The organism is Rhizobium sp. AC44/96 (genome assembly GCF_001692185.1).
In the GTDB taxonomy this organism is placed as follows: Bacteria; Pseudomonadota; Alphaproteobacteria; order Rhizobiales; family Rhizobiaceae; genus Rhizobium.
The window spans coordinates 1009564-1065254 of the sequence record NZ_LXKO01000001.1; the positions used below are offsets into that span (position 1 = coordinate 1009564).

Consider the following 55691-nt stretch of genomic DNA (forward strand, 5'->3'; position numbering starts at 1 on the left):
CCGTCATCTGTCCCTGGCCGCCGTCGATCAGGATTACGTCGGGCCAAGCCGGGAAGGGCATATCCGCTGCATCGGCGGTCGAGACTGGCTGGCTGCGATCGGGAATGCCTTCTTCCTTGATCAGTCGGGTGAACCGCCGCGTCATCACTTCCCGCATCATCCCGAAGTCGTCGCCGGGCGTGATGTCGGTCGATTTGATATTGAACTTGCGGTAATGGTTCTTCACGAAGCCTTCCGGCCCCGCGACCACCATGCCGCCGACGGCATTGGTACCCATGATATGGGAGTTATCGTAGATCTCGACGCGCTGCGGCAAGTATGGAAGCTTGAAGGTGTCCTTGAACCCTTCCAGCAGCCGGGACTGCGAGGCAGTTTCCGCTAGCTTGCGCCCATGCGCCTCGCGCGCATTGCCGACGACATGATCGACCAGATCGCGCTTCTCGCCGCGCTGCGGTACCAGGATCGAAACCTTGTGTCCGGCCTTCTCGGCAAGTGCGGCCGACAGCAGCTCCATCTCATCGACCGTCTCGGAGAGCAGGATCTGCTTCGGCACCGGCTTGTCGTCATAGAACTGTGCGAGGAAGGCGCTCAGCACCTCGGCGCCGGTGAGCTGCGGATCGGCTTTCGGAAAATAAGCCCGGTTGCCCCAGTTCTGTCCGGTCCGGAAGAAGAACACCTGAATGCAGGAAATTCCCCCTTCGTGGTGGATCGCGAAGACGTCGGCCTCCTCGACCCCGGCAGGGTTGATGCCCTGATGGCTGGAGACATGCGACAGCGAGGCGAGGCGGTCGCGATAAACGGCCGCCTGCTCGAAATCCAGATCCTCGGCCGCCTGGTTCATCGCCTCGGCCATATGCTCCTTCACCTTCTGGCTCTTGCCGGAAAGGAAGTCCTTGGCCTCCTGCACCAGTTCGCCATACCCCGCATCGCTGATTTCATGCGTGCAGGGCGCCGAACAGCGCTTGATCTGGTAGAGCAGGCAGGGCCGGGTACGCGTCTCGAAGACACTGTCGGTACAGGTGCGGATCAAAAAGGCGCGCTGCAGCGAATTGATGGTGCGACCGACCGCACCGGCGGATGCAAACGGGCCGAAATAATCGCCCTTGCGGGCGCGGGCGCCACGATGCTTCAGGATGGCGGGCGCGCGGTGGTCGCCGCTGATTAGGATATAGGGAAACGACTTGTCGTCGCGCAGCAGCACGTTAAAGCGCGGCCGCAAGCGCTTGATCAGATTCGCCTCCAGGAGGAGCGCCTCGATCTCGGTCCTTGTCGTCACGAACTCCATATGCGCGGTCTGCCGCACCATCTGCGCGATGCGGTTGGAGTGGACACGACCCATCGCATAGTTGCTGACGCGCTTCTTCAGGCTCCGCGCCTTGCCGACATAAAGGACGTCGCCGGCCTCGTTGAACATGCGGTAGACGCCCGGGCTGTTCGGCAGTCGCTTGACGAATTCGGCGATCAGATCCGCGCCGACGAGGCCGGTCTCATTGGTCCCGCCTTCGTTCCAGTCGATCGCAGCGGCAAGCGGCGCAGCGGAGGCTTCGCTCTCCACTTCGATATCGTCGTCGGCCTCGTCATTTTCGTCGTAAAGAACGCCGCCGTCCGGCAGCTTCCTTGAGTTCATTCCGTAATCTCCGCCACATCGGGCGTCTGCCATGCAAGGTGCTGGCCGCCATCGAGGGCAATCATTTGGCCGGTGATCGAGGGCGTATCGTAGAGGAAGCGGATCGTCCGTCCGAACTCGCCGAATCCCGGCCCCGCCTTCATGATAAGGCCGGCGACCTGCGCCTGGAAGTCCTCTTCGCTCTGTCGCGCGCTGCGAACCGTCGGGCCGGGGCCGAGCGCGTTGACGCGAATTCGCGGCGCAAAGCTCTGCGCCATGGTCTGTGTCGCTGTCCACAGCGCGGCCTTGGACAAGGTATAGGAATAGAAGCCGGGATTGAGTGCCCAGACCCGCTGGTCAATCACATTGACGATCAGCCCGGCATCGCTGGCCGGCAATCGCTCGGCAAAGGCTGCAGCAAGGATGGACGGCGCCCGAACATGCAGCGCGAAATGCTCCTCCCATGCCGTCGCATCGAAATGATGCGCCGAATCATTGTGGAACGCCGACGCATTATTGACCAGCAAATCGATCGGCCCGAGTGCCTCGGAAGCCTGTTTCAGGAGGTCGTTCGTCGCTTGCGTATCCATTAAATTTGCCTGCAGCGAAATTGCCCGAAATCCCTTTTGCCGCAATTCCGCCGCGAAATTTTCGGCCGCCTCGATCGAGCGGTTCGCATGGATGGCGACGGCAAAGCCGTTTGCTGCAAGATCTTCGACTATCGCCCGGCCTATTCTTTTGGCCGCGCCGGTCACCAATGCGGTTCGAAGTCTTTTGTCGTTCAAAATCATGCCTCTTCGTCGCGCGAGTCTGTGCGCTGCTTATATAGGCGTGTGTGTAGACCTTATAAATAGGGGTTTCGATTGCCCACAAGGCTTGGATGTTGTATGTATTATTTAAGAAAATAATTCGATAAAATAAGTATTCATGACTTAACCATTCATTATGGTTAACAAGTAGTCTGTTGCGGTAAAGCAACATCGAATTTCAGCCACCCAGGCGCCACAATCAAATCACATTTTGGCTCTTTCAAATCCTCATTTGGGCATCAATTTCCCTCTCGATCCGAAAGGGACATGCGTAATTGCTCGCGAATGCTTCGCTGTAAGACAGTTGACGAAGGACGCGGGTTTGAAAGGAGACGAGTATGCGTACTTTTATTGCTAGCCTGTTGGTTTCGACCGTTGCCCTCGGTGGCTTCTCCGCTGCTTATGCAGCAGACGCCGTCGACCAGATCCCGGAAGCTCCGGTTGCACAGAATGAGCCGGCTCCGGCTGCAACCTGGCAGGGCTTCTATCTCGGCGGCGCCGGCACCTACAACATGGGCAGCTTCACCGACAAGTACAACGCTCGTGCGATTGGTGGCCAGATCTACAGCGGCTACAACTGGCAGCAGGGTCAGATCGTATACGGCGTTGAAGGCGACATCGGCTATTCCGGTGCTGACGGCGCTGCACATGGCGGTACGGCCAAGAACGAAGTCAACGGCTCGATCCGTGGCCGTATCGGTTACGACCTGAACCCGTTCCTGCTGTACGGCACTGCCGGGCTTGCTGCGACCAAGAACAAGTTCAGCAACGGCAACGGTTCGGACACCGATACCGCGCTCGGCTACACGGTCGGCGCCGGTGCTGAAACCTTCGTGACCAACAACATCACGGCTCGTGTTGAATACCGTTACACCGACTACCAGCACAATGACTTCGACATCGGCGGCTCGAACATCTCGCGCGGCTATGACGAACACAGCGTCAAGGTCGGTATCGGCATGAAGTTCTAAGCCGAACATCGAATGCGAAAAAGCCGGGCCAAGTGCCCGGCTTTCTTGTTGCCCACGCGCGATCAGGCGGCGTTGCTTTCGCGGGGGAAGTCGGTCGATAGAGCAAGATCGCGCCATGCCTTGAGTTCCTCGGCAACATCGGCATTCTTCTTTTCGATCGCGGCAACCGTATCGCTGCCGAACGGCATGCGCAGCGGCGGATTGTTGGAGTGCGCCAAGGTGATCATTGCCTTGGCAAAGCGGGCAGGGTCACCGGGTTGCTGGTGATTGTGGCCTGCAGCGAATTCGCGCATCGCGCCCACCGGTGTCTCCTGGTAGTCGGCAATCGAACTGGGGCTTACCGAAAGCGAGCTCTCGTCAAGGAAATCGGTGCGGAAAAAGCCGGGCTCGACAACCGTTGCCTTGATGCCCAGCGGCGCGACTTCTGCGGCCAGCGCTTCCGTCAGGCCTTCCACGGCGAACTTGGTCGAGCAATAGATGCCCCAGCCGGCATGTGAGACATAGCCGCCAATCGAAGAGATGTTGATGACGTGACCCGAACGCTGGCGGCGCATATGCGGCAGCACGGCGCGGGTCACGTTCAGCAGCCCGAAGACATTGGTTTGGTAGAGCTTTTCGATCTCGCTCATTGTTGCCTCCTCGACAGCACCCAGCAGACCGAAGCCGGCGTTGTTGAGGAGGATATCGATACGGCCGAACCGCTTGACGGCCTGTTCGGCAGCCTCGTGCGCCGACGTTTCGTCGGTGACATCCAGGGATACGGTGAGGAGATTTGGGTGATTGCCAAACTTCTCCTGCAGACCCTGAGGATTGCGCGCCGTCGCCACGACGGCATCTCCGGCGTTGAGAGCTTCCTGAGTGATGAGGGCACCGAAACCTCTCGATGCACCAGTGATGAACCAGACACGCATGACCTTTTCCTTTCGGTTGTGATTTACTGACACGACCAAGGTAGCGTATGGATATTGGTGAGGGAATTTACCTTATTCTCCATGAGCTGTTGAGAAATATTCATCAATGCGACGTGTACGCTCGACCGATCTCGCCATCTTCCTGGCAATAGCCACTCACCGCAGTTTCCGAAAAGCGGCGGTCGAACTCGGTGTGACGGCATCGGCCTTGAGTCACGCTTTAAGGGCGATCGAAGGGAGGCTTGAGGTTCGTCTGGTCAACCGCACCACCCGCGGTGTTGCGCTGACGGAGGCAGGCGAGAGACTGTTCGACCGGATACGACCAGCCTTCCTCGATATCGATGCGGCGCTCGATGATCTCGACACGTTTCGTGGCCAGCCCTATGGAAAGTTGCGGATCAACGCGGCTCGCGCAGCCACAAGGCTCGTGCTGTTGCCGATCGTCTCGCGCTTCCTGAGAGCCTATCCCTCGGTCGAGGTCGAAATCGTTATCGACGACGCCCTTGTCGACATGGTCTCGTCCGGGTTCGATGCCGGGATACGCTTTGGCGAGAGCATTGCTGCCGATATGATCGCGGTACCGATCGGTCCGCGCCACCGTTTTGCGGTGGTTGGCGCTCCCGGCTATTTCGACGGCAGGAATAAGCCGATCACGCCGCACGATCTCAAGGACCATGCCTGCATCCGCTATCGGTTCGCCGGCGGCGCCTTCTATCGGTGGGAGTTCGAACGCGGCGGTGTCGAGTTGGAGATTGACGTTCAGGGGGCGCTGACACTGGGCGATCAGGATATTATCTCCGACGCCGTCTTCCAGGGGAGTGGGTTGGGCTATCTCTTCGAAGATCAGGTGCGCACCGCGATCGATGACGGCAGGCTGGTCAGGGTGCTGGAGGACTGGTGCCCGTTCTACCCCGGCTTCTTCCTGTATTATCCAAGCCGTCGGCAATTACCGACGGCGCTGCGCGCCTTCATCGACTTCGTCAAGGCAGACAGGGAGCAAACTCAACCCTGAGGCTTCAGCTCCGGGTAGGCCGGAAACTTCTTCTCGAAATCGCGTGCCCAGCCGATGAGCTCGGAATGTTCGGCTTCCCACTGGCCCTTGAAGCGCAGCTCGAGGTAGCCGAGCGTCGCGGCCAGCGCGAAGTGACCGCCATGCAGCTTCTTGCCAATCTTCGGGAGATGAACGCTGAGGTGGCTGAGGCCGCTGATGGCCTTCTTCCACTGGCGGTCGATCCACGGCTGATGCACCTTTTCCTCGTCACGGAAACGGCGCTCGTAGACGATGGCGAGCAGGCAGTCGCAGATGCCGTCGCACAGTGCTTCGAGGATCTCGGCTTCCAGGCGCTTTCCGTTCTTCGCGGGATAGAGCTTCTTGCCCTTGAGACGGCCGAAGTAATGCATGATGGCGACGCTGTCGTAGATCGAAATGCCGTCATCGGTGAGCAAGGTCGGAATTTTGCCAAGCGGGTTGTTGTCGACGAGGATCGCCGGCCCGGCATTGGTGTCGACGCGGATTTCGGTCGCGTCGAGTTCGAGATAACGCGCGGCCATGCGCACCTTGCTGGAATAGGGCGAGGTTGGTGCACACAGGATCTTCATGGTCGGTCTCTCTCAAAAATGCTTGCAATGTGCCGGGACTATTTCGCGCGCGAAAGAGTCGGTCAATCCTCTTTCACGGCCTTGTTTTCGCCGCGCAGCCAGAACGCCCGGTGCGAGGCATAACGGTCCTGCGCCATGTGATCCTTCAGCGCCGGCAGCAGCTGGTGCAGCTCGTCCTTCAGCGTGTAGGGCGGGTTGACGATGATGAGCCCCGAGCCGGTCAGTCCGGTATTCATTCCACGGTCGCTGCGCACGGTGAGCTCGGCGCAAAGTGTTTTCGGAATATCGAGCGCCTGCAGCGCCTCGTGGAACTCCTTGATCGGCGCGCCTTTCTTGATCGGATACCACAGGCAGTAGGTGCCACCGGGAAAGCGACGATGCGCCTTGGCGAGGCCATCGACCAGCCGCTCATACTCGCCATCTTCCTCGAAGGGCGGATCAACAAGCACGATGCCGCGCTTCTCCTTCGGCGGCAGATGCGCGCCGAGCGACAGCCAGCCGTCGAGCTCGGTGATGCGGGCATGATGATCGCCCTCGAAAAGGCGGTGCAGCCGCTGGTAATCCTCGGGATGCAGCTCCATTGCCGACAGCCGGTCCTGCGGACGGAAGAGCATGCGCGACAGCTTCGGCGAGCCGGGATAGTAGCGCATGCCGCCGTCAGGATTGAGCTCGCGGATCGCCGTCAGATAGGGCTCGAGCAATTCCGCCACCTGCGGCGCCAGCTCCGCCTCCATGATCTTGCCGATCCCGTCGCGCCATTCGCCGGTTTTCTGCGCCTCTTCCGAGGAGAGGTCGTAGAGCCCGATGCCGGCATGTGTATCGAGCACGCGGAAGCCCGCATCCTTCTTCTGCATGTAGCGGACGAGACGCGCGAGAACCGCGTGCTTCAGGACATCGGCAAAGTTGCCCGCATGATAGATGTGGCGGTAGTTCATTTTCGCTGATGCCTACATGAATTTGCGTGAGGGGCGTCGTTTCCGGCTTTTGGCCGGTTTCGGGTTGGAATATAGAAACTCCATGAACATTGCGACCCCCATCGAAGCCAAATCCCCGAAGTCCTCAGTCCGGATCGGCCACACTGCCTGTCCGCATGACTGTCCCTCCACCTGCGCGCTGGAAGTTGAGGTCAATGATGATGGCAGGATCGGCCGCGTGCGCGGGGCAAACGACCACAGCTACACCTCGGGCGTCATCTGCGCCAAGGTCGCGCGATACGCCGAGCGGCTCTATCATCCCGACCGCCTGATGCACCCGCTGCGCCGCAAGGGCGCCAAGGGGGCGGGGGAGTGGCAGCAGATCTCTTGGGACGCCGCGCTGGATGAAATCGCCGAAGCTTTTGTGAAGGCCGAGGCCAGGGATGGCAGCGAGGCGATCTGGCCCTATTTCTACGCCGGCACCATGGGCTGGGTGCAGCGCGATAGCATCGATCGCCTGCGCCATGCCAAGCGCTATTCCGGCTTCTTCTCGTCGATCTGCACCAATCCGGCATGGACCGGCTTCACCATGGCGACAGGCGTGCTGAGAGGCCCGGATCCGCGCGAAATGGCGCGCACCGATTGCGTCGTCATCTGGGGTACCAACGCGGTCGCCACGCAGGTCAACGTCATGACCCATGCGATCAAGGCGCGCAAGGAACGCGGCGCCAAGATCGTCGTCATCGATATCTACGATAGCCCGACGATGAAGCAGGCTGACATGGCGCTTATCCTCAAGCCGGGCACCGATGCCGCACTCGCCTGCGCCGCCATGCACATCGCCTTCCGCGACGGCTATGCCGACCGCGCCTACATGGCGAAGTATGCCGACGATCCCGCCGGCCTCGAAGCGCACCTGAAGACGAAGACGCCTGAGTGGGCCGCCGCCGTCACCGGGCTCTCGGTCGATGAGATCGAAGCCTTCGGCAAGCTCGTCGGCACGACGAAGAAGACCTTCTTCCGCCTCGGCTATGGCTTCACCCGCCAGCGCAACGGCGCGGTCGCCATGCACGCGGCGGCCTCGGTCGCAACCGTTCTCGGCTCCTGGCAATATGAGGGCGGCGGCGCCTTCCATTCGAACAGCGACATCTTCCGCATGAACAATGCGGAACTCACGGGCAAGTCGATGAAGGATGCCGATATCCGCATGATCGACCAGTCGCAGATCGGCCGCGCCTTGACGGGCGACCCTGTGGCGCTGCGCCATCGCGGCCCGGTCACTGCCATGCTGATCCAGAACACCAACCCGGTAAACATCGCGCCGGAGCAGCGGCTGGTGAAGCGCGGCTTTGCCCGCGACGACCTCTTCGTCGCCGTCCACGAGCAGTTCATGACCGATACCGCCGAGATGGCCGATATCGTCATTCCCGCCACCATGTTCGTCGAGCATGACGACATCTATCGCGCCGGCGGCCAGAACCACATCCTGCTCGGCCCCAAGCTGGTCGAGCCGCCGGAAACGGTGCGCACCAATCTCTTCGTCATCGAGGAACTCGCCAGGCGCCTCGGCGTCGCCGATCGTCCCGGCTTCGGCTTCACGGCGCGCGAGATGATCGACCGCGTTCTGCAATCGAGCGAGCTGCCCGGCTACGATCATTTCCTCGAACACAAATGGTTCGACCGCCAGCCGGACTTCGACGACGCGCATTTCATCAACGGCTTCGCCCACGCCGACGGCCGGTTCCACTTCCGCCCCGACTGGCGCAACCAGCCGGCACCCAACCGCCCGCCGGATGCCGTCGGACTGCTCGGCCCCTATCCGGAGCTGCCGCAGTTCCCGGATCAGGTCGACGTCATCGAAGTGGCTGATGCTGAGCATCCGTTCCGCCTCGCCACGTCACCCGCCCGCAACTTCCTGAACTCCAGCTTCGCCGAGACCAAGACCTCGCGGCAGAAGGAGGGGCGGCCGGAGCTGATGATCAATCCCGCCGATGCGGAAGTGCAGGGGATTGCCCACGGTGATCTCGTCCAGGTCGGCAACGCCAGAGGCGAGGTGCGCCTGCACGCCAAGCTGACGACCGAGGTCAAGCCGGGCGTGCTGATCGCCGAGGGCCTGTGGCCGAACAAGGCGCATGTGGATGGGGAGGGCATCAACGTTTTGACCGGCGCCGACCCCGTCGCGCCCTATGGCGGCGCTGCCGTCCACGACAACAAGGTTTGGCTTCGCAAGGATGCCGCATGACGAAGTTCGAAAAGGCAAAGGCTGAGATCGTCCACGACAAGACGCTCTCGGATGGCTGGACGCGGCTTAGCAATTACGAGATCGACTACACCGACTCGGAAGGCGACACCCATCGCCTGCATCGCGAGGTCTACCATCGTACCCCGGCGGCAACGATCCTGCTTCACGATCCCAGGCGCGACACGGTAGTACTCGTCCGGCAGTTCCGTCTTCCGGTTCACCTCCACGGCGAGCCTGCCTGGATCGTCGAAGCGCCGGCAGGCCTGCTCGATGGCGAGGAGCCCGAAGCTGCCATCCGACGCGAAGCGATGGAGGAAACCGGCTTCCGTGTCCGCGACGTCAGTTTTCTCTTCAAGGCTTACAGTTCGCCAGGCTCCAGCACCGAAGTCGTCCACTTCTTCGCGGCCTCGATCGACACGGACGGTCGCATCTCGAATGGTGGTGGACTGGCGGAAGAACATGAGGACATCGAAGTCGTCGAAGTCCCCCTCGATGAAGCGCTGGCGATGATCGGGACCGGTGAGATCGTGGATTTCAAGACGATCATTCTGCTGCAATGGGCGGCGTTGAACAAAGGTGCCCTGAATAAGCCTTGAGGGGTTCATTCGGCTGTCATGAATCGGGACTATCCGCTCCGGCTTGTCATAATTCCCACCCGCAAGGAGAAAGCCGATGTGGCTCAGCAATTTCACGATCGTTCTGCCAGATGAGGTCGTGAACAACGGCTCCGTGCGCATCGAGGATGGCGTCATTGCCGAGATCCGGCCGGAGGTCGTCGCCAATGCCGCGATCGATGGCGAAGGCCGTCTGTTGATGCCGGGCTTCGTCGATCTGCACGGTGACATGATCGAGCGCGAGATTGCACCGCGCCCCAACGCGATGATGCCGATCGATTTCGGCATTTACGAGCTGGACAAGAAGCTCGCAGCGCATGGCGTGACGACGGCCTATGCCGCTGTATCCTTCGCGACGGAAAGTGTCTATGGCCACGTCCGTTCGCTGGAGACGACCTGCGCCGTCATCGAGGGTGTCAGCCGCCTGAAGGACAGCCTGCTGATTGATCACCGCGTTCACGCGCGCTACGAGATCACCAATATCGGCGCCGCACCGGCGCTGGAAAAGCTGCTGGATGCCGGCCATGTCGATATGGTGTCGCTGACCGACCATACGCCGGGCCAGGGCCAGTACAACAACATCCAGAGCTATATTCTGAGCATTGCCGAGCGCCGTGCCATCTCCGAGGAAATGGCGGCAGAGATGGTCGCCAAGCGCATCGCCATGCGCAACAATCCCGAGATCGAGACCACGCTCCGCCATATCGTCGACCTGTCGCTGCGCCATAAGCTGTCGCTTGCCTCGCATGACGATGACAGCGCCGAGAAGGTCGCCGAAATGCATGATATGGGCGTCACCATCAGCGAATTCCCGGTGACGCTGCCGGCCGCAGAGGAAGCGCGCCGCCGTGGCCTGTGGACGCTGATGGGGGCGCCGAATGCGCTTCGCGGCCAGTCCATGTCCGGCAACCTGAGTGCGCTCGATGCAGTCCGCGCCGGTCTGCTGTCGGTCATTGCTGCCGACTATCATCCGGCCGCCTTCGTACCCGGCATCTTCAAGATCGCCGCCGAAACCGACCTTCCGACTGCGGTAGCCATGGCGACGAAGAATGCGGCACGCTCGGCCGGTCTGCTCGATCGCGGCGAGATCGCTGTCGGCCAGCGCGCCGATCTGGTCGTGGTCGAGCCCGGCGAGGTTCATCGCATCCGCGCGACCTTCCGTGGCGGTCGCTTCGTCTACAGCGACGGCACGTTGCACCAGCCAAGGTCGCTGGCGGCGTAAGCAAGCGTCAAAAGGATGTGGGCCCGATCCCCGGGCCCAAATCGCAAACTCTGAACTACTCTCTTGAATTTCAGGCTCTGTCGCCGATCAGCGATACGACCTTGCCGCCCACGGCCGATGCCGGATTGTCGCCGCTACTGACAGCCTTGCCATCCTTCATCGCGACCTTGCCCTCTGCAAACAACTTCAGTGCTTGCGGATAGATCTGGTGCTCGACGGTCAGAACGCGCGCTGCCAGCGTGTCAGCGGTATCGTCGGAGAGAACCGGCACGGCTGCCTGGCCGATAACAGGACCTTCATCCATGCCTTCGGTGACGAAATGCACGGTGCAGCCGGCGATCCGCATACCGGCGTCGATTGCGCGCTGATGCGTATGCAGGCCGGGAAACAGCGGCAGCAGGGAAGGGTGGATGTTGATCATCCGACCCTCGTAGCGTTGGATGAACGTGCCGCTCAGCAGTCGCATATAGCCTGCAAGGCAGAGAATATCCGGTGACAATTCGTCGAGTGCCGCGAAGATCGCCTCTTCGTGCGCTTCCTTGCTGGCGTAGTCCTTGCGCGCGAACGCGAAGGTCGCGATGCCCTCGGCAGCCGCCTTGGCCAGCCCGCCGGCATCGGCCTTGTCGGAGATGACGCCCACGATCTCGGCCGGATAATCTCCGGCCTTGGCGGCCGCGACCAGCGCCATCATGTTGGAGCCGCCGCCTGAGATGAAGACGACGGCGCGTTTGCGCGGTGACGTCATATGGCGAGCGTACCCTTGTAGAGCGTGCCGCCAGCGCCTTCAGCGCGAGCGATCATCCGACCGAGCCGTACGACGCTTTCGCCCTGTGCCTCCAGTGCCGAAATGACGGTGTCTGCATTCTCGGCGGAGACGACGGCGATCATGCCGATGCCGCAGTTGAAGGTGCGCAGCATCTCGTTTGCCTCGACGCCGCCGGTCTTCGACAGCCAGGAGAATACGGCCGGAACCTTGACGGCGGTAAGATCGATCTCGGCGGCGAGGTGCTTCGGCAGCACACGCGGAATGTTCTCGGGGAAGCCACCGCCGGTGATGTGCGCCAGCGCCTTGACTGCACCGGTTTCACGGATCACGCTCAGGAGCTGCTTCACGTAGATACGGGTCGGCGTGAGCAGGGCTTCGCCCAGTGTCTTGCCGTCTGCAAACGGGGCCGGTTCGCTCCAGTCGAGGCCGGAAATGCCGACGATCTTGCGCACTAGCGAGAAGCCGTTGGAGTGAACGCCCGAGGAAGCGAGGCCCAGAATGACGTCGCCTTCACCGATGTCACCGGAAGGCAGCAGCTTGCCGCGCTCGGCAGCGCCGACGGCAAAGCCGGCCAGATCGTAATCGCCGGAGGAATACATGCCCGGCATCTCGGCGGTCTCGCCGCCGATCAGCGCACAGCCCGCATCACGGCAGCCGGCCGCGATGCCTTCGACGATCGCCGCACCCTGATCCGGGTCGAGCTTGCCGGTCGCGAAATAGTCGAGGAAGAACAGTGGTTCCGCACCCTGCACGACGAGGTCGTTGACGCACATGGCAACGAGGTCGATGCCGACCGTGTCATGGTAGTCAGCGTCGATCGCGATCTTCAACTTGGTGCCGACGCCGTCGTTGGCAGCAACCAGAACCGGATCGGTGAAACCGGCTGCCTTGAGGTCGAAGAGTCCGCCGAAGCCGCCGATCTCGCCGTCGGCGCCGGGGCGACGGGTCGAGCGTACAGCGGGCTTGATCTTTTCGACGAGAAGGTTGCCAGCGTCGATATCCACGCCTGCGTCGCTATAGGTCAGGCCGTTCTTTCCAGACTGGCTCATGCTGCTCTCCGATGGCTGTCTTCGAGGCGGGAAATATCCCCGCGTCACATGCGGTCGCAATTGCATGGCGGGGGCGTTTATGCAAGGGATTGCATGGAGAAAGCCCCAATTTCCCGCTATTTTGACCGAGGCATTCGGGATTTTAAGCGCCGGGGTTGACCATTCTCGCGGCTGCATCCTATGTGGCTCGAAGGCCGCACCGAGGTGTCGCGGCCAAGCGGCGGCCGATCAGAGGTAAGTGATGCCACAGCAGGTTAGCGGGGCAGGTCTCAAGCGCCAGGTCATCTTCTGGCTGATCGTGCTCGCCTTCTTCATCGCGTTTCTTTTTGTTTTCAGCTCGATCCTGCTGCCATTCCTGGCGGGCATGGCGCTCGCCTATTTCCTGGATCCGGTCGCCGATCGGCTTGAGCGCCTGGGTCTCAGCCGGTTGATGGCGACGATCGTCATCTTGATCTCCTTCGTGATCCTGATCGTCCTTGCGCTGATGATCCTCATTCCGATCCTTGCAAGCCAGTTCAGCGATTTTGCAGGCCGATTGCCCGGCTACATCGATCAGCTGCAGACGTTCATTACCAAGTCGCAGGACTCCGTACTGCCGGACTGGATCAAGAGCCAGCTGGGGACGATCAAGAACAATTTCTCGGAAATCCTGTCGCAGGGCTTCGGCCTGCTCACCGGGCTTTTCAGCCAGGTCTGGAGTTCCGGCCTTGCCGTCGTCAACGTGATCTCGCTGATGATCGTCACGCCTGTGGTTGCCTTCTATATGCTGCTCGATTGGGATCGCATGGTCGCGAATATCGACAAGTATATCCCCCGCGATTATGTCGACAACGTCCACCAGATCATGCGCGAGATCGATCAGGCAATTGCCGGTTTCATCCGCGGGCAGGGGTCGCTGTGCCTCATCCTCGGCATCTGGTACGCCGTCGGCCTGTCTCTGGTGGGTCTCAATTTCGGCCTGTTGATCGGCCTCTTCGCGGGCATGATCAGCTTCATTCCCTATGTGGGGTCAATGGTCGGCCTGGTTCTGGCGGTCGGCGTGGCCATCGTCCAATTCTGGCCTGACTATATCTGGGTCGGCGCCGTGCTTGCCGTCTTCTTCAGCGGCCAGTTCATGGAAGGCAACATTCTGCAGCCGAAGCTCGTCGGTCATAGCGTTGGCCTGCACCCCGTGTGGCTGATGTTTGCGCTGTTTGCCTTCGGTGCTCTGTTCGGCTTCGTCGGCCTTCTGGTCGCGGTCCCCGCCGCCGCTGCCGTCGGCGTGCTTGTTCGTTTCGCGCTTTCGCGCTACCTTCAAAGCGATCTTTATGCTGGCGCGGCGAAGCCCGGCCAGGTCAGGAAGACAAAAGCTGATCCCAAATGACTGACGTGAAAACCGCTGATTCAAGGCGCAAGGCTGTTGAGCAGCTTCCCCTGGCATTTTCGCATGATGCCGCGACCGGTCGCGACGATCTGCTGATCTCGGAGCGGCTGGCCGCCGCCGTGTCGATCGTTGATGCCTGGCCACAATGGCCGTCGCCAGTGGTCATTCTTGCGGGCCCCGTCGGTTCGGGGAAAACGCATCTGGCGAATATCTGGAAGGAGCACAGCGGCGCCGTTTCCATCCACCCGAAAGTAGGCGCGAATGCTGCAGTGGAGGCCGCCAGCAACCCGGTGCTGTTCGAAGATGTCGACCGTGTGGGCTTCGACGACACAGAACTCTTCCATGTCATCAACAGCGTGCGGGAAAATGGCAACAGCCTGCTGATGACGAGCCGCCTTTGGCCGATGTCCTGGCCGGTGGAGCTGGCCGATCTGCGTTCTCGCCTTAAGGCAGCAACCGTCGTCGAGATCGGTGAGCCGGACGAAGATCTGTTGTCCCAGGTGATCGTCAAGCTCTTCTCCGACCGGCAGCTTTATATAGATGACAAGCTTGTTCTCTATATTGTCGCCAGGATGGAACGTTCGCTGAACGCTGCCCAGACGATTGTCGAAAGGTTGGATCGCCTTGCGCTGTCGAGGGGTACCAAGATCACGCGGTCGCTGGCTGCCGAAGTGTTGAATGAATTGGGCAATTCCGACCCGGCTGATTGACTGTCACAGTTCCGTCGTGAAACTGATATAATTCGCTTGGCCGAACGAAACGGGGCAAAATACCATGGACAGTGCAGTCGCGGAGCACCATGAACCTACACCGGAAGCCAAGGACAATGTGCCCCCGCTGGAACAGCTACTGTCGAGCCCGGAACGTTTCATCAACCGCGAATTCTCCTGGCTGCAGTTCAACCGCCGTGTTCTCGAAGAGACGCTGAACACCGAGCATCCCTTGCTCGAGCGCGTTCGCTTTCTGTCGATCTCGGCTGCCAACCTCGACGAATTCTTCATGGTGCGCGTGGCGGGCCTCGAAGGTCAGGTGCGCCAGAACATCGTGGTTCGCACGCCGGATGGCAAAACGCCGGCCGAGCAGCTGGATGCGATCTTGCAGGAGATCGACAACCTGCAGATGGAGCAACAGGCATCGCTCGCCGTTCTCCAGCAGTACCTTGCCAAGGAAGACATTCTGATCGTCCGTCCGGGCGCGCTCAGCGAAGCTGATCGCAACTGGCTTGCGACCGAATTCGAGCAGGCGATCTTCCCTGTGCTGACGCCGTTGTCGATCGATCCGGCGCACCCTTTTCCCTTCATTCCGAATCTCGGCTTTTCGATCGGCTTGCAGCTCGTCAGCAAGAACGGCCGCGATCCGATGACGGCGCTGCTGCGCCTGCCGCCGGCGCTCGATCGTTTCGTGCGTCTGCCGGACGATGGCAGCACGATCCGCTACATCACGCTCGAAGATGTCGCTAACGTCTTCATCCATCGCCTTTACCCCGGCTACGAGGTGCAGGGCTCCGGTACGTTCCGCATCATTCGCGACAGCGATATTGAAGTCGAAGAAGAAGCGGAAGATCTGGTGCGCTTCTTCGAAACGGCGCTTAAGCGCCGCCGTCGTGGATCGGTGATCCGCATCGAGACCGATTCCGAAATGCCGGCATCGCTGCGCCAGTTCGTCGTCCAGGCGCTGAACGTTCCCGACAACCGCGTTGCGGTCTTGCCGGGGTTGCTGGCACTCAACACGCTTTCGGAAATCACCAAGGCTCCGCGCGACGACCTTCGATTTCCGCCCTACAACGCGCGATTTCCAGAGCGCGTCCGCGAACACGCCGGCGACTGCTTCGCCGCCATCCGCGAAAAGGACATGGTGGTTCATCACCCCTACGAGTCCTTCGACGTGGTGGTCCAGTTCCTTCTCCAGGCTGCGCGCGATCCTGACGTTCTGGCGATAAAGCAGACGCTTTACCGCACATCGAACGACAGCCCGATCGTTCGCGCGTTGATCGACGCCGCCGAATCCGGCAAGTCCGTCACCGCGCTGGTCGAATTGAAGGCCCGCTTCGACGAAGAAGCCAATATTCGCTGGGCGCGCGACCTTGAACGCGCCGGCGTGCAGGTTGTCTTCGGCTTCATCGAATTGAAGACCCACTCGAAGATGTCGCTCGTCGTTCGCCGCGAGGAAGGCAAGCTGCGCAGCTATTGCCACCTCGGCACCGGCAACTATCACCCGATCACGGCGAAGATCTATACCGACCTGTCGTTCTTCACCTGCAACCCCGTCATTGCCCATGACATGGCCAACATCTTCAATTTCATCACCGGCTACGGCGAGCCGGAAGAAAGCATGAAGCTGGCCGTCTCTCCGTACACGCTGCGCACGCGCATCCTTCGTCACATCGACGAAGAGATCAAGCACGCCAAGAATGGCGCGCCGGCGGCGATCTGGATGAAGATGAACTCGCTGGTCGATCCGGAGATCATCGACGCGCTCTATACGGCGAGCCGCGCCGGCGTCGAGATCGATCTGGTCATCCGCGGCATCTGCTGCCTGCGTCCGCAGGTGGCGGGTCTCTCGGAGAATATTCGCGTCAAATCGATCGTCGGCCGCTTCCTCGAGCACAGCCGCATCTTCTGCTTCGGCAACGGCCACGGCCTGCCGTCCGACAAGGCGCTCGTCTACATCGGCTCGGCCGATATGATGCCAAGAAACCTCGATCGGCGCGTCGAAACGCTCGTTCCGCTGACAAATCCGACCGTTCACGAGCAGGTTTTGTCTCAGATCATGCTCGGCAACCTCATTGACAATCAGCAAAGCTACGAGATATTGGCCGACGGGACGTCCAGGCGCATGGAAGTGCGCAAGGGCGAGGAGCCGTTCAACGCGCAACAGTATTTCATGACGAACCCGAGCCTTTCCGGTCGTGGTGAAGCCTTGAAATCCAGTGCGCCGAAGCTGATCGCCGGCCTGCTTTCCGGCCGGGCAAAAAGATAAAACTGGACCTGTATGGTTGAATCAGAAGCCCAGGGGCGCCTTCCAGGGATTGCCCCGGTCTCCGTTGTCGATATCGGGTCGAACTCGATCCGTGTGGTCATCTACGAGGGCATGTCCCGGTCGCCGACGATCCTTTTCAATGAAAAGGTTCTCTGTGGTCTCGGCAAAGGCATCGCGCTGACCGGCAAGATGGACGAGGCCAGCGTCGAACGGGCGCTCGCAGCTCTGCACCGTTTCAAGGCACTCTCCGATCAGGCGCGTGCGGCAACGATGTATGTCCTCGCGACCGCTGCGGCGCGCGAAGCTTCCAACGGCCCGGATTTCATTCATCGCGCCGAAACCATCCTGCAGCGGAAGATTCGTGTTCTTTCCGGCGAGGAAGAGGCCAAGTTCTCGGCGCTCGGTATCGTCAGCGGGTTCTTCCAGCCCGATGGGATCGCCGGCGACCTTGGCGGCGGTTCGCTGGAACTTATTGATATCAAGGGCAAGGAAATCGGCCAGGGCGTGACCTTGCCGCTCGGCGGCCTGCGCCTCTCCGAATACGCCAACGGATCGATGGAGAAGGCCCGTGCCTTCGCCCGCAAGCATGTGAAGACCAGCGCCAAGCTTCTCGCAAAGGGCGAGGGGCGGACCTTTTATGCCGTCGGGGGCACATGGCGAAACATCGCCAAGCTCCACATGGAGCTGACCCACTATCCGCTGCACATGATGCAGGGATACGAAATCACCCTCGACGCAATGATGCAGTTTCTCGATCAGGTGGAGACGGTCAGGGATTCGAAGGATCCGGCCTGGGCCGCGGTCTCGAAGTTCCGTCGCGTGCTGCTGCCCTTCGGCGCGGTGGCGATGAAGGAAGTGCTGAGCGTCATGAAGCCAGCGGTCATCTCCTTCTCGGGGCAGGGCGTGCGCGAAGGCTATCTGTTCTCGCTGCTGTCCGAGAGCGAATGTCGTGCCGACCCGCTGATCGAAGCGGCCCGGGAGCTGGCGATCCTGCGTGCGCGATCTCCGGAACATGCGCGGGAATTGGCTGAATGGACGGGACGCATGATGCCGTTCTTCGGCATCACAGAGACGGAAGAGGATGCCCGCTATCGTCAGGCAGCCTGCCTTCTTGCCGACATCAGCTGGCGCGCCCATCCCGACTACCGTGGCCTTCAGGCGCTGAACATCATCGCCCACACGTCTTTCGTCGGGATCACGCACCCAGGCCGCGCATTCATCGCGCTTGCCAATTACTATCGCTTCGAAGGGCTTCACGACGACGGCGCGACCGGTCCGCTGGCGACGATCGCGACCCCGCATTACGTCGAGCGTGCGAAGCTCCTGGGCGGCATGCTGCGTGTCGTCTATCTGTTCTCCGCCTCGATGCCCGGTGTCGTCCGCAACCTGACCTTCCAGAAGTCGTCGAACCCCGATCTGGACCTCGAATTCGTGGTCCCGTCCGAATATCGCGACTTCGCCGGCGAGCGCCTGGATGGGCGCCTGCAGCAGCTTGCGAGGCTGACAAACAAGCGGCTGGCCTTCCGGTTCGAATAGCACGCCGCATCTCGCTTCGGCCGCAAGTTGACGCAATGGTTTGGTATGGTTGAACTGGCCATCCAATCACGTGCGAATCTGGGCGAGAGAAATGATTACGGACATCGAGGACTTCTTTACGAAAGGATGCGGACGCTGCGAGCGGTTTGCAACACCTGACTGTTCGACGCGGCAATGGATTGACGGCTTGAACGAGCTGCGCCGGATCTGTCGCAAGGCAGGTCTCGTCGAGACGGTAAAGTGGGCGCATCCCTGCTACATACATGAAGGCCGCAATATCGCGATAATCGGCGCCTTCCGCGGCGATTTTCGCCTGACGTTCTTCAATGCCGCACTTTTGAAAGACCCCGAACGCATGCTTGAGAAGCAGGGGCCGAACACGCAACATCCTGATATGCTTCGCTTTATGGAGAACGCGCAGGTCGCAAACATGGAGCCCGTTATGCTGTCCTACCTGAAGGAAGCGATGGGCTATGCCGAAGCTGGCATCAAGCCGCCCAGGGGGCAAAGCCAGGTCGAACTGCCCGAGGAGTTGATTGAGGCATTGGATTCCGACCCTGAACTTGCCGAGGCTTTTCACGACCTGACAACTGGACGGCAGAAAAGCTACGTGATCAATCTCAGCGGTGTGAAGAAATCGGAAACCCGCGCGGCGCGGATCACCAAATTCCGCGGTCACATTCTCGCCGGCAAGGGCGCGACTGAACGGTAGCTCAAGCTTTCGAACTGTGGCCTGCGCCGCCTATTCCTGGAAAGCCCCGCTTTCCCGCGGGGCCTTCCTTGCGAGGCCCAGGCTTACTTCGCGTTCAGCAGATCGCCGACTTCGAGCAGGCTGAACTCGTTGTCGTCTGCCTTGTCGACAGCGCGGCCGGCGGAGAAGGGCAGGTTGTTGTCGTTGCCGACGATGATATGCGTGGCATCGACGCGATCGACGTTTTCGATCGTCACGAACGGCATGTCGTAGATGCCGTCCTTGCTGCCGGCCTTCTTCTTGTTGTCGGGGTCCTTGATACCAAGAAGATCGATGTAGCCGATCTTGCGGACGGCCTTGCCGACATTGGCGTCGTTGAACTCGATCTTGTAGATGCGCTTGAGTTCGGCCGGGGCTTCGAAGCAATCCGGCTTCGGCTGCTTGGGATCGGCGCAAGCCTTGTCCTTGCTGCCGGCGCCGTTGTCGCGCTCGATGACGAGGGCGGTGGAGTCGTCCAGCATGTTGAAGTCGCCGATCGACACGCCCTTGTCTTCGAATGGGTAGAACCAGGTGCGGCCGGTCCAGTTCTTGGAAGCGGTGTCGAACTCGATGACACGGATGGCGGTGTGACCGTCAACCGATTCCATCTTGCCGTCTTCGAGATAGAGCGGGCCTTCGAGTAGGCCATAAAGCTTGCTGCCGTCCTTCGACATGGCGAGACCTTCGAAACCGCCCGAACGCTTCAGGTTGAAGACCGGCATCTTGGCGGTCGGGTTTGCCGGAACCGACAGGAGAGGATTGTCGGGCGACATGACGGGCTTGCCGTCAACGACGGTCGAAACGACGTCCCTCAGGCGGCCTTCGGTATCGAATTTCAGAATATAGGGTCCAAATTCCTCACCGATCCAGAAGCCATCGGCAACCGGCTGCACGGATTCGATGTCGAAGTCAGCGCCGGTGAGGTAACGCTTTTCGGCGCCTTCGAGCACGATCGGGAAGGGCGCCTTCTTGTCAGGATCGGACAGGAACAGGTTCTTCACAACCTCGACCTTGCCGGTCGCCCAGTCGAACTTCATCTGGTGCAGGAACAGCATGGCGTCGCTGGAGTTGGCCTTGGAGCCGAAGCCGTTGTCGGAGAGCGTCCAGAAAGTACCGTCCGGCATGGCCTTGATACCGGAGAAGCCCTGGATCGGCTGGCCGTCGAAAGGCAGCTTCAGGTCGGTCACGCGAGCGCCGTCCTTGCCCGGAACTGTGCCGAGCGCTTCGGTGCGCTTGCGGTCGGCCGTGGTGAACTTGCCGGAGTGCTTCAGGAATTCAGGTGCGTCGGCCGGAGCCGGGACCAGCGTGTTGGCAGGCAGGATGGCCTGGCCGGCCAGCTTTGCAGGAAATTGCTGCTGGTCGGCTGCTGCCGTGCCAGCGATCAAAAGTACAAATGAAACGGAAGCAAGAAGAGTATTTTTCATCGAAACCCCCAAAGATTGGAATGCGGGTCTCGATTAGCAGGGGATTCATGTCGGCGCGTTGACGCCTGCGTGAAGCTTTGGTGACGCCTTCCGGCTTTCGGCCTTGACGAGAGCGATGACGCCAAGGCTCTGGCCACGCCCTTTCACGGCATGGGTTCCGAGATCCTCGGCCACAACGGTCTCCGGCATGAAGATGCGCTGGGCGAGGTCGGAGGAGATGAGCACCGAGCGGTTCAGCGTCTTGCAGAGCGTCTCGAGACGGGAGGTGGTGTTCACGGTGTCGCCGAAATAGGTGATCTTGTGGTGATCAACGCCGATTTCCGCAGTGATGACGGTGCCGCCGTGCAGCGCAGCCCGCAGCCGTGGCACCTGGCCGTAGGTCTTCAGCCAGCTTTCCGCATCGTTTTCAATTTCGCCGATGATGTCGAAGATGCAGTTCACGCATCTCGCGAACTTGACGCCGCGCTCCAGCGGCCAGCTGATGATCGCTGCATCGCCCACGTAGTCATCGATCGTGCCCTTGTACTTCCGCACCGGCTCCGCAAAGGCCGCAAACAGCGAGCTCAGCATCTGTTGGGCCCGGAGGTCGCCATGCTTTTCCGCGAAGGCGGTGGAATCCACTAGGTCGATGAACAGGAAGACACGTTCTTCGCTGAGCGGCTTGCGGTAGCGGCTGAAGAGCATGCTGGTGAAGATGTCGCGTCCCAGCAATTCGCGAACGCGCAGCACGAAGATGATCAGTGCGCAGACGGCGAGCGCATAGAGAAATGCATCGAAAGGCAGGATGACAGCATCGATCCACGATCCCGGACGAAAGATGCCGAGCGTCCACATCGAAAGGCCGGCAACGGCAAACCCGGCGCTCATCAGGATTTCGTAGATGAAGATTTCGGCCAGGAAGAACGTCACCGTCGGCAGAGCCTGCATACGACGATTGAGGCGGCGCAGGATGACTTTACGCTCGAAGGCAATGATCGGCAGGCCGATCGCCAGCGCAAAGGTTGCTCCAACGAACGGATGGCCGCCGTAAAATCTCATGTCGTAGAGGACACCGCTGGCCGCGATCACGAGCGCGATCAGTAACCAGTTCTGGACCGGAGATATTTCCCGCATATAGTCTTTTTAACCCTGACGTGTAACGCGTGTACCCAGGAATGTAGGTAGCATCCAGCGTTTCTGTAAGGGCGCGTCCGGTCGGTTTCTCGATTCCAACGGCCCTCAGAAAATGCTTATACGCGCAAAAACGTCCGACTTGTGACCGCTACAGCGTTACCGTCTCGACTTTTTTGCCGACGAAACGCAGTGCGACCTGGCCCTGGATCAACTGCAGGGCAGGTTCGCCGAACAGCTCCCTGCGCCATCCGTGCAGAGCCGCGACCTCGGCCTTCTCACCCTCGGCAGCGATCTTGTCCAGATCTTCACTGTTGGCGATGACCTTCGGCGCAACGCCGTGTTTTTCCGAAATGAGCTTCAACAGCACCTTCAGGAGTTCGGCTGCCGCTGCAGCGCCTTCCGGCGTCTGCGTGTGGCGCGGCGCATGCGGCATCTCGCTCTTCGGCAGAGCGAGTGCAGCGTTGACGGCCTCGACAACAGCGGTGCCGGCGGCCGAACGCTCCCATCCCTTCGGGATCGTTCTCAGCCGGCCGAGCGCTTCCGCATCTTTCGGCTGTTGCTGCGCAATCTCGTAGATCGCATCATCCTTGATGACGCGCGAGCGCGGTACGTTGCGGCTGCGGGCCTCGCGTTCGCGCCAGGCGGCAACGAACTTCAGGATCGCCAGTTCCTGCGGCTTGCGTAGACGCATCTTCAGGCGCTGCCAGGCATCGTCTGGATGAAGATCGTAGGTTTCCTGGGCTTCGAGGACATCCATCTCCTCCGACAGCCAGGACGAGCGCCCTTCGCGCTCCAGTTCGGCCTTCAGGTAGAGGTAGACGTCCCGCAGGTGCGTCACGTCGGCAAGTGCGTAGTCCAGCTGCTTTTCCGACAGCGGCCTGCGGCTCCAGTCGGTGAAGCGCGAGGACTTGTCGATCTGCACGCCCTTGGTGCGGCTGACGAGCTGGTCATAGGAGACGGAGTCGCCGAAGCCGCAGACCATCGCGGCAACCTGCGTATCAAAGATCGGATGCGGGATGAGACCGCCACGATTGAAGATGATTTCGATGTCCTGGCGCGCCGCATGGAAGACCTTGAGCACGGCCGGGTTGGCCATCAGCTCGAAGAACGGCTTGAGATCGAGACCCTTTGCCAGCGGATCGACCAGCACTTCCGTCGTCGGGCTCGCCATCTGGATCAGGCAGAGTTCCGGCCAGAAGGTCGTTTCGCGGAGAAACTCGGTGTCGATAGTAATGAATTCTGACTTGGCCAGCTCTTTGCAGGCCGCCTCCAAATCGGCGGTTGTTTCGATCATATCAATTCATTCGCAGGTAAAAGGTTGATAAATCTTCCTTCTCCTTTCGGCCGGATATGTCAACAAGAAGCCCGCGATTAGTTGTCAAACAACCCGGACATAACTGGTCATACCGGTCTTCTGGTGCTCGATGATGTGGCAATGCAACAGCCAGTCGCCGGGATTATCTGCGACGAAGGCCAGCTGTACTTTCTCGTCGGGCTGGATCAGGTAGGTGTCGGTCACGACAGGCATCACTTCCCGCGTCGAGGAGGAGAGCACGGTGAAGCTCATGCCGTGAAGGTGAATCGGGTGCGTGTGCGGTGTTACATTCTCGAGCTGGAAGATGTAGCTCTTGCCCAGTTTCAGTTCCGCAAGCGGCGCTGTCGGGTCCTTCGTGTCGCCGGGCCACGGCACCTTGTTGATCGCCCAGAAACTGTAGCCGAGCGTGCCGCAGATGCTGTCGGCAGGTGCGCTTTCCGCCGTGGCGCTCAGAACCAGCGGAATTTTCTGCGCGGCATCGAGATCCGCCCGGGCCACGGGATTGGCACCAAGTGTTGCCAGATCCCCGACATTGCGCTTCAACGACTGGCCGACGGACCGAAGCTTGGCGATCGTCTTCGGCGTCGTGCCGCGAATATCCTCGAGCGTGGCGATCGCGCCTTCGCCGTCAGGCATACGCACCGCAAGGTCGAGGCGCTGGCCGGGGCCGATCAGCAGCAGATCGAGCGGGAAGCGTTTGGGCACCGGGTTGCCGTCGATCGCGATCACGGTAGCGTCGGCTCCTTCCATCCTCAGCGAGAAGATGCGCGTCACGTCGGTAACCGCGATCCGCAGCCGGACCAGGCCGCCGGCAGGAGCGTCATATTGCGGCTCCTGGTGCCAGTTGGCAGTGCGGACGGTGCCGTAGGTTCCGGTCTTGGCGGCATCGCGCGGGCGGAATGCCGCGATGAACTGTCCATCGCTGCCGAGGCGCCAGTCGCGAAGGTTGAGCACGACCTCGGAATCGAAGATCGGGTCTTCAGCATCTTCGACCACGATGACTCCGGTCATGCCGTGGCCCATCTGGGTCAGCGTATTGCAGTGGGGGTGATACCAGAACGTGCCGGCATCAGGCGGCGTGAAGGCATAGTCGAAACTGTCGCCGGTATAGACGTAGGGCTGCGTCATGAAGGGAACGCCGTCCATCTTGTTGGCGATTCTCAGACCATGCCAGTGGATGGTCGTCGGCTCGTCGAGCGTGTTGGTCAGCCGTGCGGCATAGGGCTTTCCCTTGGTCATCCTGAGCACCGGCGGCAAGCCACCATCGCCCCAGGTCATGATGTCCTTCGTTATCCCAGCATCGGTAATACTGGCCGTCGTCTTGACCGCTTTCAGGACTTGCGGCTCCGGCGCCGCTGCCGCCATCCCGAATTTGCCGGCAACACCGATGCCGACCCCGTAAGCGCCTGCGACGGCGGAAGCCTTCAACAGATTGCGGCGGGTGAGAAAGGGCATGGCGCGGCTCCGGAAAAGTGATATCGGCCCTTCTTAAAGTTGACCGCAGGCTTCAGCAATATGGGGCCGGCTGCCAAACTGCCGCATGGGCCTGGCAAAGGGATAGGGTTCCCGTGGTGTGAAAGGCGCTTTCAAAGCGACGACCAATCGCGCCAAGTCTTGACAAATCAGGCAGTCCATGCGCTTTTCCGCCCGATTTTCTTGTCGGCGAGGGAGAGCCATTGGAGCCCCCGACCGCCGTCTTTAAGCCAAATACTGGGAATTGAGATGATGCATCGTTACCGCAGCCACACATGTGCAGCCCTCCGCAAGGCGGATGTCGGCGCCAATGTCCGGATTTCCGGCTGGGTCCACCGCGTTCGTGACCATGGCGGCGTTCTCTTCATCGACCTTCGCGACCATTACGGCATGACCCAGGTCGTCGCCGATCCGGATAGCCCGGCCTTCAAGATCGCCGAGACCGTGCGCGGCGAGTGGGTCATCCGCATCGACGGCGTCGTCAAGGCGCGCTCGGAAGACACCGTCAACAAGAACATGGCGACCGGCGAGATCGAACTCTACGCCCAGGAAATCGAAGTCCTCTCCGAAGCAAAGGAACTGCCGCTGCCGGTGTTCGGCGAGCCGGATTATCCTGAGGACATCCGCCTCAAGTACCGCTTCCTCGACCTGCGCCGCGAGACGCTGCACAAGAATATCGTCAAGCGCAGCCAGATCATTTCCGATATCCGCAACCGCATGACGTCGGCCGGCTTCGGCGAATACACGACCCCGATCCTGACGGCGTCTTCGCCGGAAGGCGCGCGCGACTTCCTCGTGCCCAGCCGTATCCACCCCGGCACGTTCTTCGCCCTGCCGCAGGCGCCGCAGCAGTACAAGCAGCTCCTGATGGTCGCCGGTTTCGACCGCTACTTCCAGATCGCTCCGTGCTTCCGCGATGAAGACCCGCGCGCCGACCGCCTGCCGGGCGAATTCTACCAGCTCGACCTGGAAATGAGCTTCGTCACCCAGGAAGACGTCTGGGACACGATGGCCCCGATCATGACCTCGGTCTTCGAGCAGTTCGCCGAAGGCAAGCCGGTCACCAAGGAATGGCCGCGCATCCCTTACGATGTCGCGATCCGCAAGTACGGCTCCGACAAGCCCGACCTGCGCAACCCGATCGAGATGCAGGCCGTCACCGAGCATTTCGCAGGCTCCGGCTTCAAGGTCTTCGCCGGCATGATCGCCTCCAACCCGAAGGTCGAAGTCTGGGCGATCCCGGCCAAGACCGGCGGCAGCCGCGCCTTCTGCGACCGCATGAACGCCTGGGCCCAGTCGCTCGGCCAGCCGGGCCTCGGCTACATCTTCTGGAAGGAAGAAGACGGCAAGGTCGGCGGTTCCGGTCCGCTTGCCAAGAACATCGGCGAAGAGCGCACCGAAGCGCTCCGCGTCCAGCTCGGACTTGAAGCAGGCGATGCCGCCTTCTTCGTCGCCGGCGAGCCGGCGAAGTTCTACAAGTTCGCGGGCGAAGCGCGCACCAAGGCGGGTGAAGACCTGAACCTCGTCGATCGCGACCGTTTCGAGCTGTGCTGGATCATCGACTTCCCGTTCTACGAATGGAGCGAGGAAGACAAGAAAATCGACTTCGCCCACAATCCATTCTCGATGCCGCAGGGCGGCCTCGAGGCGCTGCAGACGCAGGATCCGCTGTCGCTCAAGGCCTACCAGTACGATGCCGTCTGCAACGGCTTCGAAATTGCCTCGGGCTCCATCCGTAACCAGTCGCCGGAAGCCATGGTCAAGGCCTTCGAACTGGTCGGCCTCAGCCAGACGGATGTCGAAGAGCGCTTCGGCGGCATGTACCGCGCCTTCCAGTACGGCGCGCCTCCGCATGGCGGCTGCGCCTTCGGTATCGACCGTGTGGTGATGCTGCTGCTCGGCGCCAAGAACCTGCGCGAAATCACGCTGTTCCCAATGAACCAGCAGGCGCAGGACCTCCTGATGAACGCTCCGTCGCCGGCAACCCCGAAGCAGCTGATGGAACTGTCGCTGCGCGTCATCCCGCCGGTCAAGAAGGACTGAGCAAACTGATTGAACAAAAAAGCCGGCGACCTGTTCGCCGGCTTTTTGCATTTTTGGAGCGCGGTCAGATCGCCGCGTAGACCGCCTTGCGTAGATCCACGGTGAACCGGCCCCACATGCCCTCGAGTGTCGTGTTGGTAAGGGCGACCACCGTCAACCCGTTGGATGGGTCCACGAACCAGCTATGGCCATAGACGCCGCCCCACTGCAGCGATCCTTTCGTAAGCGGCACCTGCGCCGCGTCCGGGTCGGTGACGACGGCCCAACCGAAACCGAATCCGGAGCCGGGCTCCACGGCCTGCCGACGCCCACCGGTCTGGTCGACCATCATCGTTGCGACCGTTTCGCTTGAGAGCAGGGGAGCGCCACCCCTTCGGATCGTCTCGAGGATCGTTAGGATATCGTCTGCCGTGCCCGCCATCCCGGCGCCACCGGAGTGATAGGAGGTCGGATCGAAGATGCGATCCGGCGCGAAGCGCACGGAGCCGGTCAACGCCGACACCAGCGCTTCCTTGCCCATCAGCTTCGGCTCCGGCGAGGCGTCCGTGTAGGCTGCGGCAAGACGCTGGCGATCGCGAACGGAAAACGCGGTGTCCCGAAGCCCGAGGGGGCCGGTGACGAGCTCCGCCACGGCCTCGTCAAGCGAAACACCCATCTCGGCCTCGATGATACCGCCGAGCACATCGATCGCGAGCGAATAACGCCAGCCTTCTCCGGGGGTAAACAGCAATGGCGTGCTCGCGATCCGCCGAAGGTTCTCCGCCAGCGACATGCCGGGCTCGCCGATACCGTCAGAGACGCCAGCGCGCACATAGGGACCATCCTCCTCGGCAAAACAATAGCTGAGGCCCGACGTGTGGTTCAGCAGATGCCGTATCCGGATGGTTGCCTCGCCGCCATCGGGCAGCGTCGGGCGGAAATCAGGGAGCCATTTGGTGATCGCATCGTCCAGTCCCATACGTCCTTGCTCGATCAGCCGCATTGCGGCGATCGTGACGATCGGCTTGGTGACGGAGGCCAGCCGAAAGATGGTGTCTTCCCGCATTGCAATGCCGTTCTCTCTGTCGGCGAGGCCGGCGGCACGGCGATAGACCGTCTCGTCATTGGCGGCGATCAGGACAACCGCTCCGACCAGCCGTTTGTCGTTCAACGCAGCATCGATTGCCGCATCTACCCCCTCAGCGAGGGAAAGGGGCGTTGTTGCTCTCTGCAAATCAAGGGGAAGACTCATCGGACCAGATCTCCTATAATCACAATGACCATTCCTGAATAAATCAGGTTGCAGAATATTTCTAGAGTGATCATTGTGAAAAATGACGACAGCGCGAAAAAAGTGACCTCGGGCAGGCGAGGGCGGCCACCGGCCTTCGACCGGGAGACGGTGCTCGCCGCCGCGCGCGATACTTTCTGGGAACACGGCTACGACGGTTCGTCCATCGCGGACTTGACCGCATCGATGGGGATAACCCCGCAGAGCCTCTACGCCGCCTTCCGCTCCAAGGCCGAACTCTACCGCGAAGCGTTGAACCAGTATCGCCGCATGCCCCGGCCGAACCCGGGCAATCCGTTCAGCGAAGCGATCGATACCGTCACGACGTTCGCCCGGTTCCTCAAGAACTCGGCCATCATCTTCACGGCGCCCGAGCACCCCAAGGGCTGCATGATCTCGACGGCGGTGCTGAACTGCGCATCCGAAAACGAAGACATCGCCCACTATGTCTCCTCGCTCCGGCTCGACACGCTGCGGCTGTTCACCGCGCGCATCGAGCGCGGCATCGAGGAAGGGGACATCAAACCGGATGCGAACGCAGCCTCGCTCGCCCGCTTCCTCGGCGCCATCGTCCAGGGCATGTCCGTCCAGGCGCGCGACGGTGCCACCACGGCAGAGCTTCTGGACGTGGTCGACCACGCCCTGACCGAACTGCGCCGTTACACCGTCTAACCCCAAGAAAAGAAAACCCGGCGGACCAGAGGCACGCCGGGTTCCAGGTACTCGCTAGGCGCAACGATCAATCGTTGGCCGAGACCTTCACGCCGAGGACCTGGGGCAGGGTGTTTGGCGCACCCATGGCCGCGCCCATGATCATCGGGAACGGAACCGGCTTGGCGGGGGCAGCGCTGACCGTCAGGCTCTTCGGGTCGTCCAGGAAGGTGTTGACGGCAGCCGAGATGGCGTTCTGCAGCTCCGGAATGTTGAGCTGAGCGAGCATGATCGGGGTCATCGCCTTCAGCGAATCCGCCATCTGCTTGCCGGACATGTTCTGCTGGCTGCCGGCGTAATCGAGCGCGCGCTTGGTGATCGAAGCATCATCGAAGCGGATCTGGGCGCCTTCGAACGACAGCTGTTGCAACAGGCCGAGCATGGAGAGACCAAGCGCCTGCTGAGCTTCTTCCTTGTTCGCATTGGCTTCAGCCTGCTTGGCGGCTTCCTGCAGCGACTTCACGAACGGCATCGTGTAGCCGGAGATCTTGAAGGCGAGGTTGAGCCTGCCGACGTTCGTAAAGTCGAACGCAAATTCGGAAACGTCGATCGTGCCAGGCGCCAGATCCCAGGCGCCCTTCATCGTGATGTCGCCGTTGATGTGCTGCAGCGCCAGCTTTTCGATCGCTTCCTTGCTCTGCGGGTCGCTGGCCTTGGTGAGATCGGCCTTGAGGCTCTTGAAGGCGCCGTCGAAATCGAAGCCGGACTCGTCTTCGCGCAGCGTCAGGTTGACATCGCTGCCGCCGAGCGAAAACACCTCGGCGCCGTCCTTGACGACCTTGATCGGGCCGGTATGCGCGCTTTCATAAAGCAGCATGGAATCCAGACCTTCGCCCTTGGGGTCGGCAGGAATGGAAATGCCGCCGAGCGACAGCTCGGTTGCCGTCAGCGTCGCGCCGTCATTGGTGGTGTTGATATCGGGGAAGGCTGCTTCCTCGATGTAGTAGCCGCCGTCTTCGTCTTCCTCGACACCGGTCAGCGTGATTTCGCCGATCGGCATGGCTTCGCCGCTGTTGGGCTTGAAGCTCGCGTTCTTCAGCGTGACAGTCGTGCCGTCGACATCGACGCCTTCTGCCGCCAGCGTGCCGCCCTGGAGCGTATAGGCCGCATTGATCTTCTTCAGCAGGTCCTGGCCATCAAGAGCGAAGGCGGAGCCGGCGAGGGAAAGAAAGGCAACGCCCGACAGCATCAGCCGTGTCGTCCGGTAAAATGTCATTGGTGGTCCTCTGTGACGGTGTGAGTTTGGTCGTCAATCTACTACGGATCGATGGCGGTTTATATTTGCGGACTTCTAAATTTGTGTTGAAGGGAAAAGCAAACAAAGTCCAAATTCGGGCAGAGTACCGCCAGCCCCATTTTTCTTGCTCTTCCAAGACTTCATCCACAGCCGGAATGCCTGCATTTCTTGCCCAAAGGGGTCATCTCGGCTAGTCAGGACATATGGGACAAGAGATTTTGCCGCCCTCTGGCGGAGACGATGACAGCATTCTTCCGGTTGACCTGAAGGCGGCGCTCGAAGAGCGCTATCTCGCCTATGCGCTGTCGACCATCATGCATCGCGCGCTTCCTGACGTGCGAGACGGCCTGAAGCCAGTGCACCGCCGCATCATTCACGCGATGAGCGAAATGGGCATTCGGCCGAATTCGGCCTTCAAGAAGTGCGCCCGTATCGTCGGCGATGTCATCGGTAAGTTCCACCCACACGGCGACCAGTCGGTCTATGACGCGCTGGTCCGTCTCGCCCAGGATTTCTCGCAGCGTTATCCCGTCGTCGACGGGCAGGGCAACTTCGGCAATATCGACGGCGACAGCGCGGCTGCCTACCGATACACCGAAGCCCGCATGACCGAGGTCGCGGGTCTCCTGCTCGATGGCATCGAACAGGATGCGGTCGATTTCCGCCCCACCTACAACGAGGAAGACGAAGAACCGGTCGTGCTGCCGGGCGCCTTCCCCAACCTGCTCGCAAACGGTTCCTCCGGGATCGCGGTGGGCATGGCGACGTCCATTCCGTCGCACAACGTCCATGAGCTTTGTGATGCCGCGCTGCATCTGATCAAGCATCCGGATGCGACAGTCGAGACGCTGGTGGAATCCTTCATTCCCGGTCCGGACTTCCCGACGGGCGGTATCATCATCGATGACCGCCAGAGCATCATCGAGGCTTACAAGACGGGGCGCGGCGGCTTCCGCACGCGTGCCAAGTGGCAGGTCGAGGATCTCGGTCGCGGTGGTTACCAGATCATCGTCACCGAAATCCCCTTCCAGGTTCAGAAGTCGCGCCTGATCGAAAAGATCGCCGAGTTGCTGATTGCCCGCAAGCTGCCGCTGTTGGAAGATGTTCGCGACGAGTCGGCAGAAGACGTCCGCGTCGTGCTGGTACCGAAGAACCGGACCGTCGACCCGACCATCCTCATGGAATCCATGTTCAAGCTGACGGAGCTGGAGAGCCGCTTCCCGCTGAACATGAACGTTCTGTCGATGGGGCGGATCCCGCGCGTCATGGCTTTGAACGACGTGCTGAAGGAGTGGCTGGATCACCGCCGCGAGGTGCTCCAGCGCCGTTCGCGCTTCCGTCTGGCCGCAATCGACCGTCGCCTGGAAATCCTCGGCGGCTTGCTGATCGCTTACCTCAACATCGACGAGGTGATCCGCATCATCCGCGAAGAGGACGAGCCGAAGCCTGTCATGGTCGCCCGCTGGGCGCTGACCGAAATCCAGGTCGAAGCGATCCTCAACATGCGGCTGCGCTCTCTGCGCAAGCTCGAAGAATTCGAGATCCGCACCGAGTTCGATGCCCTCACCAAGGAGAAGGGCGAGATCGAGGCGCTGCTGGCATCGGAAGAAAAGCAGTGGCAGACCGTCGCCTGGGAAATTGGCGAGGTGAAGAAGAAGTTCGCGAAGGCGACCGAACTCGGCCGTCGTCGCACGCAGTTCGCCGAAGCCCCGGAGGCTGACGAGCAGGCGATCCAGCAGGCGATGATCGAGAAGGAGCCGATCACCGTTGTCGTCTCCGAAAAGGGCTGGATCCGCGCGCTGAAGGGTCACATCGCCGATACCGCGACCCTGACCTTCAAGGAAGGCGACGCGCTGAAGGTTGCCTTCCCCGCGCAGACGACCGACAAGATCCTCATCATCACGACAGGTGGCAAGGCCTTCACGCTTGGTGGCGACAAATTGCCCGGTGGTCGAGGTCACGGTGAGCCGCTGCGCATCATGATCGATATGGACAACGATCAGGACGTGCTGACCGCTTTCGTCCATGATCCCCAGCGCAAGCAGATGATCATTTCGACGGCTGGCAACGGCTTTGTCGTCGCGGAAGGCGATATGGTTGCCAATACCCGCAAGGGCAAGCAGATCATGAACGTTTCCATGCCCGACGAAACCAAGCTGATCATTCCTGTCAGCGGTGATCACGTTGCCGTGGTCGGCGAAAACAGAAAGCTTCTGGTATTCCCGCTGGCGCAGGTGCCGGAAATGTCCCGCGGCAAGGGCGTGCGCCTGCAGCGCTACAAGGATGGCGGTATCTCCGACGTCCGCTGCTTTGCAATCGAGACGGGTCTTGTATGGGAAGACAGCGCCGGGCGCACCTTCACCAAGAACAAGGACGAGCTTGCCGAATGGCTGGCCGACCGCGCCACCGCGGGCCGTACCGTTCCGAAGGGCTTCCCGCGTAGCGGCAAATTCGCCGGTTGAAATTTTTAATGCCCCCGCTCTTGGCGAGCGAGGTCTTTCCTCTATCTTTGTCCTTTAATCACAACATGGACAAACATCATTCCGCAGGCGGACGGAATGATCGTATGTGGCGTCTGCGCGCAGGCGGCATGTCCGATCACGGAGGAATGTTGATGACTGCTTGCAATACGATTACCTTGAATGTTGCCCATACCTACGCAGCCTCGCCGTGCGCGGTTTATGATGCGTGGCTCAACCCCCAGATAGCAAAGCGCTTCCTGTTTGCGAGCGATGAGGGTCGCGTTATCCGGGTTGATATCAATCCGCGGGTAGGCGGTCATTTTCTGGTCGTCGATCGGCGACCGACGGGTGACGCGGTCCACTACGGCGTCTTTCTCGAGTTGCGCCGCCCGAGGCGCATGGTCTTCTCGTTCTCGGCGGCTGAACACGATCACAACGCCGACAAGATCCAGATCGATATCGAACAGCTGGCCGAAGGTTCGCGGCTGACGCTCTCACACGAAATGTGCGCCGATTGGGGCCAATTCGAAGAGCAGACGCGGCAGGGCTGGGCTCACGTGATGCAGGGACTGGAACGCGAGCTTGAAGCTCTGCAGACGGTCAATGTGTCAGAGCTTGTTGCGCAGGCTTCGTCCGAACCATCCAAAGCGAGTGCGCCATAATCGCACCAACCAGGATTGCGCCGCCGGTCAGCGTCATGCTCGACGGGGTTTCGGCGAATATCAGCCAGATCCAGATCGGCGCCAGGATCGTTTCCAGCAGGTAGAACATGCCGACTTCCGGCGCCGATAGGTAGCGAGGCCCGGTCGCAAGGCACCAGAACGCGATCGGCATCAGAAGCGCGCCGTTGAATATGATCCAGGCCGGATGCTCTATCGTCAATCCGGCAGGTAGAGCGTTGGCAAAGCCGAGCGCCGCCGGGAAGGCGGCTGCCAGCAGCGGAACGAACCCCATGTCCCGGCGCGACGCGCGACCGACCGTGATGGCTGACGCGAGGATCAGCGCCGACAGCAGCGCCATGGCGTCGCCAAACACATGCCCGCCCGACAAGCCGTCGTGCACGATAAGCCCCACGCCGAAAACCATCACCAGCATTGTTACAAGCGTCGAGACCGATGGCCGCTCTTTCAGGAACAGCCAAGACAACAGCGCGCCGAACATCGGGTTGAACGCGACGATGAAGACCACGTTGGCCGTTGCCGTGTTGAAAACGGCAAGAAGGAAGGTGAGGGTGGACGTTCCGTAGAGCAATCCGGCCAGAATGCCATGACGCCCCGGTACGACAACTGGCCAGGCTCCCCTGATATAGCGGATCAAGCAGACGATCAGCAGGGTTACGGCAACCGTCGTGATGCTGCGCATGCCGAGGATCGACCACATGTCGCCGTGCGCCAACCGCACCAGGGGAATATCCATGGAAAGAGCGAGGCCGCCGATTGCCGTCAGCAGCAAGCCTTTCCGATGATCGGAAAGAATGGGAAGTGGCATTTAGTCGTGGGTGCTTTCGGGCAGGGTGGAGATATCGAAACGCTCCCATCCGCGCGGAGTCAGATGCTCCTGCGGCTGGAAGCGAGTCTTGTATTCCATTTTCTTCGACCCTTGAACCCAGTATCCAAGATAGACATGGGGCAATCCAAGCGCTTTCGTGCGCCTGATATGATCGAGGATCATGAAGGTGCCGAGTGATCGGCGATCGAGATCCGGATTGAAGTAGGAGTAGACCATAGAAAGCCCGTCGCTCATCGTGTCGGTGAGTGCTGCGGCAATCAGCTCGCCGGTCGGACGGGTCTCCAGCCCGGAGCCTTCGACGCGGCGCCGGTATTCGATGATCTTGGTATTGACGTGGGTGTCCTCGACCATGATCGCATAGTCGAGAACAGTCATGTCGGACATGCCGCCCTGCTGGTGGCGGTAATCGAGGTAGCGGCGAAAAAGGGAATATTGTTCGCTGGAAGGCTGCGCGGGAAATTCCGTCGCGATGATATCGGAGTTGGTCGCCAGCACGCGTTTCATCGATTTCGTCGGCTGAAACTCCTGCGCGAGAATACGCACCGATATGCAGGCGCGGCAGGCTTCGCAGGCGGGGCGGTAGGCAATGTTCTGTGAACGGCGAAATCCGCCCTGTGTCAGGATGTCATTCATCTCGGCCGCGCGCGGACCGACGAGATGCGTGAAAACCTTGCGTTCCATCTCGTTGGCCAGATAGGGGCAGGCAGCCGGAGCCGTCAGATAAAACTGCGGTGATGGCGTTGTCTGCGTATTCATCTGCTGCAGAGATTTCCTTCGATTAGCTGTTGACGGAACAGCATGACTTAAGAATACAAAACGTCAACAGCGCGGCCATTTCGTGTCCGCTCTTGCCTCATATACTTTCGGATATGGTGCGGCGGCGATCGCCGCAAAGATCGGCGGATCGCATTTGTTTCAACCTTTTGGCGGACGTCAGGCGGTGCGGACCGTGACGGTTCCGATGAGCAGGTCGTGGATCAGCCTGCTGCGGTCGGTGAAGAGGCCAACCAACAGAATCAGCGGTGTAAGCACCGAGTTCAGGATCCAGAAAAGGGCTAGATGAACGATCGCCGTGAGGAAATCCATTCGTCGGCCATCGACGCGAATGATGGCGATGCCCATCGCCCGCATGCCGAGCGAGGCCTGGCTTGGTCCGCCAACCGTAAAGCCGAAATAGAGACCGGCGACGATCACGAACAGTGCCGGGTATAGAAAAAACCCCAGCCCCAGTGTGACGATTGACAGGAAGAACAGCACCACTGCCGCGGGAATGCAGAGCAGGAGAATGATCACGTAGTCGAGGATGAACGCAAAGACACGGCGGCTCAGCGTTCCACTGTAGGCGCGCCAGTCGTCCGGTGCGGCATAGAGCGGGTTCGGGTTGAGCGTCATCTTTGCGGTCTCCTTTCGAGAAGCGATGCCAAAAATATGGTATCGCGGGCCTCAAATACAATATTGAGGCCCTTGAGCGATCAGCGTTTCGCCAGGATTTTGGCGACCTCCATAGCAAAGTAGGTCAGAACGCCATCGCAACCCGCGCGCTTGAACGCCAGCAAAGTCTCCATCATGGCTCGCTCGCCGTCGATCCAGCCGTTCATCGCGGCAGCCTTGATCTGCGAATATTCTCCCGAGACCTGGTAGGCGAAGGTCGGCAGGCCGAAGGCTTCTTTCATGCGCCAGCAGATGTCGATGTACGGCAGGCCGGGCTTGACCATCAGCATGTCTGCGCCTTCCTCGACATCGAGGGCGGCGTCACGGATCGCCTCAGTGCCGTTGGCCGGATCGATGTAATAGGTCTTCTTGTCGCCCTTCAGCAGTCCGCCGGTGGAGATCGCTTCGCGGTAAGGTCCGTAGAAGGCGGAGGCGAACTTGGTCGCGTAGCTCATGATGCCGACATTCTGGTGCCCGGCCGCATCCAGCGCCTGGCGGATCGCTCCAATTCGGCCGTCCATCATTTCCGATGGGGAGATGATGTCAGAGCCTGCATCCGCCTGCATGACGGCGGCGCGTGCGACCTGCTCGACCGTCTCGTCGTTGACGATCTCGCCGTTTCGCAGGATGCCGTCGTGGCCGTGGCTGGTGAAGGGATCGAGTGCGACGTCTGTGATGATGCCGATGTTCGGCACCGCCTTCTTGATCGCGATCGTCGCCTGGTTGATCAGATTGTTCGCTTCGAGGCTGTTGGAGCCCGTTTCGTCACGCAATTCCATTTCGATGTTCGGGAAGGTGGCGATAGCAGGAATGCCGAGATCGGCCGCTTCTTTCGTTGCCTCGACCAGCTTGTCCACGCTCATACGGTTGACGCCCGGCATTGCCGGGATGGGCTCGACGACGCCGGATCCCGGAACGACAAAGACCGGCCAGATGAGATCGTCCACGGTGACGCGATTCTCCTGCACGAGACGGCGCGTCCAGTCAGCCTTGCGATTGCGGCGCATCCGGCGGTGGCCGGTGATTTCATCGACGAGGTGTGTCTTGTCCTGCATTATTCCAACTCTCAGCAATTCCATTCTATGTTGGGCTCAATATCATGCCGCATCTCGAAACCAAACCGGACGATTGGCCGCAACGGACGAACTGGTGGCGGAGACGCAAATGCAGCCCTATTGTTTGACCTATGGATATTGATTCTCCGACGATACCCAAGCGCACGCTGGCGAGCGTTTTCTTTGTCCTCTTCCTGAGGCTGGTGGCGATTTCGTGCTTCTGGTTCGGCCTGCAATATTGGGCGATGCTGGTCGGCTATTCGCTGGTTGGTGCCGGTCGCTTTGATCTTCTGAGCCTGCCATGGAAAGTCGCCAGCACGGGGCTCGCCGTTGTCTTCCCGGTTGCCTCTCTGGGGCTCTGGCTTGCCGTCTCCTGGGGGCCAGTCATATGGGTGCTTGCAGCCGGTGGCCAGATCCTCATGTATGGCTTCTTGCCGGAGATCTTTGGCGCCAATCGCCTCATCATCCTGCTGCACATTCTGGTCGCGCTGATCTACTGCGCCTTCCGCTTCGTGCTCTGGCAGGAGAGCCGTCGGCGGCGGCAGCAGGTAAGCGTTGATTTACCCTGATACAACCTCCGCTTCCGGTAAGGTGCTGTTAAGGCTGCAGTTTAAGTAGAATTTTATTTGTATTCGATAGGGTCTGTCTCAAGGCGGGAAGAAAACCAACACCGCCAAACAAAACAGTGAGGCAGTCATCATGAACACGAAAATCAAGCCGCAGGCGGTATCGAACTTCCGTGACCAGCAGGAACAGGGCATCCGTGATCTTTACATGGAATCCCTTCATCTTGTTGAACGTCTGCACCGCCGTCTTCTCGACGTCATCAAGGACGAGTTCGACCGTCAGGGTCGCAGCGACGTCAACGCCATCCAGGCTCTGCTCCTTTTCAACATCGGCAACTCGGAACTGACCGCCGGCGAACTTCGCTCTCGCGGTTACTACCTCGGCTCCAACGTTTCCTACAACGTCAAGAAGCTGGTCGACCTTGGCTTCATCAACCACCAGCGCTCGCGCATCGACCGTCGGTCGGTCCGCATCAGCCTGACGGAAACCGGCCAGGACATCGCCGAAACCGTTGCAAAGCTTTACGAACGCCATATCGCCTCGATCGACAAGGTCGGCGGCATCGGCACGGACGAATTCACGCAGATGAACAAGCTTTTGACCCGTCTCGATCGTTTCTGGAACGACCAGATCCTCTATCGCCTCTAATCTCGTAAGCCAACTTCCCTGCTGGCTTACCCGACCTCCAAGGCACAGAAGGGTGCAACGGTTTATATCGTTGCGCCCTTTCTGCTCGTGGTTCGTCATGCGCTTGACGGCTGGCGGGACTTGCACAGACTTGATAAAGGGGAGCGCGCCGACCTGGATGTCGGCCTAGGCTAGGGGATAGTGAGACATGATGTCAGAGGTGCTGACGGCAAGCGGCGGCGTGAAGCAGGTAATCTGTATCAGTTGGGGTACGAAATACGGCGCACCGTTCATAAACCGGCTCTATGGCATGGTGAAACGCAACATAACGCCGCCTTTCACCTTCACCTGCTTTACCGACAACCGCGCCGACCTGAATCCGGAAATCCTCTGCGAGGACTTGCCGCCGCTCGATGTCGAGAAAATGCCAGTCAACACGCTGGGAATCTGGCCAAAGGGTCGGCTTTGGGGTCCAAAGCTTGGCAATCTGAAGGGACCAGTTCTTTTCCTGGACTTGGATCTCGTGATCGTAAGCTCGCTTGATGCCTTCTTCGACGTTGGTGGGCCGGATGACGTGGTGTTGTCGCGAAACCAGACGACGCCCTTCGAACGGCTTGGACAGACGTCGCTTTTCCGCTTTCCCGTGGGCAAGCTTGTGCCTTTGCAGGAGAAGTTTCGCGCAGATCCGCAAGGCGTCGCCGACAAATATCGATTCGAGCAGCGGTTCGTGACACGCAACGCCCCGGGCGGCGCAAAGTTTTTCTCGCGTCGCTGGGTCCTGCATTTCAAGCAGGATTGCCGTTGGCCGTGGCCGCTGAACTACCTCTTCGCACCCCGGCTGCCTGCCAGCGCGAAGGTCGTGATCTTCCCCCGCGGTTTTCATCCGCAATTTGCCATCGAAGGCCGCTACGGTGGCAAGGGCCCGGCTGTGTCGCCGATGTATCATATTTCGCACATGTTCGACCGTTCTCGGCGGGGAAAGCGGTCCCTCGCGCGCTATCTGCGCCAGTACATCCGTCCCGCGCCTTGGGTCGCGGAACACTGGCGCGAATGACCGCTCGCCCGGGTGCTGTGTCATCAGCGTGTCATCTTTGCAACGCATGGCAGGCAACCGCAAACGCCTGTATTCAAGCCGTTTTTTAGGCGTTATTAACCGCCACGTTTCATGCTGGCATATGGCTTGAAATTTGCGTCGCCCGCATAAGTTGAGTTTTGCCTGGGTGACACGAATTGGCCATATTAGCATGTCAGCGGAAAAGTACGGCAAATTGGCGCTTTCCAAATCAGAGGTCCGATAACCTCGCGCTTCCTGCTCGCAATCATGTGATGGCCGGAAACGTAGATGTGTGATGCGCCGTGGCGATGGGCTGATAATGACTGTGTGCCCGCAGTTATAGGCGCAAAGGCCGCTGGTCTCTCAAGCAGCGGTATTTTAGTGGTTGGGATGGATGTCGAAGAAAATCGGAACTGAAGCTTTCTCTCGTCGGGCGTTTCTGACGTCTGCGGCTATGGTGGGTGCGGGCGCTCTTGCCGCACCGGCGTTGGCACAATCGGCGCTCGATTCGATCATCAATGCGCCGCAGCGTGGCGACTGGGATGACCAGTTCGATGCGAAGGCGGCTTCCCGTACGGCCACGGCTGTTGTTTCCAACACCCCGATCCTCGGCCCGCAATCCATGCCCAGCATGCAGCAGGCAATTGCAGAATACCAGCAGATCGCCTCTGCCGGCGGCTGGCCCGAAGTCGGCAGCAGCCAGCAGCGTCTGCAGATCGGCGTGACGGATCAGGTGGTTCAGGGCCTGCGCCAACGGCTGATCATCACCGGCGACCTGCCGCGCGAAGCCGGCATCTCGAACTCTTTCGATTCGTATGTCGATGGCGCAGTGAAGCGTTTCCAGGCGCGCCACGGCCTGCCGGCCGATGGTGTTATCGGCGAATTCACGCTGAAGGCCATGAACATCCCGGCTGACGTGCGTTTGCAGCAGCTGAATACCAACCTCATCCGCCTCCAGACCTTCCCCGAAGATCTCGGTCGTCGTCACGTCATGGTCAACATCCCGGCCGCTTACGTCGAAGGTGTCGAAGACGGCAGCGTCGTCACGCGGCACAATGCCATTGTCGGGCGCCTCAGCCGTCCGACGCACCTCGTCAACTCGAAGATATACGAGGTCATCCTCAATCCATACTGGACCGCGCCGCGTTCGATCGTCGAGAAGGACATCGTGCCGCTCATGCGCAAGGATCCGACCTATCTCGAGAAGAACTCCATTCGCCTGATCGACGGCAAGGGCGGCGAAGTTGCGCCCGAGACGATCGACTGGAATGCCGAGAAGGCGCCGAACCTGATGTTCCGCCAGGATCCGGGCAAGATCAACGCCATGGCGTCCACGAAGATCAACTTCTACAACAAGAACGGCGAGTACATGCACGACACGCCGCAGCAGGGCCTGTTCAACAAGCTGATGCGCTTCGAGTCGTCCGGCTGCGTCCGCGTTCAGAACGTCCGTGACCTGACGACGTGGCTGCTCCGCGACACGCCGCCGTGGTCGCGCCAGCAGATGGAGCAGGTCATCACCACGCGCGTCAACACGCCGATCAAGCTTGCCGAAGAAGTGCCGGTCTACTTCGTCTACATCTCCGCATGGGGCATGCCGGATGGAGTCGTGCAGTTCCGCGACGACATCTACCAGATGGACGGCAATGCCGAACTGGCGCTCGATACGACCGCTGGCACGGAACAGCCGGTCCAGTAAGGCCGCTTACCCTTATAGTTGTTTTCGAAACCGCGTCTTTTCAGGCGCGGTTTTTTGTTGCGCGTAGATTGCCTAGCAAATGTCGTTCTCCGTATTGCCCTTGGCAGGGCAGGGCGCTAATACCTTCGCGCATTCCAGTTGAGGAGCCCGCCCATGACCAATGCTTCCACCCAGACCTTCTTCAATCGCTCGCTTGCCGATACCGATCCGGAAATCTTCGGTTCGATCCAAAAGGAACTCGGTCGCCAGCGTCATGAGATCGAGCTGATCGCTTCGGAAAACATCGTTTCACGCGCGGTCCTGGAAGCCCAGGGCTCCATCATGACCAACAAGTACGCTGAGGGATACCCGGGCAAGCGTTACTATGGCGGCTGCCAGTTCGTCGATATCGCCGAAGAACTCGCGATCGAACGCGCCAAGAAGCTGTTCGGCGTCAACTTCGCCAACGTTCAGCCGAACTCCGGTTCGCAGATGAACCAGGCCGTCTTTCTCGCGCTGCTGCAGCCGGGCGACACCTTCATGGGCCTCGACCTTAACTCGGGCGGTCACCTGACCCACGGTTCGCCGGTCAACATGTCCGGCAAGTGGTTCAACGTCGTCTCCTACGGCGTTCGCGAAGGCGATAACCTGCTCGACATGGACGAAGTCGCTCGCAAGGCCGAAGAAACCAAGCCGAAGCTCATCATCGCCGGTGGCACCGCTTACTCCCGCATCTGGGACTGGAAGCGCTTCCGCGAAATCGCTGACTCGGTGGGCGCTTATCTGATGGTCGACATGGCCCACATCGCCGGTCTCGTTGCCGGTGGCCAGCATCCGTCGCCGTTCCCGCACTGCCATGTCGCCACCACGACGACCCACAAGTCGCTGCGCGGCCCGCGCGGTGGTGTGATCCTGACGAATGACGAAGATCTGGCGAAGAAGTTCAACTCGGCCGTCTTCCCAGGTCTCCAGGGCGGTCCGCTCATGCACATCATCGCCGCCAAGGCCGTTGCCTTCGGTGAAGCGCTGCAGCCCGAGTTCAAGGACTACGCGGCCCAGATCGTCAAGAACGCCAAGGCGCTTGCCGAAACGCTGATCGCCGGCGGCCTCGACGTCGTCTCCGGCGGCACCGACAACCACCTGATGCTGGTTGACCTTCGCAAGAAGAACGCCACGGGAAAGCGCGCCGAAGCCGCACTCGGCCGCGCCTATATCACCTGCAACAAGAACGGCATCCCGTTCGACCCTGAAAAGCCCTTCGTCACCTCCGGCGTCCGCCTCGGCGCGCCTGCCGGCACGACGCGCGGTTTCAAGGAAGCGGAATTCAAGGAAATCGGCAATCTCATCGTCGAGGTTCTCGATGGCCTGAAGGCCGCCAACTCCGACGAAGGCAATGCCAGTGTCGAAGCTGCCGTACGCGACAAGGTGGTCAACCTCACCGGCCGCTTCCCAATGTACGATTACATCGGCTAAGGATAGCGCATGCGCTGCCCATTCTGCGGATCGGAAGACACACAGGTCAAGGATTCACGCCCGGCGGAGGACAATACGTCCATCCGCCGCAGGCGTATTTGTCCTGATTGCGGCGGTCGCTTTACGACCTTCGAACGCGTGCAGCTACGCGAGTTGATGGTCCTCAAGAAGACCGGCCGCAAGGTGCCTTTCGACCGGGACAAACTGGTACGCTCCTTCGAAATCGCCTTGCGCAAGCGTCCTGTCGATCGCGACCGGATCGAGCGGGCGGTTTCCGGCATCGTGCGGCGCCTCGAAAGCTCCGGCGAAGTCGAGATCAGCTCCGAACAGATCGGCCTGCAGGTGCTTGAGGCCCTGAAGAGCCTCGATGACGTCGGCTTCGTTCGCTACGCCTCGGTCTATCGGGATTTCTCGCACGCCGAGGACTTCGAGAAGGTCATCTCCGAAATCAACGCCAAGATCGCCCGCGATCCGCTGGACGGCTAGCCCATGAGCGCTTCGTCGGACGACGCGCGTTTCATGCAAGAGGCAATCCGCCTCGGTTTGCTGCACCTTGGTCAGACATCGACCAATCCATCCGTCGGCTGCGTCGTCGTTCGCGACGGCGCGATCGTCGGTCGCGGCACTACAGCCGTCGGCGGCCGACCGCATGCCGAGCCGCAAGCCCTGGCCCAAGCTGGCGAGCTGGCCCGCGGCGCCACCGCTTACGTCACGCTCGAACCCTGCTCGCATCACGGAAAGACTCCGCCCTGCGCCGAGGCTCTGATCGCCTATGGCGTTGCGCGCGTCGTCATCAGTGTCACGGATCCGGACGCTCGCGTTTCGGGGCGAGGCATCGCCATGCTGCGTGACGCCGGCATCGAGGTCGATACCGGCATCCTGGAAAAAGAGGGCAGGCGCTCGCTTGCAGCCTACCTCATGCGGCAGACGAAGCACCGACCCTATGTGACTCTCAAGCTTGCAATTTCTGCCGATGGCATGATCGGGAAAACCGGTGAGGGGCAGGTGGCGATCACGGGGCCAGCCGCCCGCGCCGAAGTGCAGAAGCTGCGCGCTGAAACCGATGCGATCCTCGTTGGCATCGGTACGGCGATCGCCGACGACCCATTGCTCACGGTTCGGACCGCGGGGCAGGAGGCGCGATCGCCGATCCGCGTCGTGCTGGATCACGACCTGTCTTTGCCGCTCGACAGCAAGTTGGTCAAAACGGCAAAAGACGTCCCTGTCATCGTCGTTGCGGGAGAACCGCCGCTCTTCGACGATAGCGAGGACGACGATTTCGCCGCGCGTCGGCTAGCGCTCGACGAGGCCGGCGTCGAGGTCGTGCAATGCAACCCATATCGGCCCGACGAACTGTTGCCGGCACTCGCATCGCGGGGGATCTCGTCGCTGGTTGTCGAGGGCGGAGCGAAAACCGCAAGGCTTTTCCTTGAGGCCGGTCTGGTGGACCGTATTCTCCTTTTTCAGGGGCCCGGTACGATTGGCGCGGGCGGTATTGAAACGCCGGTCACGAAAGCCGATATGCCATTTGGCTTTGCCCATATGGGCACATTTACCTTCGGCGACGACCGCCTCGATGAATACGAAAGAGAGTTTTGATGTTTACCGGAATTGTCACCGACGTCGGCACGATCGAATCCGTTTCACCATTGAAGGAAGGCATCAAGCTTCGCGTTGCGACGAGCTATGATCCTGCCACGATCGATATGGGTGCGTCGATTTCTCATTCCGGCATCTGCCTGACCGTGACCGGTCTGCCGAGCGAGGGCAGCAACGGACGGTGGTTCGAGGTCGAAGCCTGGGAAGAGGCGCTTCGCCTGACGACGATCGCCACCTGGAAGGAAGGCAGTCGGGTCAACCTTGAGCGCTCCCTGAAGATCGGTGACGAGCTCGGCGGGCATATCGTTTCCGGCCACGTCGACGGCAAGGCCGAGATTCTGTCCGTAACAGGAGAAGGCGATGCCACCCGGTATCGCCTGCGTGCGCCGGAGCATCTTGCGAAGTTTGTCGCTCCGAAGGGCTCGATCGCGCTGGACGGCACGTCACTGACGGTCAATGCCGTCGAGGGAACTGACTTCGATGTCCTTCTGATCCGCCATACGCTCGAAGTCACGACCTGGGGCCAGCGCAAGGCTGGTGATTTCGTGAACTTCGAGGTGGACACTATGGCGCGCTATGCAGCGCGACTTGCTGAGTTCCCGACCGCGAAAGCAGAATAACCTCTCCATTGTAGTTCACGCGTGCGACTTCGCGGAAGCCGAGCTTTTCCGCGACGCGCAGGGAAGGGCTGTTTTCCGGGTCTATGATGCAGGTCATCGGCTTCGACGGAAAGCGTTCCTCCGCCCAGGCAATGAGAGCCTGTAGCGCTTCGGTCGCATAGCCGCGGCGTTGCGCGCTCGGAAGCAGCGCCCATCCTGTTTCCAGCGTGCCTTCGGTCGTCTCGGGCTGCATCTCCCTTTTCATGTCAAGGAAGCCTGCCTCGCCAATGAGGCGGCCGCTTTGCTTTTCCTCGATCGCGAGGAAGCCGAACCCCATGTGGTGCCACATGCCGGCAGCGCGGAGCATGCGCCCCCATGTCTGTTCGCGCGTCGAAGGAGTACCGGTGATATGGCGAACGACGTCCTCGTTCGCCCAGAGCGCGACGTAATCGTCGAAATCGTCGAGGTTATGGGGGCGGAGTCTCAACCGCTCGGTTTCGATCGTCGGGATCAGGGTCATGCTCCGGGCTCGCCATCCCAGTAATCGAGATCGCCGCCAGGGCGCCCCATGAACCGGAAGTTCTTGCCGTCGTCTCCAGGGCGATTGGTCTTGGCCAGCAGCTTGCCGGAATCGGGATATTCGACGATCTCGGTTTTCGCCTTGGTCGAGATGCCAAGATAGATCAGCACCGTCGATCCCGTGTTGATGATCTGATGCGCGGTTTCCGGTCCGCCTGCCGGAGCGCCAAGCGTATCGCCCTTGCCGATCTGATAGCTTTTCGGACCAAACCGATATTCGCCGCTTCCCTCGAGAACGAAGAACAGCTCATCTTCGACGTGATGATTGTGAAACGGACAGCTCGATTTGCCGGGGGGCACTTCATTGTAGCTGATGCCGAGGCCGGTCAAACCGAGAAGCGCGCCAAAGGATGTATCCCGGCTTTCATAAAGGGTGCCCTGCGTCCAGTGTTCGAGCGTGAGGTCGCCGATATTGATGACGGGCTTTGGAATTTCGGACATGGTTGCTCCTCCTGATCGCGGGGAGGAGGCATCATTCCGCCGGAAAACACAACCCTTGCTGGGCCATGCTAGGGCGGCAGCTATCCGCCGCCCATCGATCCTAGTGGTAATAAAAGACGATGCCGCCATCGGGAGACAGGGCGGCGTTGACAATGTCCTGAACGCGAACACCGTGCTCGCTCAGCCGGAGAGCGAGGCGTGCATTCGAAGCGATCGCGGCTCGGATCACATGAATGTCGGCGCTATGACCTTCCGGGGTATTGCTTCCGCCCATGCTGCCGGTCTCGCCTGGGATATGTCTGACCTCGAAGTTGGTACCGTTGAATATCCTGAGCGTGCTTTCTATGCCTGCCGGGTTGCTCACGGCGAAGTTTTCCGCATGGCCCGCGTCGGCAAGGGCTAGGGAGGCGATAGCGGTAACCCGATTCATGGTGGTGTCCTTTCATCTGCGTTGACGGTCGGCTGTCGTGCAGGGGATCGTCTGGGTTGCCTGATAAAGCTGGCGCCAAGGCTTCCGCATTTCAATGGGTAAGCCCATGAAATCGAATTACAAATTGGTTAGCTTTTCCGCCTTCAGGTTGCCATTTTCGAGGCGGCTGACGTTGACGGTCGGGAGGCCGTCGCGGCCCTGCCGGCTATGCTATTGCCCGCGTTTCCGAATTTGCATCCAAGCTATGATCGGAATTTGCTTGCCATTCGGCCAAAGGCATGTTTTGACCGCGACCTGCCGTGTGGCAAGTCCTCTAGGAAATGAAGGTGAAGCATGGCGCGAGATACCGCTCCCCATATTTTGATCGTCGAAGCTCGCTTCTATGACGACATGGCTGACGCCCTTCTCGAAGGCGCGACCTTTGCCTTGACCGAAGCCGGCGCGACCTACGACGTCGTGACAGTTCCGGGCGCGCTCGAAATTCCGGCGGCGATTGCCATGGCGCTCGATGGGGCGGATAATGACGGCACGAACTACGACGGTTATGTCGCTCTGGGCATGGTCATTCGCGGCGAGACCTACCACTTCGATATCGTGTCGAACGAATCCTCGCGTGCATTGATGGATCTCGCCGTCAGTGAATCCATTGCCATCGGCAACGGTATTCTGACCGTCGAAAATGATGAACAGGCGTGGGCGCGCGTACGCCGCTCCGACAAGGACAAGGGCGGATTTGCCGCCCGCGCAGCTCTCACGATGATCGAGCTGAAGAAGAAACTGGGTGCATAACGAATGAACAACGAGAACTCCGAGCGTCCGGTCAAGGCAGCGAACCAGCGGGGCGCAGCACGCCTCGCTGCCGTTCAGGCGCTCTACCAGATGGATATCGGCGGCACCGGCGTGCTGGAAATCGTCGCCGAATACGAAGCGCATCGCCTCGGCCAGGAGATTGATGGCGAGACCTACCTGAAGGCGGATGCCTCCTGGTTCCGGTCGATCGTCTCCGGTGTCGTGCGCGAACAGAAGCGTCTCGATCCGCTGGTCGCCTCCGCACTGCAGGACGATTGGGCATTGTCACGCCTCGACAGCACGGTCCGTGCCATCCTGCGCGCTGGCGTCTTCGAGTTGCTCGAGCGCAAGGATGTTCCCGTCGCGGTCATCGTCACGGAATATGTCGAGATTGCCCAGGCCTTCTTCAGCGATGATGAGCCGAAGCTGGTCAATGCTGTTCTCGACCGCATTGCGAAGCAGGTTCGCGGCGAAGCGAAAAAGTAGCGCTACCTCAGGTCGCAAGGCCGCTCCTCCATCAGAGGCCATTCCTCCTTTCCCGTTGCTCCGTAAGGGTTTTCAGCCCCGGCGGGCTTGACGTCCTGTTTTCCTCCACGCAATCTCCACCCGGCGTTGCAGCATTTCTGTGGGAGGAAATCGAGTCGGCGTGTTCGCAGCCGGAGAGGGAGTGAGCTCCGGCTCTTTTGGAGGAAAGAGCGAAATGACCATTCTTTTAGGCGTAATAGCATGCGGTCTGCTCTCGGTGGTTTATGCCATCTGGGCAACCCGGTCGGTGCTGGCCGCCGATCAGGGCAATAGCCGCATGCAGGAAATCGCGGGCTATATCCGCGAAGGCGCGCAGGCTTATCTGACGCGTCAGTACAAGACCATTGCCATTGTCGGTATCGTTGTTTTCATCGCAGCCTGGCTGCTACTCTCCAGCACAGCTGCAATCGGCTTTCTGATCGGCGCCGTTCTGTCGGGCGCTGCTGGTTTCATCGGCATGCACGTTTCCGTCCGCGCCAATGTCCGTACCGCCCAGGCCTCGTCTCATAGTCTTTCTGCGGGGCTGGAAATCGCCTTCAAATCGGGCGCGATTACCGGCATGCTTGTCGCTGGTCTCGCGCTTCTCGGTGTCTCCATCTACTATTATGTGCTGACCGTCGTTCTCGGCCACGAGGCTGGCTCGCGCGAGGTTGTCGATTCCCTGGTCGCGCTCGGCTTCGGCGCATCCCTGATTTCGATCTTCGCCCGTCTCGGCGGCGGTATCTTCACCAAGGGCGCAGACGTCGGCGGTGACCTCGTCGGCAAGGTCGAAGCCGGCATTCCAGAGGACGACCCGCGCAATCCTGCTACCATCGCCGACAACGTCGGTGATAACGTCGGCGACTGCGCAGGCATGGCAGCCGACCTGTTCGAAACCTATGCCGTGTCTGTGGTCGCGACGATGGTTCTGGCATCCATCTTCTTTGCCGGCGCACCGATCCTGCAGTCGGCCATGATTTACCCGCTTGCGATCTGCGGCGCCTGCATCATCACCTCGATCATCGGAACCTTCTTCGTCAAACTCGGCAGCAACAGTTCGATCATGGGTGCCCTTTACAAGGGACTGATCGTGACCGGCCTGCTGTCGATCGTCGGTCTCGGCGCTGCGACGTCGTTGACCATCGGCTGGGGAAGCGTCGGAAACGTTGGCGGCAGTGAGATCACCGGCACTCATCTGTTCCTGTGCGGTATCGTCGGTCTGATCGTCACGGCGCTGATCGTCGTCATTACCGAATATTACACCGGCACCAACAAGCGCCCGGTCAACTCGATCGCCCAGGCGTCGGTGACCGGTCACGGCACCAATGTGATCCAGGGTCTGGCGGTTTCACTGGAGTCGACGGCATTGCCTGCCATCGTTATCGTCGGCGGCATTCTTGCCACCTACCAGCTCGGCGGTCTTTTCGGGACCGGCATTGCGGTAACCGCGATGCTCGGCATTGCCGGCATGATCGTCGCCCTCGACGCCTTCGGTCCGGTGACGGACAATGCGGGCGGCATCGCGGAAATGTCCCACCTGCCACCCGAGGTCCGCAAGTCGACCGACGCGCTCGACGCCGTCGGCAACACAACCAAGGCCGTCACCAAGGGCTATGCGATCGGCTCGGCCGGCCTCGGTGCCCTCGTGCTCTTTGCCGCTTACTCCTACGATCTGAAGTATTTCGCGGCAAACGGTGACAAGTACCCTTATTTCGCGGGCATCGGCGATATCTCCTTCGATCTCTCGAACCCTTATGTGGTCGCGGGGCTGATCTTCGGCGGTCTGATTCCATATCTCTTCGGCGGCATCGCAATGACTGCCGTTGGTCGTGCCGCCGGCGCGATCGTCGAGGAGGTTCGCCGCCAGTTCAAGGAAAAGCCGGGCATCATGCAGGGAACGGAGCGGCCGGACTACGGCAAGGCTGTCGATCTGCTGACGAAGGCCGCCATCCGCGAAATGATCATACCGTCCCTGTTGCCGGTGCTGGCACCTATTGTCGTGTACTTTGGTGTTCTCGCGATCTCCGGATCCAAGGCCTCGGCGTTTGCGGCGCTCGGTGCATCGTTGCTCGGCGTGATCATCAACGGGCTCTTCGTCGCCATCTCGATGACATCGGGCGGCGGCGCATGGGATAATGCCAAGAAATCCTTCGAAGACGGCTTCGTCGACAAGGACGGCACCCGTCACCTGAAGGGCTCGGAGGCACACAAGGCGTCGGTAACGGGTGATACCGTTGGCGATCCCTACAAGGACACCGCCGGACCGGCCGTCAACCCTGCGATCAAGATCACCAACATCGTCGCGTTGTTGCTGCTCGCCATCCTGGCCTGACGGCTCCGCAAACATAGCCAATAAAAAACCCGCCGGAGCGATCCGGCGGGTCTTTCTTTGAGCTGCTCGCTCTTAGCGCAGGCTGCCTGGGTTCTGCGGCGACGCCGGAGCGCCGCTGGTGCCGAACAGGCCCTTTGCCATGTTCGCCGCGCTGCCGCCCGAAAGCAGCTGCTGCAGGAAGGTGAGATCCTTGCCGCCGGTCGGGGTGACGCGGTTGATCGTGTCGAACACCTTGCCATCCTTGAGCGTGTAGTTGGCACGGCGGGTCACGACGCCGTCCTTGTCGAAATAGATGGCGAGAACGCTCTGGTCGACGACCTTCAGCTTCTGGAAGGCGAGCGAGCGTTCGCGGCGCTGCGAGATGTAGTAGAACACCTCGCCGTCGAAGGTCGCCGTCGTCGAGGGCGTGCCCAGAGAAAGCAGAACCTGCTCGCGGCTCGAGCCCTCTGGAACGAGATTAAGGGATTGCTCATCGGCGACATAGCCACCGTTGAGAACGGTACCCGTTTGGCATCCAGTCAATCCGGCTGAGGCAATCAAGATGGCAATGGCTGCATTGCTGAGGAATTTCTTGTCAGACTTGAAATACCGTTTCTTCAACGACATCTACTCCCTTAACGTATCGATAGCAGCCATTGGCCCTGCAAAGTATCGCTGATGCAAAACCATTGTGGCCTTTCCGGGGTCGGATAACCGACAGCCCGGCGAGCGGCTCCCAAAAAGGTGCTGTCCCGAAAGCGGCCACCTTCGGCATTGCAATTCGCGCCTGCTTCGGTAAACCAGCTTTCGAAATCATGCAACAAGGCCGGACGCTGCTTGGCGCGAAGAAGAGGCCTTTCCGGAAAAAACAATGATCTTCGGGCTCTTTGGCAAGAAAAACAACAATCAGGCGATCGTCGATCGGCAGTATCAGACGCTGACCGCCGCGGCGCGCACGCCGGATTTCTATGAAAGCATGAATGTGCCCGATACCGTCATGGGACGGTTCGAGATGCTGTCGGCGGTCATGATCCTGTTCTTTCGGCGCACGCGTGCGTCTGCCACCAGCGGCCAGGAAATCGCACAGGAGATCGTCGATGCGTTCTTTGAGGATATCGACTACTCGATCCGCGAACTTGGCATAGGCGACAATAGTGTTCCCAAGCGGATGAAAAAGCTGGCCGGCATGTTCTACGGCCGGCTCGAGGCTTACTCGAAGGCAATGGACGCAACCGATGCCGAAGCGTTGAACGACGCACTCAGCCGAAATATACACCCGAAGGCAACCGACGCGGTCGACATGCGTGCTCTTGCAGGCTGGATGTTCGAAGCTGAAGCACATCTTTCAGCCCAGTCGGAAGATACGATCGCGACAGGTTCTGCGACGCTTCCGAAGGCTGCATGAGGAGATTACTATGAAGCACTCCACCGACGACATCCCTTTCTCCTATCTCGTCAAGGTCGGCCACATTTCCGCGAATCCGGTCGAAGTGCGCCTTGAAGCCGACAAGAGGGAATTGCTGGCAATCGCCGAGACCTGGGACGTCCTATCGGTCGACGATTTTCGTGCGGACCTGCAGATCGCTCGCTGGAAGCGTGATGGCATTCGCGTGAAGGGCAGGGTGCAAGCCAAGATCGTCCAGGCCTGTGTCGTCTCGCTCGAGCCGGTGCCGTCGAATATCGACGAGACTTTCGAGCAGATTTTCGTGCCCGAGAATTCCAAGCTGGCCCGTCGCCCCGCCAATGACGCCGGCGAAATGGTGCTCGATCCCGATGGCCCTGATCTGCCGGAGAGCTTTTCCGGCGACACGATCGATGTCGGCGAAGTCGTCACCGAATTTGCTGCCATGGCCATCGATCCCTATCCCCGGAAGGAAGGCGTTGAGTTCGGAAATCACATCGAGGACACTGGGGAAAACGACAAGAAACCGTCCGCCTTTGCCGTGCTGAAGGATTGGAAAAAGGACTGAAAGCCGTTGGTTATTTGACACAATTCAGTTGTAAGCGACGGGAAAACCGGTATTTTGGCCGAAATTTCGCCCTCCAGAGGCGAAAAACAAGGATCAGGGACGCGTGATCAGAATTTCTCTCGACCTCATGGGTGGCGACTTTGGTCCCCAGGTTGTCATCCCCGGCGCCGCGAAAGCGTTGGAAAGACATCCAGATATGTCTTTCGTGATGTACGGTTTGAAGGAACAGTGCGAGCCGATCCTCGATAAGTTTCCGAAGCTCAAGGAAAAGTCGGTTTTCCATGACTGCGAACTCGCCGTTCGCATGGATGAGAAGCCGAGCCAGGCGCTTCGTCGTGGTCGTTATGTCTCTACCATGTGGCGTTCGATCGAGGCGGTGAAGACGAAAGACGCCGACGTGGCGGTTTCTGCGGGCAATACCGGCGCGCTGATGGCCATGGCGAAATTCTGTCTGCGCACCATGGCCAATATTGAGCGCCCCGCGATCGCGGCGATCTGGCCGACGCTCAAGGGCGAGAGCATCGTTCTGGATGTCGGCGCAACGATTGGCGCTGATTCCCAGCAGTTGATGGATTTCGCGCTGATGGGTGGCGCCATGGCTCGCGCGCTGTTCGAGGTCGATCGTCCGACGATCGGTCTTTTGAACGTCGGGGTTGAAGAGATCAAGGGACAGGAAGAGGTTCGTGAGGCAGGTCGACTGCTTCGGGAAGCCAACCTCGATTCCATGGAATATTTCGGCTTCGTCGAAGGAAACGACCTCGGCAAGGGTACCGTCGACGTCGTCGTGACCGAAGGCTTTTCCGGCAATATCGCGCTGAAGGCCGCCGAAGGAACAGCGCGACAGATCGGCGAGTACCTTCGCGCCGCCATGTCGCGAACGCTTCTTGCCAAGATCGGCTATCTGTTCGCCAAGGGCGCCTTCGACATGCTGCGCGAGAAGATGGACCCAAGCCGCGTCAATGGCGGTGTCTTCCTCGGCCTGAACGGCGTTGTCATCAAGAGCCATGGTGGCGCCAATGCCGAAGGCATTTCGGCCGCTATCGAGGTCGGCTATGACATGGCCAAGAATGGCCTCAATGAGAAAATAGAAAACGACTTGCAAAAGTATCATGCCAAAAGGCTGCCGCCGATCGGGCCGGAAGCTGCATGAGCGACGAGGTTTAGTGAATATGATCCGTTCAGTGGTTCGCGGGTTCGGAGCCGCACTTCCGAAACGCGTTATGACCAATCGCGACATCGAGGATGTCGTTGACACGTCCGATGAATGGATTGTCCAGCGGACCGGCATTCGTCAGCGTTATGTTGCCGGCGACGACGAGACGACGTCCTCGCTCGGCGCTGCCGCAGCGCGCGCTGCGCTCGAAAATGCCGGCCTGACGCCTGCCGATATCGATCTCATCATCTGCGCCACCTCGACGCCTGACAATACCTTCCCGGCGACGGCTGTGAGCATCCAGAACCGCCTTGGCATGACCCATGGTTTCGCATTCGACGTCCAGGCGGTCTGCACCGGCTTCGTCTATGCCGTCACCACCGCCGATGCCTACATCCGTGGCGGTCTCGCCAAGCGCGTTCTGGTGATCGGCGCCGAGACCTTCTCGCGCATCCTGGATTGGAACGATCGCACGACCTGCGTGCTTTTCGGCGACGGCGCGGGCGCGCTCGTGCTCGAGGCATCCGAGGGCGAGGGGACGACGGCTGACCGTGGCGTCTTGACCGCGCACCTGCGCTCCGACGGTTCGCACAAGGACAAGCTCTATGTCGACGGCGGACCGTCTACAACCGGCACTGTTGGCAAGCTGCGTATGGAAGGCCGTGAAGTCTTCAAATACGCCGTCGGCATGATCACCGACGTTGTCGTGGCGGCGTTCGAGGCGACCGGCACCACCGCTGACGATCTCGATTGGCTGGTTCCGCATCAGGCCAACCGCCGCATCATCGAGGGTTCTGCAAAGAAGCTCAATATTCCGGTGGAGAAGGTCGTCATCACGGTTGACCTGCATGGCAACACCTCGGCGGCCTCCATCCCTCTGGCGCTCGCGACAGCCGCCGGTGACGGTCGCATCAAGAAGGGCGATCTCGTCATGCTGGAAGCCATGGGCGGCGGGTTCACCTGGGGTGCCGTGCTGCTGCGCTGGTAGCCGTCTCAATCGAAAAAACTGACAACGAACAAGAGCTTGACCGTAAGGCGCAAGACAAATACTCTCCGTTCGTTTCATAAAAACCTTAAACGGATGGGCGGGGAAACCATGACCGGAAAAACAGTGACGCGAGCGGATCTGGCGGAATCAGTTTTTCGCAAGGTCGGTCTGTCCAGGACTGAGTCGGCAGAGCTTGTGGAAACTGTCATAGACGAGATCTGTAACGCGATTGTTCGCGGCGAGACCGTCAAGCTTTCCTCCTTTGCAACATTCCAGGTGCGCGACAAGAACGAGCGCATCGGGAGAAATCCGAAGACCGGCGAGGAAGTGCCGATTTCGCCTCGCCGCGTCATGACCTTCAAGGCTTCGAATGTCCTGAAGACGAGGATTCTGAAGGCCCATACCCTTCGCAAGGTCAAGCAGAAGCCTGCCAACCCTGCCGTGTAATCCTCAGTGTCGACCGAGCCAAAGCTCGGTTCACAAGCCTCTTCCGTCAGCGATCTGTGCTTTACCTAAAGACGTGACTTGAATTCACGGCGGCAAACCGTTGAAATATGATGAGTCGCGGCCGAGTTCACATGTCGGTGGTTCGGTCGATGCCTTGCCGTCGTGCGGCAGGCGCGCGCCTGAAATCGCGTAGGGAGTAAGATGTTGGACAAGAGCCCAGATGCTTTCCGCACCATCAGCGAGGTAGCGGACGACCTTGATCTTCCGCAGCACGTGCTTCGCTTCTGGGAGACCCGTTTCCCGCAGATCAAGCCCATGAAGCGTGGCGGCGGGCGTCGCTATTATCGCCCGGAAGATATCGACTTGCTCAAGGGCATTCGGCATCTGCTCTACGATCATGGCTACACCATCAAGGGCGTCCAGAAGCTGCTGAAGACGAACGGCAACAAGTTCGTCATCGCGATCGGCCATGGTGATCTCGCGAGCGTTCAGGCGCTGGCTGGCGGGCAACAGGATGGCGAGGCATCGGAGCCGCGGGTCGGTCTCTCGGACGAGGACCAGGTCGTCGGTCGCGCCAAGCCGCCGATCACGCGTCGCTTCTTCAATTTCGTCGGTGGCGAAGAAGATTCACCCGAAGTGTCGATCGGTAAATCCAGCGTAGGCAAGGAAGATCGTGCGCTTCTGCAGGAAGCGCTGTACGATCTTCTCGAATGCAAACGCCTGCTCGATCAGGTTCGCTGATAGAGCTTCTGTGCAGTGTGCCGATCGATTGGCGCTGCCATCTCATCCATTCGACATGTTCAGGAGACATTCGTGTCCGCGCTCAGTTCCGTTCCCGGAAAATCCTATGATGCCTTTCTGTTCGACATGGACGGCACGCTTCTGAATTCAATCGCCGTCGTCGAGCGCGTTTGGGCAGGCTGGGCCGTTCGGCATGGCCTGGAGCCAGAGGTCTTCCTGAGGACTATCCACGGCATTCGGGCCGTCGATGTCATCAAGCAGCTGGCCCTGCCTGGCGTTGATCCGGTCCATGAGGCAAAGCAGTTGCTCGATGAGGAAATGGCCGATGTCGAGGGTATCGTGCAGATCCCCGGGGCGGTTTCCTTCCTGAACAGCATTGCGCCCGACCGGTGGGCCATCGTCACCTCCGCGCCGATCGAGCTCGCAAAGCGCCGCATGGCCGCGGCCGGTATTCCGACGCCAAGGGTTCTTGTGAGCGGTGAGGAGGTTGCCGCCGGCAAGCCAAGCCCGGAATGTTACCGTCTCGGCGCGCAACGGCTTGGCGTGGATCCCTCGAAATGTCTTGTCTTCGAGGATGCGGTCGCCGGAATTCTGGCGGGCGAGGCCGCCGGCGCTGACGTTACTGTTATCACCGCAACGCATACGACGCCGTTCGAGACGCCGCATTTTTCCATTCCGGACTATTTGGAGTGGCGCGTCAACGCTGCCGCCGATGGGCGCGTCGGCCTCGCGCCGGCATCCTAGTTTTTCTTCTGCAGCGCCTGCTTGCGCATCCGCTCGAACGCGGCCTGCATCTTGGCTTTGACCGAGCCGAGCGTGCCGAGTTCGTGTCCGCAGGTGAAGCAGGTGAGGATATCGCTATCCAACGGCTCCGGCCGCTCGAACTTCATTCTTGTGTTCCTGCACTTCGGGCAGGGGATTTCGATCTGCATGTCTCTCAAACTCCCTATGTCGCGCCGTCCCCTTAGTCGCAAGCAAACGATTGGGCAAGCGCTTTGAACCTGCTGGTGTTGCAGCTCTTAAAGGCAACCTAGTCGTCAGTCAGTCTCGGCGCGCGTCCTCCGGCATGGGCGCCACCTAATTTCTTTTTTCTTGCCCTAGTGCTAGACGTCTCTCTGTGGCGAGGGGTGTTCTGTGGATCTCAAAGATATTTTGGTTGAAGTTGAGGACTTAATTAGGACTGCCCCTGACCCTTACTACGCTTGGGGAGTAGATCAGCTTGACTGGTTAGGGCGCGCCAAAGCAGTGCTTGCCCTGCAGGATACGGGTCTTGCCGTAGAATCGATGGTTGCAGTTGAATCAGCAATGTCGAGCCCTTCGTTCGGCAACGGCAAAGAGAAAGTAATACTGCTCCTTCATCAGGCACGCCATTCACTACGAATGCGAA

54 protein-coding genes and 1 pseudogene (2 of these 55 only partly in view) are annotated in these 55691 nt (G+C 60.2%); 33 read left to right on the top strand and 22 right to left on the bottom strand.

The genetic code is table 11. The features are described from left to right. On the bottom strand, positions 1–1627 hold the 5' portion of the coding sequence (uvrC, locus tag A6U87_RS04900; RefSeq protein ID WP_065690053.1) for an excinuclease ABC subunit UvrC. It extends 413 nt beyond the left edge of the window; the window shows 1627 of its 2040 coding nt (coding positions 1–1627); the start codon lies at positions 1625–1627; the stop codon falls past the left edge of the window. Next, the gene (locus tag A6U87_RS04905) at positions 1624–2391 is read right to left on the bottom strand and encodes an SDR family oxidoreductase (RefSeq protein ID WP_065690287.1); all 768 of its coding nucleotides are present in this window, start codon (positions 2389–2391) and stop codon (positions 1624–1626) included. The genes uvrC and A6U87_RS04905 overlap by 4 nt, the downstream gene beginning before the upstream one ends. Before the next feature lie 362 nt (positions 2392–2753). Between A6U87_RS04905 and A6U87_RS04910 the strand changes: the two genes are divergently transcribed. Continuing rightward, a complete protein-coding gene (locus tag A6U87_RS04910; protein ID WP_065690054.1) occupies positions 2754–3386 on the top strand; it encodes an outer membrane protein in 633 nt (210 codons plus the stop codon). Between the two features lie 62 nt (positions 3387–3448). Here A6U87_RS04910 and A6U87_RS04915 read toward each other — a convergent pair whose 3' ends face one another. Continuing rightward, the gene (locus A6U87_RS04915) at positions 3449–4297 is read right to left on the bottom strand and encodes an oxidoreductase (protein WP_065690055.1); all 849 of its coding nucleotides are present in this window, start codon (positions 4295–4297) and stop codon (positions 3449–3451) included. A 106-nt stretch (positions 4298–4403) separates the two neighbouring features. Here A6U87_RS04915 and A6U87_RS04920 point away from each other — a divergent pair, with 106 nt between their 5' ends. Then, complete coding sequence (locus tag A6U87_RS04920; protein WP_065690056.1) at positions 4404–5309, top strand: LysR family transcriptional regulator; 906 nt, start codon at positions 4404–4406, stop codon at positions 5307–5309. Here A6U87_RS04920 and A6U87_RS04925 read toward each other — a convergent pair. Both A6U87_RS04925 and A6U87_RS04930 read right to left on the bottom strand, forming a co-directional pair. Beyond that, positions 5300–5896, bottom strand: a complete 597-nt coding sequence (locus A6U87_RS04925; RefSeq protein WP_065690057.1) for a glutathione S-transferase family protein — start codon at positions 5894–5896, stop codon at positions 5300–5302. The genes A6U87_RS04920 and A6U87_RS04925 overlap by 10 nt on opposite strands. A 62-nt stretch (positions 5897–5958) precedes the next feature. After that, positions 5959–6831, bottom strand: a complete 873-nt coding sequence (locus A6U87_RS04930; RefSeq protein WP_065690058.1) for a 23S rRNA (adenine(2030)-N(6))-methyltransferase RlmJ — start codon at positions 6829–6831, stop codon at positions 5959–5961. 82 nt (positions 6832–6913) lie between these two features. Here A6U87_RS04930 and A6U87_RS04935 point away from each other — a divergent pair, with 82 nt between their 5' ends. The 3 genes from A6U87_RS04935 (at position 6914) to A6U87_RS04945 (ending at position 10888) form a co-directional block, all read left to right on the top strand. After that, positions 6914–9052 (top strand): molybdopterin-dependent oxidoreductase, encoded by a 2139-nt coding sequence (locus A6U87_RS04935; protein ID WP_065690059.1) that lies wholly within the window; start codon positions 6914–6916, stop codon positions 9050–9052. Further along, a complete protein-coding gene (locus tag A6U87_RS04940; protein WP_065690060.1) occupies positions 9049–9648 on the top strand; it encodes an NUDIX domain-containing protein in 600 nt (199 codons plus the stop codon). The genes A6U87_RS04935 and A6U87_RS04940 overlap by 4 nt, the downstream gene beginning before the upstream one ends. A gap of 76 nt (positions 9649–9724) precedes the next feature. Further along, positions 9725–10888, top strand: coding sequence for an alpha-D-ribose 1-methylphosphonate 5-triphosphate diphosphatase (locus A6U87_RS04945; RefSeq protein ID WP_065690061.1), 1164 nt, complete (start codon positions 9725–9727; stop codon positions 10886–10888). A 70-nt stretch (positions 10889–10958) separates the two neighbouring features. Here the strand turns inward: A6U87_RS04945 and purN are convergent, their stop codons facing one another. Both purN and purM read right to left on the bottom strand, forming a co-directional pair. After that, complete coding sequence (gene purN, locus A6U87_RS04950; protein WP_065690062.1) at positions 10959–11633, bottom strand: phosphoribosylglycinamide formyltransferase; 675 nt, start codon at positions 11631–11633, stop codon at positions 10959–10961. Further along, a complete protein-coding gene (gene purM / locus A6U87_RS04955; protein WP_065690063.1) occupies positions 11630–12703 on the bottom strand; it encodes a phosphoribosylformylglycinamidine cyclo-ligase in 1074 nt (357 codons plus the stop codon). Before purM ends, purN begins: the two co-directional genes overlap by 4 nt. 241 nt (positions 12704–12944) lie before the next feature. On the opposite strand from purM, the gene A6U87_RS04960 reads away from it, so the two are divergent. The 5 genes from A6U87_RS04960 (at position 12945) to A6U87_RS04980 (ending at position 19293) form a co-directional block, all read left to right on the top strand. Further along, complete coding sequence (locus A6U87_RS04960) at positions 12945–14066, top strand: AI-2E family transporter (protein ID WP_065690064.1); 1122 nt, start codon at positions 12945–12947, stop codon at positions 14064–14066. Continuing rightward, positions 14063–14776: a DnaA regulatory inactivator HdaA gene (gene hdaA, locus A6U87_RS04965; RefSeq protein WP_065690065.1), complete on the top strand. Its 714-nt coding sequence runs from the start codon at positions 14063–14065 to the stop codon at positions 14774–14776. Before A6U87_RS04960 ends, hdaA begins: the two co-directional genes overlap by 4 nt. A 64-nt stretch (positions 14777–14840) precedes the next feature. Continuing rightward, positions 14841–17045: an RNA degradosome polyphosphate kinase gene (locus A6U87_RS04970; RefSeq protein ID WP_065690066.1), complete on the top strand. Its 2205-nt coding sequence runs from the start codon at positions 14841–14843 to the stop codon at positions 17043–17045. A 12-nt stretch (positions 17046–17057) separates the two neighbouring features. Beyond that, on the top strand, positions 17058–18581 hold the full coding sequence (gene ppx / locus A6U87_RS04975) for an exopolyphosphatase (RefSeq protein ID WP_065690067.1): 1524 nt from the start codon (positions 17058–17060) through the stop codon (positions 18579–18581). A 91-nt stretch (positions 18582–18672) separates the two neighbouring features. Next, on the top strand, positions 18673–19293 hold the full coding sequence (locus tag A6U87_RS04980) for a YdeI family protein (protein WP_065690068.1): 621 nt from the start codon (positions 18673–18675) through the stop codon (positions 19291–19293). A gap of 83 nt (positions 19294–19376) precedes the next feature. Here the strand turns inward: A6U87_RS04980 and A6U87_RS04985 are convergent, their stop codons facing one another. The 4 genes from A6U87_RS04985 to A6U87_RS05000 all read right to left on the bottom strand — a co-directional run bounded on the left by A6U87_RS04985 (position 19377) and on the right by A6U87_RS05000 (position 24618). Further along, positions 19377–20735, bottom strand: a complete 1359-nt coding sequence (locus A6U87_RS04985; protein WP_065690069.1) for an esterase-like activity of phytase family protein — start codon at positions 20733–20735, stop codon at positions 19377–19379. Positions 20736–20780: 45 nt separating this feature from the next. Then, positions 20781–21848 (bottom strand): adenylate/guanylate cyclase domain-containing protein, encoded by a 1068-nt coding sequence (locus tag A6U87_RS04990; RefSeq protein ID WP_065690070.1) that lies wholly within the window; start codon positions 21846–21848, stop codon positions 20781–20783. 148 nt (positions 21849–21996) lie between these two features. Further along, positions 21997–23142, bottom strand: a complete 1146-nt coding sequence (gene rnd, locus A6U87_RS04995) for a ribonuclease D (protein WP_065690071.1) — start codon at positions 23140–23142, stop codon at positions 21997–21999. Between the two features lie 84 nt (positions 23143–23226). Further along, positions 23227–24618, bottom strand: a complete 1392-nt coding sequence (locus A6U87_RS05000) for a multicopper oxidase family protein (RefSeq protein WP_065690072.1) — start codon at positions 24616–24618, stop codon at positions 23227–23229. A 270-nt stretch (positions 24619–24888) separates the two neighbouring features. On the opposite strand from A6U87_RS05000, the gene aspS reads away from it, so the two are divergent. Then, the gene (gene aspS, locus A6U87_RS05005) at positions 24889–26679 is read left to right on the top strand and encodes an aspartate--tRNA ligase (RefSeq protein WP_065690288.1); all 1791 of its coding nucleotides are present in this window, start codon (positions 24889–24891) and stop codon (positions 26677–26679) included. Between the two features lie 64 nt (positions 26680–26743). Here the strand turns inward: aspS and A6U87_RS05010 are convergent, their stop codons facing one another. Beyond that, on the bottom strand, positions 26744–27910 hold the full coding sequence (locus tag A6U87_RS05010) for a serine hydrolase (protein WP_065690073.1): 1167 nt from the start codon (positions 27908–27910) through the stop codon (positions 26744–26746). Positions 27911–27976: 66 nt separating this feature from the next. On the opposite strand from A6U87_RS05010, the gene A6U87_RS05015 reads away from it, so the two are divergent. Next, positions 27977–28621, top strand: coding sequence for a TetR/AcrR family transcriptional regulator (locus A6U87_RS05015; protein ID WP_065690074.1), 645 nt, complete (start codon positions 27977–27979; stop codon positions 28619–28621). Positions 28622–28688: 67 nt separating this feature from the next. Here the strand turns inward: A6U87_RS05015 and A6U87_RS05020 are convergent, their stop codons facing one another. Continuing rightward, on the bottom strand, positions 28689–29876 hold the full coding sequence (locus tag A6U87_RS05020; protein WP_065690075.1) for a hypothetical protein: 1188 nt from the start codon (positions 29874–29876) through the stop codon (positions 28689–28691). A 224-nt stretch (positions 29877–30100) separates the two neighbouring features. Between A6U87_RS05020 and parC the strand changes: the two genes are divergently transcribed. Both parC and A6U87_RS05030 read left to right on the top strand, forming a co-directional pair. Beyond that, a complete protein-coding gene (parC, locus tag A6U87_RS05025; RefSeq protein ID WP_065690076.1) occupies positions 30101–32359 on the top strand; it encodes a DNA topoisomerase IV subunit A in 2259 nt (752 codons plus the stop codon). 152 nt (positions 32360–32511) lie between these two features. After that, positions 32512–33021, top strand: coding sequence for an SRPBCC domain-containing protein (locus A6U87_RS05030; RefSeq protein WP_244499419.1), 510 nt, complete (start codon positions 32512–32514; stop codon positions 33019–33021). Here the strand turns inward: A6U87_RS05030 and A6U87_RS05035 are convergent. The 4 genes from A6U87_RS05035 to hemB all read right to left on the bottom strand — a co-directional run bounded on the left by A6U87_RS05035 (position 32960) and on the right by hemB (position 36354). Continuing rightward, positions 32960–33847: a DMT family transporter gene (locus A6U87_RS05035; RefSeq protein ID WP_065690077.1), complete on the bottom strand. Its 888-nt coding sequence runs from the start codon at positions 33845–33847 to the stop codon at positions 32960–32962. The genes A6U87_RS05030 and A6U87_RS05035 overlap by 62 nt on opposite strands. Further along, positions 33848–34624, bottom strand: a complete 777-nt coding sequence (locus A6U87_RS05040; RefSeq protein WP_065690078.1) for an arginyltransferase — start codon at positions 34622–34624, stop codon at positions 33848–33850. Positions 34625–34801: 177 nt separating this feature from the next. Next, on the bottom strand, positions 34802–35260 hold the full coding sequence (locus tag A6U87_RS05045; RefSeq protein WP_065690079.1) for an RDD family protein: 459 nt from the start codon (positions 35258–35260) through the stop codon (positions 34802–34804). Positions 35261–35340: 80 nt separating this feature from the next. Next, positions 35341–36354 carry a porphobilinogen synthase gene (gene hemB / locus A6U87_RS05050; protein WP_065690080.1) on the bottom strand — a complete coding sequence of 338 codons (1014 nt, stop codon included), beginning with the start codon at positions 36352–36354 and terminating at the stop codon, positions 35341–35343. Between the two features lie 131 nt (positions 36355–36485). Between hemB and A6U87_RS05055 the strand changes: the two genes are divergently transcribed. From A6U87_RS05055 to A6U87_RS05090, 8 genes are all read left to right on the top strand, one after another. Continuing rightward, positions 36486–36923 carry a DUF6163 family protein gene (locus tag A6U87_RS05055; RefSeq protein WP_065690081.1) on the top strand — a complete coding sequence of 146 codons (438 nt, stop codon included), beginning with the start codon at positions 36486–36488 and terminating at the stop codon, positions 36921–36923. A gap of 130 nt (positions 36924–37053) precedes the next feature. Next, a complete protein-coding gene (locus tag A6U87_RS05060; protein ID WP_065690082.1) occupies positions 37054–37569 on the top strand; it encodes a transcriptional regulator LdtR in 516 nt (171 codons plus the stop codon). A 187-nt stretch (positions 37570–37756) separates the two neighbouring features. Next, positions 37757–38602, top strand: coding sequence for a glycosyl transferase (locus tag A6U87_RS05065; protein ID WP_065690083.1), 846 nt, complete (start codon positions 37757–37759; stop codon positions 38600–38602). A 394-nt stretch (positions 38603–38996) separates the two neighbouring features. Further along, a complete protein-coding gene (locus A6U87_RS05070; protein ID WP_065690084.1) occupies positions 38997–40301 on the top strand; it encodes a murein L,D-transpeptidase in 1305 nt (434 codons plus the stop codon). A gap of 153 nt (positions 40302–40454) precedes the next feature. Next, positions 40455–41753 (top strand): serine hydroxymethyltransferase, encoded by a 1299-nt coding sequence (glyA, locus tag A6U87_RS05075; protein WP_065690085.1) that lies wholly within the window; start codon positions 40455–40457, stop codon positions 41751–41753. A gap of 9 nt (positions 41754–41762) precedes the next feature. Continuing rightward, positions 41763–42239: a transcriptional regulator NrdR gene (gene nrdR / locus A6U87_RS05080; protein ID WP_065690086.1), complete on the top strand. Its 477-nt coding sequence runs from the start codon at positions 41763–41765 to the stop codon at positions 42237–42239. Between the two features lie 3 nt (positions 42240–42242). After that, entirely contained in the window at positions 42243–43352 is a 1110-nt protein-coding gene (gene ribD, locus A6U87_RS05085; protein WP_065690087.1) for a bifunctional diaminohydroxyphosphoribosylaminopyrimidine deaminase/5-amino-6-(5-phosphoribosylamino)uracil reductase RibD, read from the top strand. Then, positions 43352–43972, top strand: coding sequence for a riboflavin synthase (locus A6U87_RS05090; protein WP_065690088.1), 621 nt, complete (start codon positions 43352–43354; stop codon positions 43970–43972). The genes ribD and A6U87_RS05090 overlap by 1 nt, the downstream gene beginning before the upstream one ends. Here A6U87_RS05090 and A6U87_RS05095 read toward each other — a convergent pair. From A6U87_RS05095 to A6U87_RS05105, 3 genes are all read right to left on the bottom strand, one after another. Continuing rightward, entirely contained in the window at positions 43917–44471 is a 555-nt protein-coding gene (locus tag A6U87_RS05095) for a GNAT family N-acetyltransferase (RefSeq protein ID WP_065690089.1), read from the bottom strand. The genes A6U87_RS05090 and A6U87_RS05095 overlap by 56 nt on opposite strands. After that, positions 44468–44971: a cupin domain-containing protein gene (locus tag A6U87_RS05100; RefSeq protein ID WP_065690090.1), complete on the bottom strand. Its 504-nt coding sequence runs from the start codon at positions 44969–44971 to the stop codon at positions 44468–44470. The genes A6U87_RS05095 and A6U87_RS05100 overlap by 4 nt, the downstream gene beginning before the upstream one ends. Before the next feature lie 100 nt (positions 44972–45071). After that, a complete protein-coding gene (locus A6U87_RS05105) occupies positions 45072–45401 on the bottom strand; it encodes a hypothetical protein (RefSeq protein WP_065690091.1) in 330 nt (109 codons plus the stop codon). A 333-nt stretch (positions 45402–45734) separates the two neighbouring features. Between A6U87_RS05105 and A6U87_RS05110 the strand changes: the two genes are divergently transcribed. The 3 genes from A6U87_RS05110 (at position 45735) to A6U87_RS05120 (ending at position 49026) form a co-directional block, all read left to right on the top strand. After that, the gene (locus tag A6U87_RS05110; protein ID WP_065690092.1) at positions 45735–46190 is read left to right on the top strand and encodes a 6,7-dimethyl-8-ribityllumazine synthase; all 456 of its coding nucleotides are present in this window, start codon (positions 45735–45737) and stop codon (positions 46188–46190) included. A 3-nt stretch (positions 46191–46193) separates the two neighbouring features. Then, a complete protein-coding gene (nusB, locus tag A6U87_RS05115; protein WP_065690093.1) occupies positions 46194–46676 on the top strand; it encodes a transcription antitermination factor NusB in 483 nt (160 codons plus the stop codon). A gap of 214 nt (positions 46677–46890) precedes the next feature. Then, positions 46891–49026 (top strand): sodium-translocating pyrophosphatase, encoded by a 2136-nt coding sequence (locus A6U87_RS05120; RefSeq protein ID WP_065690094.1) that lies wholly within the window; start codon positions 46891–46893, stop codon positions 49024–49026. A gap of 72 nt (positions 49027–49098) precedes the next feature. On the opposite strand, the gene A6U87_RS05125 is transcribed toward A6U87_RS05120, so the two are convergent. After that, positions 49099–49632: an outer membrane protein assembly factor BamE gene (locus A6U87_RS05125; RefSeq protein ID WP_065690095.1), complete on the bottom strand. Its 534-nt coding sequence runs from the start codon at positions 49630–49632 to the stop codon at positions 49099–49101. Positions 49633–49820: 188 nt separating this feature from the next. On the opposite strand from A6U87_RS05125, the pseudogene A6U87_RS05135 reads away from it, so the two are divergent. From A6U87_RS05135 to A6U87_RS05165, 7 genes and pseudogenes are all read left to right on the top strand, one after another. Continuing rightward, a pseudogene (locus tag A6U87_RS05135) lies at positions 49821–50410 on the top strand (ubiquinol-cytochrome C chaperone family protein). 10 nt (positions 50411–50420) lie between these two features. Next, positions 50421–50975: a DUF177 domain-containing protein gene (locus A6U87_RS05140; RefSeq protein ID WP_065690098.1), complete on the top strand. Its 555-nt coding sequence runs from the start codon at positions 50421–50423 to the stop codon at positions 50973–50975. A gap of 103 nt (positions 50976–51078) precedes the next feature. After that, positions 51079–52125: a phosphate acyltransferase PlsX gene (gene plsX, locus A6U87_RS05145; protein WP_065690099.1), complete on the top strand. Its 1047-nt coding sequence runs from the start codon at positions 51079–51081 to the stop codon at positions 52123–52125. 19 nt (positions 52126–52144) lie between these two features. Next, a complete protein-coding gene (locus A6U87_RS05150) occupies positions 52145–53116 on the top strand; it encodes a beta-ketoacyl-ACP synthase III (RefSeq protein WP_065690100.1) in 972 nt (323 codons plus the stop codon). Between the two features lie 108 nt (positions 53117–53224). Then, a complete protein-coding gene (locus tag A6U87_RS05155; RefSeq protein ID WP_065690101.1) occupies positions 53225–53563 on the top strand; it encodes an integration host factor subunit alpha in 339 nt (112 codons plus the stop codon). 201 nt (positions 53564–53764) lie between these two features. Further along, entirely contained in the window at positions 53765–54304 is a 540-nt protein-coding gene (locus tag A6U87_RS05160; RefSeq protein ID WP_065690102.1) for a MerR family transcriptional regulator, read from the top strand. Between the two features lie 72 nt (positions 54305–54376). Continuing rightward, a complete protein-coding gene (locus A6U87_RS05165; protein ID WP_065690103.1) occupies positions 54377–55048 on the top strand; it encodes an HAD family hydrolase in 672 nt (223 codons plus the stop codon). Here the strand turns inward: A6U87_RS05165 and A6U87_RS30060 are convergent. Further along, on the bottom strand, positions 55045–55194 hold the full coding sequence (locus A6U87_RS30060; protein WP_198928662.1) for a hypothetical protein: 150 nt from the start codon (positions 55192–55194) through the stop codon (positions 55045–55047). The genes A6U87_RS05165 and A6U87_RS30060 overlap by 4 nt on opposite strands. 244 nt (positions 55195–55438) lie before the next feature. Here A6U87_RS30060 and A6U87_RS05170 point away from each other — a divergent pair, with 244 nt between their 5' ends. Continuing rightward, a protein-coding gene (locus tag A6U87_RS05170) for a hypothetical protein (RefSeq protein ID WP_065690104.1) crosses the window boundary here: on the top strand, positions 55439–55691 show its 5' portion. Its footprint extends 434 nt past the window's final position; 253 of the gene's 687 nt are visible here — the first part of the coding sequence; the start codon lies at positions 55439–55441; its stop codon lies beyond the right edge, outside the window.

Excerpts from the sequence above, each read along its gene's own strand:
- A6U87_RS05150 (WP_065690100.1), top strand. The coding sequence starts at position 52,145 with ATGATCCGTTCAGTGGTTCGCGGGTTCGGAGCCGCACTTCCGAAACGC.
- aspS (WP_065690288.1), top strand. The coding sequence starts at position 24,889 with ATGCATCGTTACCGCAGCCACACATGTGCAGCCCTCCGCAAGGCGGAT.
- A6U87_RS05055 (WP_065690081.1), top strand. The coding sequence starts at position 36,486 with ATGGATATTGATTCTCCGACGATACCCAAGCGCACGCTGGCGAGCGTT.
- A6U87_RS04940 (WP_065690060.1), top strand. The coding sequence starts at position 9,049 with ATGACGAAGTTCGAAAAGGCAAAGGCTGAGATCGTCCACGACAAGACG.
- A6U87_RS05120 (WP_065690094.1), top strand. The coding sequence starts at position 46,891 with ATGACCATTCTTTTAGGCGTAATAGCATGCGGTCTGCTCTCGGTGGTT.
- A6U87_RS05010 (WP_065690073.1), bottom strand. The coding sequence starts at position 27,910 with ATGAGTCTTCCCCTTGATTTGCAGAGAGCAACAACGCCCCTTTCCCTC.
- ribD (WP_065690087.1), top strand. The coding sequence starts at position 42,243 with ATGAGCGCTTCGTCGGACGACGCGCGTTTCATGCAAGAGGCAATCCGC.
- A6U87_RS05140 (WP_065690098.1), top strand. The coding sequence starts at position 50,421 with ATGAAGCACTCCACCGACGACATCCCTTTCTCCTATCTCGTCAAGGTC.
- A6U87_RS05040 (WP_065690078.1), bottom strand. The coding sequence starts at position 34,624 with ATGAATACGCAGACAACGCCATCACCGCAGTTTTATCTGACGGCTCCG.
- hdaA (WP_065690065.1), top strand. The coding sequence starts at position 14,063 with ATGACTGACGTGAAAACCGCTGATTCAAGGCGCAAGGCTGTTGAGCAG.
- A6U87_RS04915 (WP_065690055.1), bottom strand. The coding sequence starts at position 4,297 with ATGCGTGTCTGGTTCATCACTGGTGCATCGAGAGGTTTCGGTGCCCTC.
- A6U87_RS04930 (WP_065690058.1), bottom strand. The coding sequence starts at position 6,831 with ATGAACTACCGCCACATCTATCATGCGGGCAACTTTGCCGATGTCCTG.
- A6U87_RS04935 (WP_065690059.1), top strand. The coding sequence starts at position 6,914 with ATGAACATTGCGACCCCCATCGAAGCCAAATCCCCGAAGTCCTCAGTC.
- A6U87_RS04990 (WP_065690070.1), bottom strand. The coding sequence starts at position 21,848 with ATGCGGGAAATATCTCCGGTCCAGAACTGGTTACTGATCGCGCTCGTG.
- A6U87_RS04980 (WP_065690068.1), top strand. The coding sequence starts at position 18,673 with ATGATTACGGACATCGAGGACTTCTTTACGAAAGGATGCGGACGCTGC.
- A6U87_RS05060 (WP_065690082.1), top strand. The coding sequence starts at position 37,054 with ATGAACACGAAAATCAAGCCGCAGGCGGTATCGAACTTCCGTGACCAG.
- nusB (WP_065690093.1), top strand. The coding sequence starts at position 46,194 with ATGAACAACGAGAACTCCGAGCGTCCGGTCAAGGCAGCGAACCAGCGG.
- A6U87_RS05000 (WP_065690072.1), bottom strand. The coding sequence starts at position 24,618 with ATGCCCTTTCTCACCCGCCGCAATCTGTTGAAGGCTTCCGCCGTCGCA.
- hemB (WP_065690080.1), bottom strand. The coding sequence starts at position 36,354 with ATGCAGGACAAGACACACCTCGTCGATGAAATCACCGGCCACCGCCGG.
- A6U87_RS04985 (WP_065690069.1), bottom strand. The coding sequence starts at position 20,735 with ATGAAAAATACTCTTCTTGCTTCCGTTTCATTTGTACTTTTGATCGCT.
- A6U87_RS04970 (WP_065690066.1), top strand. The coding sequence starts at position 14,841 with ATGGACAGTGCAGTCGCGGAGCACCATGAACCTACACCGGAAGCCAAG.
- A6U87_RS05155 (WP_065690101.1), top strand. The coding sequence starts at position 53,225 with ATGACCGGAAAAACAGTGACGCGAGCGGATCTGGCGGAATCAGTTTTT.
- A6U87_RS05020 (WP_065690075.1), bottom strand. The coding sequence starts at position 29,876 with ATGACATTTTACCGGACGACACGGCTGATGCTGTCGGGCGTTGCCTTT.
- purN (WP_065690062.1), bottom strand. The coding sequence starts at position 11,633 with ATGACGTCACCGCGCAAACGCGCCGTCGTCTTCATCTCAGGCGGCGGC.
- A6U87_RS05045 (WP_065690079.1), bottom strand. The coding sequence starts at position 35,260 with ATGACGCTCAACCCGAACCCGCTCTATGCCGCACCGGACGACTGGCGC.
- A6U87_RS05070 (WP_065690084.1), top strand. The coding sequence starts at position 38,997 with ATGTCGAAGAAAATCGGAACTGAAGCTTTCTCTCGTCGGGCGTTTCTG.
- A6U87_RS30060 (WP_198928662.1), bottom strand. The coding sequence starts at position 55,194 with ATGAAGTTCGAGCGGCCGGAGCCGTTGGATAGCGATATCCTCACCTGC.
- parC (WP_065690076.1), top strand. The coding sequence starts at position 30,101 with ATGGGACAAGAGATTTTGCCGCCCTCTGGCGGAGACGATGACAGCATT.
- A6U87_RS05160 (WP_065690102.1), top strand. The coding sequence starts at position 53,765 with ATGTTGGACAAGAGCCCAGATGCTTTCCGCACCATCAGCGAGGTAGCG.
- A6U87_RS04920 (WP_065690056.1), top strand. The coding sequence starts at position 4,404 with ATGCGACGTGTACGCTCGACCGATCTCGCCATCTTCCTGGCAATAGCC.
- nrdR (WP_065690086.1), top strand. The coding sequence starts at position 41,763 with ATGCGCTGCCCATTCTGCGGATCGGAAGACACACAGGTCAAGGATTCA.
- purM (WP_065690063.1), bottom strand. The coding sequence starts at position 12,703 with ATGAGCCAGTCTGGAAAGAACGGCCTGACCTATAGCGACGCAGGCGTG.
- A6U87_RS05125 (WP_065690095.1), bottom strand. The coding sequence starts at position 49,632 with ATGTCGTTGAAGAAACGGTATTTCAAGTCTGACAAGAAATTCCTCAGC.
- A6U87_RS05100 (WP_065690090.1), bottom strand. The coding sequence starts at position 44,971 with ATGTCCGAAATTCCAAAGCCCGTCATCAATATCGGCGACCTCACGCTC.
- rnd (WP_065690071.1), bottom strand. The coding sequence starts at position 23,142 with ATGATCGAAACAACCGCCGATTTGGAGGCGGCCTGCAAAGAGCTGGCC.
- A6U87_RS04925 (WP_065690057.1), bottom strand. The coding sequence starts at position 5,896 with ATGAAGATCCTGTGTGCACCAACCTCGCCCTATTCCAGCAAGGTGCGC.
- A6U87_RS05030 (WP_244499419.1), top strand. The coding sequence starts at position 32,512 with ATGACTGCTTGCAATACGATTACCTTGAATGTTGCCCATACCTACGCA.
- A6U87_RS05110 (WP_065690092.1), top strand. The coding sequence starts at position 45,735 with ATGGCGCGAGATACCGCTCCCCATATTTTGATCGTCGAAGCTCGCTTC.
- A6U87_RS05105 (WP_065690091.1), bottom strand. The coding sequence starts at position 45,401 with ATGAATCGGGTTACCGCTATCGCCTCCCTAGCCCTTGCCGACGCGGGC.
- ppx (WP_065690067.1), top strand. The coding sequence starts at position 17,058 with ATGGTTGAATCAGAAGCCCAGGGGCGCCTTCCAGGGATTGCCCCGGTC.
- A6U87_RS04960 (WP_065690064.1), top strand. The coding sequence starts at position 12,945 with ATGCCACAGCAGGTTAGCGGGGCAGGTCTCAAGCGCCAGGTCATCTTC.
- A6U87_RS05035 (WP_065690077.1), bottom strand. The coding sequence starts at position 33,847 with ATGCCACTTCCCATTCTTTCCGATCATCGGAAAGGCTTGCTGCTGACG.
- glyA (WP_065690085.1), top strand. The coding sequence starts at position 40,455 with ATGACCAATGCTTCCACCCAGACCTTCTTCAATCGCTCGCTTGCCGAT.
- A6U87_RS04945 (WP_065690061.1), top strand. The coding sequence starts at position 9,725 with ATGTGGCTCAGCAATTTCACGATCGTTCTGCCAGATGAGGTCGTGAAC.
- A6U87_RS04910 (WP_065690054.1), top strand. The coding sequence starts at position 2,754 with ATGCGTACTTTTATTGCTAGCCTGTTGGTTTCGACCGTTGCCCTCGGT.
- A6U87_RS05065 (WP_065690083.1), top strand. The coding sequence starts at position 37,757 with ATGATGTCAGAGGTGCTGACGGCAAGCGGCGGCGTGAAGCAGGTAATC.
- A6U87_RS05095 (WP_065690089.1), bottom strand. The coding sequence starts at position 44,471 with ATGACCCTGATCCCGACGATCGAAACCGAGCGGTTGAGACTCCGCCCC.
- A6U87_RS05090 (WP_065690088.1), top strand. The coding sequence starts at position 43,352 with ATGTTTACCGGAATTGTCACCGACGTCGGCACGATCGAATCCGTTTCA.